60 protein-coding genes (1 of these 60 cut by a window edge) are annotated in these 55,755 nt (G+C 34.5%); 30 read left to right on the top strand and 30 right to left on the bottom strand.

Annotated elements, in window-relative coordinates:
* The 5 genes from V7719_RS14260 to V7719_RS14240 all read left to right on the top strand — a co-directional run.
* A partial coding sequence (locus V7719_RS14260; protein ID WP_335730600.1) for a T9SS type A sorting domain-containing protein occupies positions 1–1,072 on the top strand: 1,072 nt, incomplete at its 5' end.
* Between the two features lie 72 nt (positions 1,073–1,144).
* Positions 1,145–1,480, top strand: coding sequence for a DUF4870 domain-containing protein (locus tag V7719_RS14255; RefSeq protein ID WP_335730599.1), 336 nt, complete (start codon positions 1,145–1,147; stop codon positions 1,478–1,480).
* A 209-nt stretch (positions 1,481–1,689) separates the two neighbouring features.
* Entirely contained in the window at positions 1,690–2,460 is a 771-nt protein-coding gene (locus V7719_RS14250; protein WP_335730598.1) for a hypothetical protein, read from the top strand.
* A 10-nt stretch (positions 2,461–2,470) separates the two neighbouring features.
* Complete coding sequence (locus V7719_RS14245) at positions 2,471–3,067, top strand: hypothetical protein (RefSeq protein ID WP_335730597.1); 597 nt, start codon at positions 2,471–2,473, stop codon at positions 3,065–3,067.
* 11 nt (positions 3,068–3,078) lie between these two features.
* Positions 3,079–3,348: a hypothetical protein gene (locus tag V7719_RS14240; RefSeq protein WP_335730596.1), complete on the top strand. Its 270-nt coding sequence runs from the start codon at positions 3,079–3,081 to the stop codon at positions 3,346–3,348.
* 60 nt (positions 3,349–3,408) lie between these two features.
* On the opposite strand, the gene dnaN is transcribed toward V7719_RS14240, so the two are convergent.
* The 7 genes from dnaN to V7719_RS14205 form a co-directional block, all read right to left on the bottom strand.
* Complete coding sequence (gene dnaN, locus V7719_RS14235) at positions 3,409–4,527, bottom strand: DNA polymerase III subunit beta (RefSeq protein ID WP_335730595.1); 1,119 nt, start codon at positions 4,525–4,527, stop codon at positions 3,409–3,411.
* A 139-nt stretch (positions 4,528–4,666) separates the two neighbouring features.
* Positions 4,667–6,361 (bottom strand): gliding motility-associated ABC transporter substrate-binding protein GldG, encoded by a 1,695-nt coding sequence (gldG, locus tag V7719_RS14230; protein WP_335730594.1) that lies wholly within the window; start codon positions 6,359–6,361, stop codon positions 4,667–4,669.
* On the bottom strand, positions 6,348–6,842 hold the full coding sequence (locus V7719_RS14225) for a hypothetical protein (protein ID WP_335730593.1): 495 nt from the start codon (positions 6,840–6,842) through the stop codon (positions 6,348–6,350). The genes gldG and V7719_RS14225 overlap by 14 nt, the downstream gene beginning before the upstream one ends.
* Positions 6,839–7,567: a gliding motility-associated ABC transporter permease subunit GldF gene (gldF, locus tag V7719_RS14220; RefSeq protein ID WP_335730592.1), complete on the bottom strand. Its 729-nt coding sequence runs from the start codon at positions 7,565–7,567 to the stop codon at positions 6,839–6,841. The genes V7719_RS14225 and gldF overlap by 4 nt, the downstream gene beginning before the upstream one ends.
* The gene (locus tag V7719_RS14215) at positions 7,568–7,795 is read right to left on the bottom strand and encodes a hypothetical protein (RefSeq protein WP_335730591.1); all 228 of its coding nucleotides are present in this window, start codon (positions 7,793–7,795) and stop codon (positions 7,568–7,570) included.
* A gap of 7 nt (positions 7,796–7,802) precedes the next feature.
* The gene (locus V7719_RS14210; RefSeq protein WP_335730590.1) at positions 7,803–8,099 is read right to left on the bottom strand and encodes a putative quinol monooxygenase; all 297 of its coding nucleotides are present in this window, start codon (positions 8,097–8,099) and stop codon (positions 7,803–7,805) included.
* A 66-nt stretch (positions 8,100–8,165) separates the two neighbouring features.
* Positions 8,166–9,002 carry an SAM hydrolase/SAM-dependent halogenase family protein gene (locus tag V7719_RS14205; RefSeq protein ID WP_335730589.1) on the bottom strand — a complete coding sequence of 279 codons (837 nt, stop codon included), beginning with the start codon at positions 9,000–9,002 and terminating at the stop codon, positions 8,166–8,168.
* A gap of 199 nt (positions 9,003–9,201) precedes the next feature.
* On the opposite strand from V7719_RS14205, the gene V7719_RS14200 reads away from it, so the two are divergent.
* The gene (locus V7719_RS14200; RefSeq protein WP_335730588.1) at positions 9,202–10,155 is read left to right on the top strand and encodes a PhoH family protein; all 954 of its coding nucleotides are present in this window, start codon (positions 9,202–9,204) and stop codon (positions 10,153–10,155) included.
* 111 nt (positions 10,156–10,266) lie between these two features.
* A complete protein-coding gene (locus V7719_RS14195; protein ID WP_335730587.1) occupies positions 10,267–11,226 on the top strand; it encodes a phosphoribosylaminoimidazolesuccinocarboxamide synthase in 960 nt (319 codons plus the stop codon).
* On the opposite strand, the gene V7719_RS14190 is transcribed toward V7719_RS14195, so the two are convergent.
* The 3 genes from V7719_RS14190 to V7719_RS14180 are packed head-to-tail and all read right to left on the bottom strand — an operon-like array spanning position 11,223 to position 13,971.
* Positions 11,223–12,452, bottom strand: coding sequence for an alpha/beta hydrolase-fold protein (locus V7719_RS14190; protein ID WP_335730586.1), 1,230 nt, complete (start codon positions 12,450–12,452; stop codon positions 11,223–11,225). The genes V7719_RS14195 and V7719_RS14190 overlap by 4 nt on opposite strands.
* 49 nt (positions 12,453–12,501) lie before the next feature.
* Positions 12,502–12,879: a nuclear transport factor 2 family protein gene (locus V7719_RS14185; protein WP_335730585.1), complete on the bottom strand. Its 378-nt coding sequence runs from the start codon at positions 12,877–12,879 to the stop codon at positions 12,502–12,504.
* 3 nt (positions 12,880–12,882) lie between these two features.
* On the bottom strand, positions 12,883–13,971 hold the full coding sequence (locus V7719_RS14180; RefSeq protein ID WP_335730584.1) for a heparan-alpha-glucosaminide N-acetyltransferase domain-containing protein: 1,089 nt from the start codon (positions 13,969–13,971) through the stop codon (positions 12,883–12,885).
* A 90-nt stretch (positions 13,972–14,061) separates the two neighbouring features.
* On the opposite strand from V7719_RS14180, the gene V7719_RS14175 reads away from it, so the two are divergent.
* Complete coding sequence (locus tag V7719_RS14175) at positions 14,062–15,441, top strand: alanine/glycine:cation symporter family protein (RefSeq protein WP_335730583.1); 1,380 nt, start codon at positions 14,062–14,064, stop codon at positions 15,439–15,441.
* Here V7719_RS14175 and V7719_RS14170 read toward each other — a convergent pair.
* Complete coding sequence (locus V7719_RS14170; RefSeq protein ID WP_335730582.1) at positions 15,433–15,747, bottom strand: hypothetical protein; 315 nt, start codon at positions 15,745–15,747, stop codon at positions 15,433–15,435. The genes V7719_RS14175 and V7719_RS14170 overlap by 9 nt on opposite strands.
* 162 nt (positions 15,748–15,909) lie before the next feature.
* Here V7719_RS14170 and V7719_RS14165 point away from each other — a divergent pair, with 162 nt between their 5' ends.
* The 8 genes from V7719_RS14165 (at position 15,910) to V7719_RS14130 (ending at position 25,594) form a co-directional block, all read left to right on the top strand.
* Entirely contained in the window at positions 15,910–16,185 is a 276-nt protein-coding gene (locus V7719_RS14165; RefSeq protein WP_335730581.1) for a DUF4212 domain-containing protein, read from the top strand.
* A gap of 19 nt (positions 16,186–16,204) precedes the next feature.
* On the top strand, positions 16,205–17,905 hold the full coding sequence (locus tag V7719_RS14160) for a sodium:solute symporter family protein (RefSeq protein WP_335730604.1): 1,701 nt from the start codon (positions 16,205–16,207) through the stop codon (positions 17,903–17,905).
* Positions 17,906–17,908: 3 nt separating this feature from the next.
* On the top strand, positions 17,909–19,816 hold the full coding sequence (gene acs, locus V7719_RS14155; RefSeq protein ID WP_335730580.1) for an acetate--CoA ligase: 1,908 nt from the start codon (positions 17,909–17,911) through the stop codon (positions 19,814–19,816).
* 8 nt (positions 19,817–19,824) lie between these two features.
* On the top strand, positions 19,825–20,439 hold the full coding sequence (locus V7719_RS14150; RefSeq protein WP_335730579.1) for a DUF2306 domain-containing protein: 615 nt from the start codon (positions 19,825–19,827) through the stop codon (positions 20,437–20,439).
* Positions 20,440–20,454: 15 nt separating this feature from the next.
* Complete coding sequence (locus V7719_RS14145; RefSeq protein ID WP_335730578.1) at positions 20,455–20,604, top strand: hypothetical protein; 150 nt, start codon at positions 20,455–20,457, stop codon at positions 20,602–20,604.
* Between the two features lie 76 nt (positions 20,605–20,680).
* Entirely contained in the window at positions 20,681–21,685 is a 1,005-nt protein-coding gene (gene ahr / locus V7719_RS14140; protein WP_335730577.1) for an NADPH-dependent aldehyde reductase Ahr, read from the top strand.
* Between the two features lie 243 nt (positions 21,686–21,928).
* A complete protein-coding gene (locus V7719_RS14135) occupies positions 21,929–22,990 on the top strand; it encodes a proline iminopeptidase-family hydrolase (RefSeq protein ID WP_335730576.1) in 1,062 nt (353 codons plus the stop codon).
* A gap of 225 nt (positions 22,991–23,215) precedes the next feature.
* On the top strand, positions 23,216–25,594 hold the full coding sequence (locus tag V7719_RS14130; protein WP_335730575.1) for a hypothetical protein: 2,379 nt from the start codon (positions 23,216–23,218) through the stop codon (positions 25,592–25,594).
* An 81-nt stretch (positions 25,595–25,675) separates the two neighbouring features.
* On the opposite strand, the gene V7719_RS14125 is transcribed toward V7719_RS14130, so the two are convergent.
* Positions 25,676–26,881 carry a multidrug effflux MFS transporter gene (locus V7719_RS14125; protein WP_335730574.1) on the bottom strand — a complete coding sequence of 402 codons (1,206 nt, stop codon included), beginning with the start codon at positions 26,879–26,881 and terminating at the stop codon, positions 25,676–25,678.
* Positions 26,882–27,001: 120 nt separating this feature from the next.
* On the opposite strand from V7719_RS14125, the gene V7719_RS14120 reads away from it, so the two are divergent.
* The 4 genes from V7719_RS14120 (at position 27,002) to V7719_RS14105 (ending at position 30,958) form a co-directional block, all read left to right on the top strand.
* Entirely contained in the window at positions 27,002–28,771 is a 1,770-nt protein-coding gene (locus tag V7719_RS14120) for an ABC transporter ATP-binding protein (protein ID WP_335730573.1), read from the top strand.
* 39 nt (positions 28,772–28,810) lie between these two features.
* Complete coding sequence (locus V7719_RS14115) at positions 28,811–29,257, top strand: DinB family protein (protein WP_335730572.1); 447 nt, start codon at positions 28,811–28,813, stop codon at positions 29,255–29,257.
* A gap of 6 nt (positions 29,258–29,263) precedes the next feature.
* The gene (locus V7719_RS14110) at positions 29,264–29,791 is read left to right on the top strand and encodes a GNAT family N-acetyltransferase (RefSeq protein WP_335730571.1); all 528 of its coding nucleotides are present in this window, start codon (positions 29,264–29,266) and stop codon (positions 29,789–29,791) included.
* 78 nt (positions 29,792–29,869) lie between these two features.
* Complete coding sequence (locus V7719_RS14105) at positions 29,870–30,958, top strand: amidohydrolase family protein (protein ID WP_335730570.1); 1,089 nt, start codon at positions 29,870–29,872, stop codon at positions 30,956–30,958.
* Here the strand turns inward: V7719_RS14105 and V7719_RS14100 are convergent, their stop codons facing one another.
* From V7719_RS14100 to V7719_RS14070, 7 genes are all read right to left on the bottom strand, one after another.
* Entirely contained in the window at positions 30,959–32,500 is a 1,542-nt protein-coding gene (locus V7719_RS14100; protein ID WP_335730569.1) for an acyl-CoA carboxylase subunit beta, read from the bottom strand.
* 91 nt (positions 32,501–32,591) lie between these two features.
* Positions 32,592–34,031, bottom strand: a complete 1,440-nt coding sequence (locus V7719_RS14095; RefSeq protein ID WP_335730568.1) for an acetyl-CoA carboxylase biotin carboxylase subunit — start codon at positions 34,029–34,031, stop codon at positions 32,592–32,594.
* 1 nt (position 34,032) lies between these two features.
* Positions 34,033–34,518, bottom strand: a complete 486-nt coding sequence (locus tag V7719_RS14090; RefSeq protein ID WP_335730567.1) for an acetyl-CoA carboxylase biotin carboxyl carrier protein subunit — start codon at positions 34,516–34,518, stop codon at positions 34,033–34,035.
* 87 nt (positions 34,519–34,605) lie between these two features.
* Positions 34,606–35,289: a PrsW family intramembrane metalloprotease gene (locus V7719_RS14085; protein ID WP_335730566.1), complete on the bottom strand. Its 684-nt coding sequence runs from the start codon at positions 35,287–35,289 to the stop codon at positions 34,606–34,608.
* A gap of 19 nt (positions 35,290–35,308) precedes the next feature.
* A complete protein-coding gene (locus V7719_RS14080; RefSeq protein WP_335730565.1) occupies positions 35,309–35,863 on the bottom strand; it encodes an NUDIX hydrolase in 555 nt (184 codons plus the stop codon).
* Between the two features lie 10 nt (positions 35,864–35,873).
* Positions 35,874–37,025 (bottom strand): aminotransferase class V-fold PLP-dependent enzyme, encoded by a 1,152-nt coding sequence (locus V7719_RS14075; RefSeq protein WP_335730564.1) that lies wholly within the window; start codon positions 37,023–37,025, stop codon positions 35,874–35,876.
* Positions 37,026–37,139: 114 nt separating this feature from the next.
* The gene (locus V7719_RS14070; protein WP_335730563.1) at positions 37,140–38,228 is read right to left on the bottom strand and encodes a M42 family metallopeptidase; all 1,089 of its coding nucleotides are present in this window, start codon (positions 38,226–38,228) and stop codon (positions 37,140–37,142) included.
* 151 nt (positions 38,229–38,379) lie between these two features.
* On the opposite strand from V7719_RS14070, the gene V7719_RS14065 reads away from it, so the two are divergent.
* The 4 genes from V7719_RS14065 to trhA all read left to right on the top strand — a co-directional run bounded on the left by V7719_RS14065 (position 38,380) and on the right by trhA (position 44,587).
* Positions 38,380–39,267, top strand: a complete 888-nt coding sequence (locus tag V7719_RS14065) for an ABC transporter ATP-binding protein (protein WP_335730562.1) — start codon at positions 38,380–38,382, stop codon at positions 39,265–39,267.
* Between the two features lie 32 nt (positions 39,268–39,299).
* Complete coding sequence (locus V7719_RS14060) at positions 39,300–42,950, top strand: ABC transporter permease/M1 family aminopeptidase (RefSeq protein ID WP_335730561.1); 3,651 nt, start codon at positions 39,300–39,302, stop codon at positions 42,948–42,950.
* Between the two features lie 318 nt (positions 42,951–43,268).
* Entirely contained in the window at positions 43,269–43,961 is a 693-nt protein-coding gene (locus V7719_RS14055) for a DUF4294 domain-containing protein (RefSeq protein WP_335730560.1), read from the top strand.
* Positions 43,961–44,587 (top strand): PAQR family membrane homeostasis protein TrhA, encoded by a 627-nt coding sequence (gene trhA / locus V7719_RS14050; RefSeq protein WP_335730559.1) that lies wholly within the window; start codon positions 43,961–43,963, stop codon positions 44,585–44,587. Before V7719_RS14055 ends, trhA begins: the two co-directional genes overlap by 1 nt.
* On the opposite strand, the gene V7719_RS14045 is transcribed toward trhA, so the two are convergent.
* Genes V7719_RS14045 through V7719_RS14025 form a run of 5 tightly spaced genes read right to left on the bottom strand, consistent with a single transcriptional unit; the run spans position 44,584 to position 47,211 of the window.
* Positions 44,584–44,955 (bottom strand): VOC family protein, encoded by a 372-nt coding sequence (locus V7719_RS14045; RefSeq protein ID WP_335730558.1) that lies wholly within the window; start codon positions 44,953–44,955, stop codon positions 44,584–44,586. The two genes, trhA and V7719_RS14045, sit on opposite strands and share 4 nt — an antisense overlap.
* A gap of 40 nt (positions 44,956–44,995) precedes the next feature.
* A complete protein-coding gene (locus tag V7719_RS14040) occupies positions 44,996–45,268 on the bottom strand; it encodes a hypothetical protein (protein ID WP_335730557.1) in 273 nt (90 codons plus the stop codon).
* Positions 45,269–45,328: 60 nt separating this feature from the next.
* Positions 45,329–45,757, bottom strand: a complete 429-nt coding sequence (locus tag V7719_RS14035) for a DUF4268 domain-containing protein (RefSeq protein WP_335730556.1) — start codon at positions 45,755–45,757, stop codon at positions 45,329–45,331.
* Positions 45,758–45,761: 4 nt separating this feature from the next.
* Positions 45,762–46,436 carry a ZIP family metal transporter gene (locus V7719_RS14030; RefSeq protein ID WP_335730555.1) on the bottom strand — a complete coding sequence of 225 codons (675 nt, stop codon included), beginning with the start codon at positions 46,434–46,436 and terminating at the stop codon, positions 45,762–45,764.
* 43 nt (positions 46,437–46,479) lie between these two features.
* Positions 46,480–47,211, bottom strand: a complete 732-nt coding sequence (locus V7719_RS14025; RefSeq protein ID WP_335730554.1) for a class I SAM-dependent methyltransferase — start codon at positions 47,209–47,211, stop codon at positions 46,480–46,482.
* A 93-nt stretch (positions 47,212–47,304) separates the two neighbouring features.
* Here V7719_RS14025 and V7719_RS14020 point away from each other — a divergent pair, with 93 nt between their 5' ends.
* Both V7719_RS14020 and V7719_RS14015 read left to right on the top strand, forming a co-directional pair.
* Positions 47,305–48,465, top strand: coding sequence for a THUMP domain-containing class I SAM-dependent RNA methyltransferase (locus V7719_RS14020; RefSeq protein ID WP_335730553.1), 1,161 nt, complete (start codon positions 47,305–47,307; stop codon positions 48,463–48,465).
* A 9-nt stretch (positions 48,466–48,474) separates the two neighbouring features.
* Complete coding sequence (locus V7719_RS14015) at positions 48,475–48,897, top strand: hypothetical protein (protein ID WP_335730552.1); 423 nt, start codon at positions 48,475–48,477, stop codon at positions 48,895–48,897.
* A 3-nt stretch (positions 48,898–48,900) separates the two neighbouring features.
* Here V7719_RS14015 and V7719_RS14010 read toward each other — a convergent pair whose 3' ends face one another.
* From V7719_RS14010 to rlmD, 3 genes are read right to left on the bottom strand one after another with little or no spacing between them, the layout of a single operon-like run.
* Entirely contained in the window at positions 48,901–49,656 is a 756-nt protein-coding gene (locus V7719_RS14010; RefSeq protein WP_335730551.1) for a DUF6048 family protein, read from the bottom strand.
* On the bottom strand, positions 49,619–50,173 hold the full coding sequence (locus V7719_RS14005) for a DUF6452 family protein (protein WP_335730550.1): 555 nt from the start codon (positions 50,171–50,173) through the stop codon (positions 49,619–49,621). Before V7719_RS14005 ends, V7719_RS14010 begins: the two co-directional genes overlap by 38 nt.
* A 14-nt stretch (positions 50,174–50,187) precedes the next feature.
* On the bottom strand, positions 50,188–51,600 hold the full coding sequence (rlmD, locus tag V7719_RS14000; RefSeq protein WP_335730549.1) for a 23S rRNA (uracil(1939)-C(5))-methyltransferase RlmD: 1,413 nt from the start codon (positions 51,598–51,600) through the stop codon (positions 50,188–50,190).
* Positions 51,601–51,706: 106 nt separating this feature from the next.
* On the opposite strand from rlmD, the gene V7719_RS13995 reads away from it, so the two are divergent.
* The 4 genes from V7719_RS13995 to rocD all read left to right on the top strand — a co-directional run bounded on the left by V7719_RS13995 (position 51,707) and on the right by rocD (position 54,619).
* A complete protein-coding gene (locus V7719_RS13995; RefSeq protein ID WP_335730548.1) occupies positions 51,707–52,213 on the top strand; it encodes a hypothetical protein in 507 nt (168 codons plus the stop codon).
* Positions 52,214–52,768, top strand: a complete 555-nt coding sequence (locus V7719_RS13990) for an RNA polymerase sigma factor (protein WP_335730547.1) — start codon at positions 52,214–52,216, stop codon at positions 52,766–52,768.
* A gap of 61 nt (positions 52,769–52,829) precedes the next feature.
* Positions 52,830–53,216 carry a DUF6768 family protein gene (locus V7719_RS13985; protein WP_335730546.1) on the top strand — a complete coding sequence of 129 codons (387 nt, stop codon included), beginning with the start codon at positions 52,830–52,832 and terminating at the stop codon, positions 53,214–53,216.
* Between the two features lie 122 nt (positions 53,217–53,338).
* On the top strand, positions 53,339–54,619 hold the full coding sequence (gene rocD, locus V7719_RS13980) for an ornithine--oxo-acid transaminase (protein ID WP_335730545.1): 1,281 nt from the start codon (positions 53,339–53,341) through the stop codon (positions 54,617–54,619).
* A gap of 71 nt (positions 54,620–54,690) precedes the next feature.
* Here rocD and V7719_RS13975 read toward each other — a convergent pair whose 3' ends face one another.
* From V7719_RS13975 to V7719_RS13965, 3 genes are all read right to left on the bottom strand, one after another.
* A complete protein-coding gene (locus V7719_RS13975; protein WP_335730544.1) occupies positions 54,691–55,023 on the bottom strand; it encodes a CCC motif membrane protein in 333 nt (110 codons plus the stop codon).
* Between the two features lie 13 nt (positions 55,024–55,036).
* Positions 55,037–55,300 (bottom strand): DUF2752 domain-containing protein, encoded by a 264-nt coding sequence (locus V7719_RS13970; RefSeq protein ID WP_335730603.1) that lies wholly within the window; start codon positions 55,298–55,300, stop codon positions 55,037–55,039.
* Positions 55,301–55,369: 69 nt separating this feature from the next.
* On the bottom strand, positions 55,370–55,755 hold the end of the coding sequence (locus V7719_RS13965) for a T9SS type A sorting domain-containing protein (RefSeq protein WP_335730543.1). The gene runs 1,480 nt beyond the window's last position; only the last 386 of its 1,866 coding nucleotides appear in the window; the start codon falls outside the window, past its right edge — the gene reads right to left on this strand; its stop codon occupies positions 55,370–55,372.

The raw sequence follows: 55,755 nt of genomic DNA, 5'->3' as shown, positions 1-55,755 counted from the left end.
ATCAGGATTATGTTCTGGAGAATATGTGATTACAAGAACATGGACAGCAACCGACGAATGTAGCAACCAAACTGTTCATGTGCAGACCATAACGGTTGAGGATAATGGTAATCCAATCTTTAACGGAACTTTGCCATCAGATGTTACTGTAGAATGTGATACTATTCCAACGGTCGAAACCTTAACGGCGAATGACACTTGTGGAGTAGCAATCGTTTCTTATGCTGAAAGCACAGCATCAGGATTATGTGCAGGAGAATATGTGATTACAAGAACATGGACAGCAACAGACGAATGTAACAACCAAGCCATCCATGAACAAACGATAACGGTTGAAGATAATACAGATCCAGCCTTTACTGAGACACTTCCGTTAAATGCTATTTATGAATGTGATGAAACAATTCCTTCCGCTATAATGTTAACAGCATTTGATACTTGCGGAACTGCGATTGTAACGTTTAATGAAAGTACTACAAACGGATCTTGTTCTGGAGACTATTTTATTATTCGCACATGGACTGCAACTGATGAATGTAATAATGTTAGTACGCATATTCAGACATTAACTGTTGTAGATCCTACTAACTCAACTTGGGATGTATTGCCAACAGATATGACAGTAGGATGTTCTGCTAATAATCAAACTGAATTTGAAACTTGGCTCAATAGTTTTTCTGGAACAGATAATTGTGGAACTGCAACAGTATCTCATGATGCACCTGCAACTGTTTCATGTCCTGGTACAGTATCAGTAGCTTTTGAGTTAGCAGATGAATGTGGAAACTCAACTATTATTACGGCAACATTTACAGTTGAAGATACGCTTGATATTCCTGAATCTGAAGAAACAGGTATTATCATGTTTCCAAATCCGACAGATAAGCATATTTATTTTAAAGGATTAAGAGAAGAGAGTTTTATGGAAGTCTTTAATATAGTAGGTCAAAAAGTATTTGAAAGGTCAATTACTAATGGAAAACAAATTGAATTTGAATTGAAATCTGGATTATATATGGTTAAATTAACCTCAGAATCTAAAACTGTAATAAAGAAATTAGTAATTAAATAAAGCTCTTAGTGTAACATTTTGAGCTGTTTAGCGTCCAATAGATGTTCAATCAAAATATAATCAAAAATCATCATGCGACAAGACAATCAACTTATAGTATTAACACACCTTAGTCAGTTACTCACGTTTATAACAGGATTTGGCGGACTCATTGTACCATTAGTGATATGGGTAACTCAAAAAAAGAATGTCTATAGAATGGATGAAGAAGGGAAGAATATTGTCAACTTTCAGTTGAGTCTATTGGTATATGGTATTATCTGTATTCCTTTGGTATTTATAGTAGTTGGCGTTTTCGGATTAATTGCTTTATGCCTCTTATCATTCATTTTTCCTATCATAAATGCCATTAAAGCAAGTCATGGCGAATCACCAAGATATCCTTTATCTCTTAATTTTATTAGTTAGTTATTTTTTTTAGAGGTAAATGAAAACGCTCACTTTTTATTAGTGAGCGTTTTTTATTAATTAAATATCAACTTCACGTGGTGTTTTAGAAAATTATCACAATGTGCTGGTATAAATACTGGCAAAGGTAATAGCGTATTTATACGGGGTTTTTAAAGCCAATAAGTAATTAGTTTTATAAAAAATCAAGTTACCTAAAATAGTATATTATGGCTACTACCGTTTCAACCCCAGAAACTAAAAAGGAATCTTCTCCTATAACCGCAGAACCTTCATCACCTGGGATTTCTCAAGATTTAATTGACGAGCTAAGCAATGAGATAAATAATATGTTATCCTATGCTGTTTATAATGGCATTACAATCAACACGGAAATTAATTCACTGATACAAAATAGCAGTATTGATGATTTAATTAATGCACATAACTTATTGTGTAAAAATGTAGCGCCTGCTACTCCAAAATCTATTTCGTTTACAGATAGATTACATAAAAACGGAAAAGGAAAATCGATATTAAGTAAACTTCCTTTGGTTAGAAATTTAATTCTATTGGCAATGCTGTTTTTAACAATCTTTATTGTAACAGGCCTTTCCCCTGATGTCAATAATAATTCATTAGATAAAGGAATTATGAACAATAGCGGATTAGATTTACTTTTAAATATTGGTTATTTATGTTCTGTTTCTGGGCTTGGTGTTATTTTCTATTTACTTAAAAATGTAAGCTCTAAATTAAAAAGTGGAACATTGTTACCTGAACAATCTATAGAATATATAGCTCAAATTGTTTTAGGTGTTATTGCAGGTTTGATTTTATCCGAAATTTTATCGATTTATATGAAAGACCCTAATAATATAAACCTCTTCAATAAAAGTATTCTCGCTCTTATTGGTGGTTTTTCTTCTGATGCTATTTTTAGTGTTCTACAAGGCCTGATTGATAGAATTAAAACCATATTTATTCCAGTAAAATCCTAAGACAAAAACTATGAAGAATAGAATTTACAGACTAGTACTTTTGAACGCTATATTATTTGTAGGTTGTGTATCCATTCCACAATCAACGGCAACACTTACTCAAGAAGTTATAAAAGAAGCTGATGAAATGCATCAATTAAATATAGCTTTAATTAACCAGCTTTTTGAAGAGAGAAAGCAAGTTATTAATTCATTTATTACTAATCAATATACGCCAACGCTTGTTAAAAAATATGAAAGCCTACTGCCTGATAGTTTAGATTATAAGGAAGAATTACCAAACATCATGAAAAGTATTATACCTGTTATTAATCGGAAAAAAGATTCCTTACAGAATGTGCTAAGCGAGCAACAACAACAGATCATTTCAAGCTTAAATAATAACTATCAAACCTATAGTAGAGCAACAGCTACATTGCAAAACTTAATTAATTCGGCTGTTAAATTAAAAAGTGCCGAACAAGATGCTCTATCATCAATTCAGAAACTTACAGGAGCTTCGGTTGATGTAAAAAAAGTAGAAAGGACTATTGATGGTTTACTTACAAAAGCAGGCACAGATATGAGTAAGTTATTACAAGTAGAAACTATTTTAAAATCAAATTAAAACAAAAACCTATGTCAGATATTAATTGGGACGATTTAGCTGAAAACGCAGCTGCTCAAACAGATTCAGATTTTAACACTCAAATGGCAAGTTTAACAAGTTTGAAAGTTACTGAAATTGATAATTTCATTGCACAAAGTAATATTAGTAATGCTAATGCTGTAAAAGTTTTAAAAGAAATTAACGATGCTGCTAAGTCAAATAATCAAAAGGCACAAGCGATAACGAGCATTAATAATGGCGTTGGATTTCTTGTAGGCTTAGTGTCAAAAGTTGTTTAGTAAGCATGAAAAAAGCCACAAGTCTATAAAGAATTGCGGCTTTTATATTTTTTCGCTGTATTAAGAGTTAAGCATAACAGGCATCACCAACATGGTTACATGTTCGCCTTCATCTAAACCATCAATAGGTGTTAAGATTCCAGCTCTATTTGGTAAACTCATTTCCAATTGTACTTGATCTGAATTGAGGTTATTCAACATTTCAGTTAAGAAACGTGAGTTAAAACCAATTTGCATATCGTCTCCTTGGTAGTCACAAGTTAGACGTTCTTCAGCTTTGTTAGAGTAGTCGATATCTTCCGCAGAAATATTTAATTCTGCTCCAGCTATTTTCAAACGAATTTGATGTGTTGTTTTGTTAGAGAAGATACTCACACGACGAACAGAATTTAAAAACTGTGTTCTGTCTATGGTTAGTTTATTCGGATTTTCCTTCGGAATAACAGCTTCGTAGTTAGGATATTTTCCGTCGATTAAGCGACAAATTAACACAGAATTCTCAAAAGTAAATTTTGCATTTGAATCGTTGTATTCAATAGTGACTGCATCATCGTTGGCCGCTAAAATACCTTTCAATAAATTTAAAGGTTTCTTAGGCATAATGAATTCTGCAACCTGATCGGCTTTTATATCTTCACGTGTATACTTTACGAGTTTATGCGCATCAGTAGCAACAAAGGTTAATCCTTGTGTAGAAAACTGAAAAAAGACACCACTCATCACAGGACGTAAATCATCATTTCCAGCAGCAAAAATCGTTTTGCTTATAGCTGTTGCTAAAATATCTCCGGCAATAGTAGTCGTACTCGGATTGTCTAATTCTACAGCCTTAGGAAACTCAGCTCCATCTGCATAAGCCAAAGCATATTTACCATGATTAGAGCTAATCTCAACGGTATTGTTATCTTCAATAACAAAGGTCAACGGTTGCTCTGGAAATGTTTTTAACGTATCTAATAACAAACGTGCAGGTAATGCGATGCTACCATCATTATCACTTTCTACATCTAGTATTGAAGACATTGTCGTTTCCAAATCACTTGCTGAAACTGTTAATTTAGAGTCGTTCAACTCGAATAAAAAATTATCTAAAATAGGTAAAGTATTAGAACTATTAATAACACCACCTAGAACTTGTAATTGTTTGAGTAAATATGTACTGGATACTATAAATTTCATACGTTCGTATTATTTTTTTTACAAGGTTGTCACAACAAATTGTGTAATACAAATATATCCCAAAGGGATTGTTTTATAAAACAAACTTATTAACATTTATTCCTTTTGAAATAGGAAAAGGTTTAAAGGTTTGTAACTGTTATTTTGTGTAGCGTTTTTTTCGGAAATATCCGAATGCGACTCCAAAAAGACCTAATATTACAAGTGGTACTGCAATATTAATAATTTGCCATTTGGATTTTTGGTCTTTAATTATTTCAGAATCTAAAAACGCTAATTTCACCTCTTTGGTACGAATGTTTATAAGTCCGTCATCATTGAGTAAGTAGTTAACCGCATTTTCAAGAAACTCTTTATTTCCAAATTTTCGCTTGGTTAAAAATTCAAAGCCTAACTCTTGAGGTTGATTTCGTATCACTTCATTTTTTATCACATCACCATCAGCGATCACAATCATCTTTGTAGATGAGCTTTTCGTTTTGTCTTCGGAAATTTTGAAGGGCTTAATTCGTTTGTCGTAAACTGAAGTAAATTCTCCTTCAAGCAAGACAGCAAGTGGATAATGTCCATTATTCACATTGGGCTCTGAGCTTTTGTATTCATCCATGTTTGGCTCTTGCGTCACAATATCTAAACTAATCTCTCTAGGAACTCCATCTAATTTTGAGAGCTGTGAACTGCGGAGTAAAACCGTTTTATCTATACTGTTTTTGAGTGTGTCTATCTGACTCGCAAATTCAAATTTAACAGGATCTAAGTTTGTTGTGATTGGATGATTAGGATTGTTTGCAGCCAAAGGTGAATATGGCCATTGCACAGGTTGAAATTGTGCATTATTACCCTCTCCAATAGCCAAAGGTATAGGAGCAGAGTAGAGGTCATTTACAATTACAGGATTTACTCTGATACCATATTTAAAAAAGAAATCATTGAGATTTAAGTCGTTTATGACAGCAAACCCTTTTCCGGAAGCGTTCATCAAACTATCTCTATCCATAATGATACTTTCGGTTAGCCAAAGACTTTTTCCTCCATTCATGGTAAACTGATCCAATACATATTTTTCCTCTTCGGAAAAGGCTACACTTGGTTTAGCTGAAATAATTAAATCATAATTTTTGATATCATTTAAGGTCTTTTGCGGATTGCTAGCCACACTATCCAAAGTAAAAGGCGCTAAAAAATAGTGCTCACCTAATTTTTTGAGTAAGTCTGCAACGTAGATATCGCTTAATTGTCCGTTGCCACGTAAAACAGCAATTTTTTTCTGCTTAGGATTTACCAATCTCTTAAAGGCTTCGGCAAAAGCATATTCTAAATTTTGAATCGAGCTATTCACCAATTCTTGGTCTGTTGCTCCAATTTTATTTTTTATAAGCGGAATGGTCACCGTTTGCCCATTATAGCTCGCTAATGCCCATGGAATGATTAATTCTTGAGACGTTTTTCCGCTTTCCTTAATATTAATTTGAAACGGTTGTAAACCACGCTGTGCCAGTTGCTGAAGGTTCTGATTTCTGGTTTTCTCGTCGACTAACGGATTTATAAAATCAAATTTGACATTACTATTATATACAGAAAATTCTTCTAGAAGTTGCTGTGTTTCATCGCGTAGACGTCTAAACTCTGTAGGGAATTCGCCATCTAAAAACACATCTATAATCAAAGGTGAATCGATATCTTCAACCGTTTGTAAAGCTTCGTCAGATAGCGTATAGCGTTTGTCTTTTGTGAGATCAAAGCGATGATATAACTTGCTTGAAATTAGATTTATAGCTATAATGGCTATTAAAGTAATTGCAATTGTGATGATATATTTTTTAGTCTTCAGCATCAAATTTTATAAGGTCTTTATATGATGTTACGTTTACAACTTTATTGTCTTTAAAAACAATTTCCACGCATTCTTTTTCAGTATTAAAAGCACCTGGTTCCATTCCTAATCCATAGTTCCATCTATTGGTGTCGTGATCCTTTTTTGCGTCGCTCCATGTTAACCATTCGTGTGTTCCTAAAAGGGTTTCTATGTCACTTTTTGACTTGCCTATTAAAATTTCCGAAGACATCATCTCATCAGATAATTCATAGCGCAGTGCTGGTTTTTCTTTCCATAGCTCTTCAGAAAAATACTTCTTATGGTGGTAATCACTAAATACATTTATCATTGGATAAACAGCAAAGAAATATATAAAAGGTGTAATCACCAAGCTCACCAAAAAGGTCAACCATTTACGTCTGTCAATGGTTTTTACAAATAGAAAGACCAACACAAACGTGATGCACATTATAATAATTAATGGGATCGTAATAATCATTGGTTAGCACGTTTAATGTTTAATTTGGTTAATACAATAAACAAAGCGGTAATACTTAAAAAGTAGATCACATCTCTGGTATCTAAAATACCACGACTCATACTTTTAAAGTGAGATTCCATTCCTAATTTTTCGATATAAAAGGCGTCACCAAACAGATTATAATTTGATAAGCCTTCAAATCCGAAATAGAAAAAGAAACAGACAAACACTGCAATGATAAATGCCACAATTTGATTATCAGATAGGCTAGAGGCAAATACGCCAATGGCTGTATATGCTGCAACGAGGAATAGAAGTCCAAAATACGAACCCATCACACTTCCAACATCTAAATTGCCTTCAGGATTACCTAATTTTGAAATGGTATACACATATAAAAGCGTAGGAATTAGTGCCATAATAATCAGTACTAATGCCCCTAAATATTTACCTAATACAATATGTAAATGACTAATTGGTTTTGTGAGTAAAAGTTCGAGAGTTCCTTGCTTTTTTTCATCGGCAAAACTTCTCATAGTTACAGCAGGAACTAAGAAAATAAGTATCCATGGCGCCAAAAGGAAGAAGCTAGATAAATCAGCAAAACCATTATCAAGAACATTAAAATCACCTTTGAATAACCAAAGGAACAATCCGTTGAGTAATAAAAACACAGCAATCACCAAATAACCAATTGGTGAAGCGAAGAAGGTGTTGATTTCTTTTTTTAGGATGGCGAGCATTTAATTTTCGTTTAGCTTTTTTAAAATTTTTCTGAATTTAATGATTTTAATACTGTAAAAGATAATAAATGTTAAGCTATATGCTGAAGCAAAAAGGCTAACAGTTTGTGGAGTAGACTCTTTACTTCCAAGTTTATTAAAAAGTAAGGCAACGATAAACAATACAATCCAAATAATAAATGGTTTAATTGTTTTTTTCCAGGTCTTCTTTAGCTCGTTTTCAGTCATTCATTAATTATTTTAAAGTTACAACCTTATCAACACTCCAAGCTTCAGGTTTTGCATTAAACATCGGTTTAGTTTCAGCCCAAATACCTTTAAATAAATCGGAGTGTCTATAATTCTCTAAATCAGTTTCTGTTTGCCAATAACTATACGTAAAAAAGATGTTTGTATTGTGTTTATCGCGATAGAGTTCTAAAAAATCACAGCCTTCAAAGGCTCTTATGCTCTCTTTCTTGACTTCAAAGTTTGAGAGAAATTCATCTATCTTTGAGGGTTCAAAACTCATTTTTACAATACGTACAAACATATATTAGGTATTAGTGCTTAACGAAAATATTTTCATCTTATTCATTTGAGTGGACCAACTTCTATATTACTTTTTAGCAAAGTTAATAGTTACGGTATCCATAACTTTCAATCCCATTAAAGAAGAAGCACTTCCCACTGTAGCATTATCACTTTTATAGACGGCAATCTCTAGATAGCCCGACGAATTAAAAACGACCAAACCTTTTCCTTCATCATAGCGTTTTTCTTCAGGGATATCAAAATTGATCGCATCGCAATACTTATCGTAAATCTTTTTAAACTTATAACTTCGTGCCGAAATTTCATAAGCACGAGTTTTCTGTACACCTTCAAAGAATTGACGTTTAATGTTGGTAATCACATTTCCGTAGTTATCAACATAAATCACGCTACCAATAATTTGATTCTTCTCATCGTTTACAAACGGAATCAAATTCTTTATAGGTTTTATAGTGTCAATTACTTTGCCAATAATCTCTAATGTTCCACCACGGGCGATATGGCAGGCCACATTTACAAAAACATCCAATACAGGAAAACTTGTGGCCACGCGATCGTGAATATTGATTTCAACAATTTTTTGTGGTGCAATTTCAGAACAAATCATACTCATAATCCCATTGTTAGCACAAATAAAATAATGATCATCTAATTTTACGGCAATATGTTTGTTTTCTGGGTTGAGTTCAGAATCAATCCCAATCAGATGAATGGTTCCCTTTGGGAAACTGCTATAGGCATTCTGAATAATGTAAGCTGCTTCGGGCACATTAAATGGTGCTACCGAATGTGAGATATCAACAATTCTTACATCAGACAATTCACTATAGATAGCGCCTTTAATAGCACCAGCAAAGTGGTCTTTCTCTCCGAAATCGGTTGTTAATGTGATGATTGCCATGCGCTAAGCAAAAGAATTTTATAGTTGATTTGTGCTCTTTTTTAACCTTTAACAAAACTGTTAAAAACTAATTATATTTTAACCTTAGGGAAACCTATAGAATAAAATAGTTTAATTATTTTTGGTTTGACTGAGCCTCAATTTGTCTCATCACAAAACTAATAAAACAAAACAGATTAATTTATAATTCCACTCGCTTTTGAACGAACTTATTTTAGAACTAGAAGAAATTACTCCTAAAGAATTTTTCGGAGCTCAAAATGCTAACATTGTTTTACTTAAAAAACACTTTCCAAAACTTAAAATTGTAGCCAGAGGAAACAAGATAAAAGCCTATGGAGATTCAGATTTGCTCGAAGAGTTTGATCGTCGCATGAATATGCTCATGGAGCATTTCGGAAAGTATAATAAGATAGACGAAAATGTTATTGAACGCGTTTTAACAAGTCAGAGTAGTGATGATTACAATACATCTGAGCAAAGTGGAGAGACTATTGTTCATGGTGTGAATGGTAAAATCATTAAAGCACAAACCGTTAATCAACGCCGATTAGTAGAGAGCATGCGCACAAACGATATGGTATTTGCGATTGGTCCTGCAGGAACAGGTAAAACCTATACAGGAGTTGCTTTAGCTGTGAGAGCACTCAAAGCCAAAGAAGTTAAGCGAATTATTTTAACACGTCCAGCGGTTGAAGCAGGAGAGAATTTAGGATTTCTTCCAGGAGATTTAAAAGAAAAGTTAGATCCTTATATGCAACCTTTGTATGATGCACTTCGTGATATGATTCCTCCAGAACGTTTAGCAAGTTTTATAGAAAATGGTACTATCCAAATTGCTCCTTTGGCATTTATGCGTGGTCGTACGTTGGATAATGCCTTTGTTATTTTAGATGAAGGTCAAAACACAACACATGCGCAAATGAAGATGTTCTTGACGCGTATGGGTAAAAGCGCCAAGTTCTTATTAACTGGGGATCCTGGTCAGGTCGATTTACCGCGTCGTACCACTTCGGGATTGAAAGAAGCATTGCTCGTGCTTAAAAATGTAGAAGGTATCGGCATGATTTACCTAGACGACAAAGATGTGATTCGTCATAAGTTGGTGAAGAAAGTGATCGAAGCTTACAAGAGTATAGAAAATAGAGATTAATTTTTTTTAGAAGCTTATTTCAGCTTTCGGCAGTCGCTCTTTTCAAGGAGCTCCAACAAATGCCTTAATCTGGGCTAGGGCATTGATAATAATAAAACAAATTGTTCATTCGTGGCAAATCAGAACCAAACTATTACCGAATCAAATTTCAATTTCCCAAACCAAAAAAGTGTCTACAAAGGGAAAGTAAGAGAAGTCTATAATATTAATGACGATGAACTCGTCATGATTGCAACCGATCGCTTATCGGCTTTTGATGTCGTGATGCCAAAAGGAATCCCTTATAAAGGACAGATTCTAAACCAGATTGCAACCAGCATGATGAAAGCTACTGAAGACTTGGTGCCGAATTGGTTAACGGCTATACCAGATCCAAATGTGGCTGTTGGTCATCTATGTGAACCCTTCAAAGTGGAAATGGTGATTCGTGGTTATATGTCTGGTCATGCAGCACGTGAGTATAAAATTGGACATCGATTACTTTGTGGTGTAGACATGCCAGAAGGCATGAAGGAAAACGATAAATTCCCTGAGCCAATTATTACGCCTGCAACCAAAGCCGAAATGGGAGACCATGATGAAGATATTTCACGTGAAGACATCTTAAAGCGTGCTATCGTTTCCGAAGAAGATTATATCGTGCTCGAAGATTATACCCGAAAGCTGTTTCAACGTGGCACAGAAATAGCAGCTTCCAGAGGATTGATTCTAGTCGATACGAAGTATGAGTTTGGAAAAACAATGGATGGAAAAATTGTATTGATTGACGAAATTCACACACCAGATTCCTCACGTTATTTCTATACTGAGGGTTACCAAAAACGTCAAGATACTAACGAACCACAAAAACAATTGTCTAAAGAGTTTGTTAGACAATGGTTAATCTCGAATAATTTTCAAGGTCTCGATGGGCAAACCGTTCCTGAAATGAGTGACGACTACATCGAAATGGTTAGTGATCGTTATATCGAACTCTACGAGAAAATTATGGGCGAACCCTTTGTAAAAGCAGATGTTACTAATATTCAAGAACGCATTGAAAAGAATGTCTTATCCTATTTTGAAAATTAATTAGACTTTAATTGGTCTAATTTTTTTCTAGAATCTGGATTTTCTTTAATGGCTAATGCTTTTTCGAAACTTTCTATCGCTTTATTTTTATTTTCAATAGCCAAGTAGTAGTCCCCTAATGAATCGTAAACATTAAAGCTTTTAGGATAATACGCTATATTCATTTGAAAAAACTCATTTGCTAAATCCATTTTTTCCATTCCCATGAGTTGATATCCCATTCTATTGAGCAAACTTTCATCTGGTTTGTTATCATAACCCAACGTTTTAGAAACTTTTGCATAATGTATTTTCATTTCATTTACAATATCTGTATCGTCGTCCATGATATCACCAAAATCAATATTGAATTGATAAAAACCAAAAATGAACCTCATCCCATCATAAGTTGTGATTAGTGGAGCTGAATTATGAGTGTCATTTCCATAATATTTAGACCTAAATAAAATTTGATTATTCAATTCGCTTTTTAGAAGATCTCTTGTTTCGAAAATTGAATTAATATGATCGACCGTCGGTCCCTTTTCTTGCCTCACAGAAACCGTATCCATGCCTTTTTCTAAAGTATTTGCAATTCCTAAATACAGTGACTTGTTTTTATACTTATCATCTTTTAGGTTCGTATTTTTATATGAAGCTAATAATTTTTTATCATCCCACCACATTGAAGGGTCTATGGAGATATAACTATTGAATAATTCAGGTTTTTCAAGCAGGGCGTCCATTACAAATAAGCCACCAAAGGAGTGACCAATTAACATTTTATAAGGTTCTGTAGGATATGTTTTGTCGATGTATGGCATTAATTCTTTTTCAATAAAAGCTAAAAAGTTTTTTCCACCACCAGATTGTTCAGAGCGATCTTGTGTGACCATTGGAGGATTGGGTTCCGCTTTTGAGGGTGTGAGATCACGTGTTCTATTCGTATTTGGTATAGCGACAACAATCATTTCAGGAGTAATATTATTAACACTAAATCGTTCAATCAATCCTACAACTGAGGTGAAATGTGCATCGCCATCTAATAAATAGACAACGGGATATTTCTTTTTGGCAAAAATTGAATTAGGTCCTTCATTAGGAACATAAATCATAATTTTTCTATTTTCTCCTAAGATTTTTGACTCTATACTGTCAGTTTTCCCGATGACAATTTCATTTTGTCCAAACGTTAAAGCAGGAAAAGTAAAAATAAAGGCTACAAATAATAATGCAAAATTTTTCATGGAAGGTTGATTTATTGGTCTTAAAGTTAGTTATTTAGAATTAACCTTCCTAATACATCGTATTCGGATTCGCAGAGGTTTCAGGAATTTGCTGAATCGCATCCCAATGCTCACAAATCTTTCCGTTGTCATCAAATCTAAAGAAATCCATCGTAATATATTGGTCGTTTCCTGGCCAGGTTTGGTGTGTATGTAACGCGACTAAATTGCCTTCGGCTATGCATCTAACAAATTCAATTGACTTTTCTGGATATTCATTTTGCATGCGCACAAAATAATCGATAAAGCCTTGTTTGCCATCAGTAACATCTGGATTGTGTTGTATGTATTCGTTTCCAATGTATGTTTCAACTGCCTTTTTTGGATGGCCTTCGTACGACATTTTGTAAAAGGCGATAGCATTCTTTTTGTTTAGTTCTAAATCCATAACTCAGCTTTTAATAGTTCTTATAAGCTTTCTTACACCTTTATAAATAAATGCGTTCGTCTTCACATAATAAAACGAAATAAAGCAAACTACAAGCATAAATACAATAGCACTTATTATGGCTTGCGTTGGGTTTAAGGCTTCATAATAAAAATGTTTGAGACCTAATCCGGTAAAACTTCCAAAAATGATGATGAAATGAATCACATAAATGGATAAGGTTTTTTGTCCAATTTTCCCAATCAACGATCCCTTTAAAAATGGTTCTGCAGCATAGAAGACTCCAAACAATAACAGCACATTTCCGAAGCGCGTAAAGAGATAATTATAATAGGCTGAAGATTTAAAGAGTTCAATGTCTGTCCAATAATAAAGCTTCATCAGTACCCAAGAGGAGTATTCAATGAGTAGACCTCCGAAGATAAAAAAAGAAATAACGGTTATCAATCGAAACCTATTTCTATGGACATGGGAGAAGAATACTGTGGCTAAAAATCCACCAAAAGCAGTGAATCCAAACCAAGGTAAAATTGTAAAAACTGAACCATTATTTTTCGTCATATAATTCGCGAAAATTTTAGGGATATGATTCAAATCTAAACTGCGATACAAGGGTTCTGATAAAAAACTTAAGCAGCCTAAAAGGAGTAATGTAATTGATAAGACTATAACATGTTTCCGAAGTAAAACATAGCAAGCTATAAGTAAAATGAGCGATAGGCCAATGCATTGTAAGACATCAACAACAAAGATATAACTACTAAAGTCACCACTCAACCATCCAAAAACATCAACACGAAGAGCGTAGCCAATGACAATTAAAAGCAAACCTCTATACAATCCTTTTTTTATTCTAGGGTAATCGTCGCCTTTATCTTTTGCCTTTAATAATAAATACAAAAAGACCAAGCCAGAAATGGCGAAAAATGTAGGCGCAGTAATCCCTCTAAAATAAGACCAAATTTGGTATGCGATGTTAGATCCGTCCCTATAAATAGGATTGAGAAGTGTGTCTATAAAATGCCCTTGAAGCATCATTAAGATGGCAAAAGCACGAACAGCATCAATAAAAAAGAGTCGGTTGGTTTTCAAAAAAAGAATTTTAAAATTTAAAGATAACTTTAATTTTTAATGTTGACTAAACCGAAAGTAATATCTTAGAAGTCAAATTACGAATTACCAATGGAGCAACTAAATGCTATTTCCGAAAAATTTTCTTCATTAGCTTGGGGAATTCCATTAATAGTATTGCTAATTGGAGGCGGATTATACTTACTCATTGTTTCAAGATTTTTACCATTTCGATTTTTTGGACATGCCATACAAATACTACGTGGCAAATATGATGACCCAAACGATCCTGGGGAAATTAGTCATTTTAAAGCCTTAACGACAGCACTATCTTCTACTATTGGTATGGGGAATATAGCTGGTGTGGCTTTGGCAATTTCCGTAGGAGGTCCTGGAGCGATGTTCTGGATGTGGATTAGTGCCATTGTTGGTATGTCTACAAAATTTTTCACGTCGACTCTAGCTATTATGTATAGAGGTAAGGATAGTAATGGCGATTTGCAAGGTGGACCAATGTACTTTATTAGAGAAGGTCTTGGTAAAAACTGGAAATTTTTAGCAGTTATGTTTTCTGTCTTCGGAATGTTAGGCGCATTACCTGTGGTTAATGTCAATCAATTAAAACAAGCGATAAATGATATTATATTAATTCCGAATGGTGTAGAAGTCAGCCTAAGTAGTAACTTAATCATTGCAGCGGTATTAGTCATTCTGACAACTTTTGTCATTCTTGGCGGATTAAAACGAATTAGTTCAATAGCGGCTAAAATGGTGCCTTCCATGGTTATTTTATATTTTATCCTCGTTTTGATTATCCTCGGAATCAACTATACTGAAGTTCCAAAATACTTCCTGATGATTTTTACAGATGCTTTTGAAGCTAACTTTATTAATGGCGATGCTGTTTTTGGAGGTGTGTTAGGAGCAATTATTCTCTTAGGAATAAAGCGTGGTGCTTTCTCAAATGAAGCTGGAATTGGTACAGCACCAATGGCTCATGGTGCGGCAAAAACCAACGAACCAGTTCGAGAAGGCTTAGTGGCAATGTTGGGTCCCGTGATTGATACATTGATTGTCTGTACGCTTACCGCATTAGCGATTTTAGTGACAGGTGTTTGGCAAACTTCATCTGATAGTGGTGTTACTTTAACAGCTTCTGCATTTCAAGATGCGATGCCTGGATACGGTCAATATTTACTCATGGTTTGTGTGTTCATCTTTAGTATATCTTCGTTATTCTCCTATGCGTACTACGGAACAAAATGCATGTCGTTTCTCATTGGAGCAGATAAAAAACACTATTATAACTACCTCTATATTTTGAGTATTATTCTCGCAGCAACAACTCCGTTTAGTACAATGATCAACTTTATTGATGGCATCTTTGCTTTTATGGCTATTCCAACAATGTTATCAACGATTATCATGGCGCCAAGAGTTGTAAAAGAAATTAAGGGCTATAGAAAACGCATGAAAGAAGATTCAGCCTAGGTGATAAGTTTTTTTTAGAGATTCAATTTGATCTTCTTCTTTGGTTTCTAAATAAAGCAAATAACTAGTCGAAATAATAGGTTTAGAACATTCTATTTGAATTGCAGTTATAGTTGAAAATGGATATTTCCCTTTTGTTAACTCTAGCAAACGATGTTCCATTTCTTGAAATCTATCATCAGAATTATTTATAATTTCTGCAGAGCCTTTTAGCTGAAACCCTTTCTGAATATTATCTAACGAAGGAGTAGCAAGCCAAAAAAGGACACTTTTATCGATGTAAGATTTTATTTTAGAAGTTATCATAATTAAAAGTGTAGGATAAAGATTAGCAGTTTTAATCTTTGTATACTTTGATTAATTTTAATAAGATTATCAATCAGAGTCGTTGATTAATAATCATAGTCTAAGCAAAAGGTTTAAAATAATTAAACGTTATATTTAACATTCATAATCGAATAAAAACAAATGGCGAACCAAAAGGAAGGGATCAAAAAGGATAAGGCCAAAGCATATTGGAAGGAGAATATTAAATATGTTAGTATTCTTTTAATCATATGGGCTTTGGTATCATATGGTGCCGGAATAGTATTTAAAGATGAACTCAATAAATTTAGACTTGGTGGTTTCAAATTAGGATTCTGGTTTGCGCAACAAGGAGCTATGTACGTCTTTGTGATACTCATTTTTGTCTATGTTCGACTTATGAACAAACTTGATAAAAAGTATGGGTATGATGAATAGTTTATCTCTACCGTTACTTATGGACGTTCAAAATTGGACCTATATTTTAGTTGGAATAACTTTTACTATTTATATAGGAATTGCTATTTGGTCTAGAGCTGGATCTACAAAAGAATTTTATGTCGCTGGAGGAAGCGTTTCACCATTAGCAAACGGAATGGCAACTGCTGCAGATTGGATGAGCGCAGCTTCATTCATTTCTATGGCTGGTATCATATCCTTCGCGGGTTATGATGGCGCTGTATATCTTATGGGTTGGACAGGCGGTTATGTGCTTCTAGCATTATTGTTAGCGCCTTACCTTAGAAAGTTTGGAAAATTTACGGTTCCAGATTTTATTGGAGATCGCTATTATTCTAACTCTGCTCGTATTGTAGCTGTGTTTTGTGCACTACTTGTATCTTTTACATATGTTGCCGGGCAAATGCGTGGTGTTGGTATTGTGTTTTCAAGATTTCTAGAAGTCGATATCACCACAGGTGTGATTATTGGAATGCTTATCGTTTTATTCTATGCGGTTTTAGGCGGAATGAAAGGCATCACATACACACAAGTAGCACAATATTGTGTGCTCATTTTTGCGTTTATGGTACCTGCTATATTTATATCTATTCAAATGACAGGAAATCCTATTCCGCAACTCGGATTTGGAGGTGAGCTAAATGATGGTTCTGGTATGTATTTACTCGATAAACTAGACGGATTGAGTACGGAACTTGGGTTTTCAGAATATACAGAAGGAAACAAATCTACCATCGACGTTTTTGCAATTACATTGGCACTTATGGTTGGAACCGCAGGATTACCACATGTTATTGTTAGATTTTTTACTGTAAAAAAAGTGAAAGATGCACGAAAATCTGCTGGAATCGCATTACTATTAATTGTGATTTTATACAGTACAGCTCCAGCAGTAGCTGTATTTGCAAGAACAAATATGATAGAAACCTTATCTAATAAACCTTATGCCGAAGTTCCACAATGGTTTAAAAAATGGGAAACTACAGGTTTGATCACTTTTACAGATAAAAATAATGATGGTTTAATTCAATATGTAGCTGATAAGGATAAAAATGAGTTAGTCGTTGACAATGACATTATGGTTTTAGCAAATCCGGAAATTGCTAAACTACCAAATTGGGTTATCGCCTTGGTTGCTGCTGGAGCACTTGCGGCTGCTTTATCTACCGCTGCTGGATTACTATTGGTAATCTCATCTTCAGTATCTCACGATTTAATTAAAAAAGTGATTAACCCTAAAATTTCAGAAAAAAGCGAATTAAGAGCTGCAAGATTGTCGGCAGTAGCTGCAGTTTGTGTCGCTGGTTATTTCGGAATTAACCCTCCAGGTTTTGTGGCAGCGGTCGTAGCACTTGCCTTTGGCTTGGCAGCTGCATCTTTTTTTCCTGCCATTATTTTAGGAATTTTTTATAAACGAATGAATAAAGAAGGCGCAGTAGCCGGAATGATAGTTGGTATTATCACCATGCTTTTATATATGATGAAATATAAGTTAGGATGGTTTGATGACGTTTTACCTGATAAAAGCGAATGGTGGTTCGGAATTTCACCTGAAGGTTTTGGTAGTATTGCAATGTTGATTAATTTTAGTGTCTCAATAGTTGTAATGAAATTTACAAAAGCACCTCCTAAAGAGGTACAAGCTATTGTAGAAGATATAAGAATTCCATCTGGAGCAGGAGATGCTATAAATCATTAATTTATGAGTAACTACAGTATAAAATCCTTAGAAGAATATTTTCAGGTCTATAGAAAATCAGTACAAAACCCTGAAGTTTTTTGGGAGGAAATCGCTGAAGAACATTTTATCTGGCGAAAAAAATGGAATAATGTACTCCGTTGGGATTTTTCAAAACCAGAAGTCAAATGGTTTGAAGGTGCAAAACTAAATATTACCGAAAATTGCTTAGACAGACATTTACATACCAGAGGTGATAAAACAGCTATTCTTTTTGAGCCTAACGATCCTAAAGAAGGCGCACAACATATTACGTATAAGCAATTGCATGAACGTGTATGTCGATTTGCAAACGTACTAAAAAATCAAGGAGTTAACAAAGGGGATCGCGTCTGTATTTATTTGCCTATGATTCCAGAATTGGCTGTTTCAGTATTGGCGTGTGCCAGAATAGGTGCTATCCATTCTGTCGTATTTGCGGGATTTTCAGCGAATGCTTTGGCAACTCGGATTAATGATTCAGAATGTAAACTAGTCATTACGAGTGATGGATCGTATCGTGGTGCCAAAACCATAGATTTAAAAGGCATTGTAGATGACGCTTTAGAGAGTTGTTCTTGTGTCGATTCTGTTCTGGTGGCTAAGCGAATTAATTCAGATATCAACATGAAAGAAGGTCGCGACTTATGGTTGCAACCACTTTTAGATGAAGCCTATCACGATTTTCCTATAGAAGTGATGGACGCAGAAGACCCATTATTTATCTTATATACATCTGGCTCTACTGGTCTACCAAAAGGAATGGTGCATTCTACCGCGGGATATATGATTTATAGTGCATATACCTTTAAGAATGTATTTCAGTATAAAGAAGAAGATGTGTATTGGTGTACTGCTGATATAGGATGGATTACAGGTCACAGTTATATTGTATATGGACCATTGGCTAATGGTGCAACAACTGTTATGTTTGAAGGTGTACCGAGTTATCCAGATTTTGGACGCTTTTGGGAGATTGTAGAAAAACATAAAGTCACTCAGTTTTATACAGCACCAACTGCAATTAGGGCTTTAGCAAAAGAAGGCGTTGCCCATTTGGAAAAATATGATTTGAGTTCTATAAAAGTCTTAGGAACTGTAGGAGAACCTATTAATGAGGAAGCTTGGCATTGGTATGATGATAATGTTGGAAAGAAAAAAGCACCAATTGTAGATACGTGGTGGCAAACCGAAACAGGAGGTATTATGATTACACCAATTCCGTTTGTAACACCTACCAAGCCAACCTATGCAACCTTGCCATTTCCAGGGATACAACCAGCCTTAATGGATGAAAACGGAAAAGAAATCAGTGGCAACCAAGTCGATGGTCGCTTATGTGTAAAATTCCCATGGCCAAGTATGGCACGAACAATCTGGGGAAATCACCAACGGTATAAAGACACCTATTTTTCAGCGTTTAAAAACATGTACTTCACAGGTGATGGCGCTTTGCGTGATGAAGTAGGCTATTATAGAATTACAGGACGTGTGGACGATGTGATTATTGTTTCAGGACATAATTTAGGAACAGCGCCAATTGAGGATGCGATCAACGAGCATCCTGCAGTAGCCGAAAGTGCGATTGTCGGATTTCCACATGATATTAAGGGCAATGCTTTGTATGGTTATGTGACACTTAAAGATGTTGGTGAAGGACGAAATCACGATAATGTGCGTAAAGAAATCAATCAGATTATTACTGAGCAAATCGGACCAATAGCTAAACTGGATAAAATTCAATTCACTAATGGACTCCCTAAAACGCGTAGTGGAAAAATCATGCGTCGTATTCTTCGGAAAATTGCTCATAAAGATGCTAGTAATCTAGGCGATATTAGTACCTTATTAAATCCGGAAGTGGTTCAAGATATTATGGATAATGCGTTATAAATTATACAATGACTAAAAAAATTGGTTTTATCATTTTTGCGATTCTCTGTATCTCCGTAGGATTGTATCCTTCAATTTACTTCATGATTGATGGGACTTTTGGTCTCCTCGAATCTAAAAGTGATGTATTGCTAAGCGATACCTTTTGGAATATTGGATTCTATACTCATATTCTCTTAGGTGGTTTGGCTTTACTTATCGGTTGGATGCAGTTTAGTAAAAAGTTAAGAACCAAAAATATAAAAGTACACAGAACAGTAGGGAAAATCTATATTGTTTCAGTTTTGTTTAGTGGCTTAGCAAGTTTGTATATCGCCTTTTTTGCAACAGGAGGTATCATATCTATTTTAGGTTTCATGGGTTTAGGCATCGTTTGGTTATATAGCACAACGATTAGTTATATGTCTATCAAAAACGGAAATGTTATAAAACATCAAAAGTTTATGATTTATAGTTATGCAGCGTGTTTTGCTGCAGTGACTCTAAGAATATGGCTACCAGTATTAACAATTCTGTTTCAAGACTTTATACCAGCATATAGAATTGTTGCTTGGTTGTGTTGGATTCCAAATATTATTGTTGCGTATTTTATTGTGAAACGCTTAGGATTAAATAAAGCTTAAAAAATCTAGTACATTATGGCAAAGCCAAAAGGACAAAAAAACGGAAATAATAAAGCCAAGCACTCTAAGCTCATGGCTCAAAAAAGGAATAAACTCAAATCCGAAAAAGAGCTCAGAAAAGAACGCTTAAATGCCATTGTGAAAAAAGCAAAAGAAAGCTCCTAACGAGTCATTATCATATTTTTTAGTTGAATAGTTTGTAACTTTATATTCTAAAAAAATACTTCAAAAAAAAGAGTTTATGAAAGTTAATGCATACGCAGCAAAGGAAGCAGGATCACAATTACAAGAATTTCAATACGAATTACCAACACTAGGCAATGAGCAAGTCGATATCAAAGTTGATTATTGCGGACTTTGTCATAGTGATATGAGCATGATTAATAATGAATGGGGTAACTCGTCGTATCCATTAGTTCCTGGTCACGAAATCGTAGGTGAAGTTACGGCTTTAGGTAGTCAAGTAATGGGACTCAGCATAGGAGATAAAGTTGGTTTGGGATGGTTCTCAGGCTCATGTATGCATTGCAATCAATGTATGGACGGGAAACAACATTTATGCGGAAGTGCAGAAGGGACTATTGTGGGGCGTCATGGTGGATTTGCAGATCATGTTCGCGGACATTGGTCTTGGGTAACGAAATTACCAGATGGCATTGATATGTCAAAAGCTGGCCCATTATTTTGTGGCGGAATCACTGTTTTTAATCCCATCGTATTATCAGGAGTACAACCTACAGATAAGGTTGGTGTTATTGGTATTGGCGGTTTAGGACATATGGCACTCAAATTTTTAAAAGCTTGGGGTTGTGAGGTAACAGCCTTTACATCTAATAAATCAAAAACTGAAGCGCTCAAGACTATGGGAGCTCATAATGTTGTGGATTCTACAGATTCTGAAGACTTAGCAGGTATTGCTGGTACATTAGATTTTATTTTAAATACAACCAATGTCAAATTAGATTGGAATTCGTATTTAACATGCCTTGCACCTCAAGGAAAATTGCATACGGTTGGTGCTGTTTTAGAGCCCATGGAAATCCCTGCTTTTAGCTTGATAATGGGTGAAAAATCGGTTGGAGGTAGTCCTCTAGGTAGTATTGCATTAACACGCAAAATGCTAGAGTTTTGTGTGCGTCATGATATTTATCCAACAGTTGAAGAATTTGACATGGCAAATGTCAATGAGGCAATTCAACACTTACATGATGGAAAAGCTAGATTTAGAGTCGTTCTAAAAGCCTAGTACTGTCATTCTATAATTGAAGTAAATTTTAATGCCCTTATGTTTTATAAGGGCATTCCCTTTTGCTTTTTGGTCGTTGAGCGCAGTCGAAGTAATAAAAGCAAAACGTCGTGCTCTCGCAAGTCGCTATCGAAGATGAGCTCCAACAAGTGCTCCATCACTAATGAGGAAAAAAACACATAACGCAATCAAGACGATTGTGTTATTTATTTTTCCATAACTTAGTGACTAAATCCTAGACCAATGAAAATCAAACGATCACTAATAATACTTGTTACGGTGTTATGCTTCAACTGTAAAGATAATCACTCTCACGATTATGATGAAGTGCATTCGCCTATAGAAGCTTATTTAATGCCAAATCCGAACGATCAGTTTCTTGGAGGAATTAGAATGATTCCCATAAGCACTCCAAAAGGAGATTTTAAAGTTTGGACCAAACGTGTCGGCCAGAATCCAACGATGAAAGTTTTATTATTACATGGCGGACCAGGAATGACACATGAGATATATGAGTGTTTCGATGGTTACTTTCCGCAGGAAAATATTGAGTATTACTACTACGATCAATTAGGGTCCTATTATAGTGACCAGCCAAAAGATCTATCGCTCTGGGATTTAGATCGTTTTGTTGAAGAAGTAGAACAGGTGAGAATCGCATTAGGTTTAAATAAAGATAATTTCTACCTCTACGGACAATCTTGGGGCGGAATTCTTGGGATGCAGTACGCTCTAAAATATCAAGATAATTTAAAAGGTTTAATCATTTCCAATATGGTGGCTTCCATACCAGAATATCAAAAATACTCAGATGAGGTATTGGCTCCTAAGCTAGACCCAGAGGTCTTAAAAGAAATTATGAGCTATGAGGAAAAAGAAGATTATGGGAACGAACGTTATTTAGATTTAATCGTTAATAACTACTATACGGAGCATGTGATTAGAATGCCTGTTGATGAATGGCCAGATCCTGTAAACCGTGGATTTAAACATTTAAATCCCGATGTCTATGTGACCATGCAAGGTCCTAGCGAATTTGGAATTAAAGGTGATGCTACACTCAAAAACTGGGATGTTACCAAAGAGTTGCATACGATTACAGTACCAACATTAACGATAGGCGCAACACACGATACCATGGATCCAGAACATATGAAATGGATCTCTACCGAAGTCAAAAACGGTCGCTTTCTCCTATGTCCTAATGGGAGTCATCTCTCGCAGTTTGATGATCAAAAGGTATTTTTTGAAGGCTTGATCGATTTTATTAAGGATGTGGATGATGGGAGTTTTAATCAAGACTAATTAAGTACACACATACACTTTCCGCTTTAATGTCCTTATAGGTTCACAAGGAAAAATACGTATATCTACGTGTTGACTATTGATTATTTTATTCCGATATTTATGTATTATCTATAAATAGATTTATAAGTGTTTATCATACCTTTTTAAGTAGATAAAAATAACTTGTGTCGTTTCTTTTTGCACACAGTTTTAATTTTATAAAGTCTAGCTAATTCACGAATTATGAAATACATTTCCGCTCCTACAGAAAAAATCAGTTCTTGGTTTGTTTTCTTGCTTAAAGAGATGCAAAACCGCATGATGTCAATTATCTTTATTCTGTTGATATTTATGCTATTATGGTATGTGCCACAAGTAAATGATCTTATATTAGTTCTAAATCAAACTTGTAATCATTGGTTGGCTGTACCCATGTTCTTTACATCATTAATTGTATTTGCTTTCTTTATTAGTGCAACAGGAGATTATTTTTCACCACCTGATATTAAATTTAATAAACATGGTGCTTTTCCTGATTATTACAGTGAGAGTATCAAGTATTTTAAATTGCCAAAAGATGCCAAAGAGGTGTTCCTTGATAAAAAGAAAAACGAATTAGCGGAAAATATTGAATTTAAAGAAACTCGCGGACAATATATAAGACGTGTGTTTCCTAAGGTATTAGGCTCTATTTTAATTTTGGTTGCCGCTTTTGCAATTAATCATACGTTTGCCGAGGTCTATAACGGAGAAGACATTGTGATTGGTGGTGATTGGAGTTTTATTGTTGTGTTAGCTTTAATGTTTTTGATGGTCAATCAGAGAATTGCTCAGTGGGTAACAGCTCTTATTTCAAGAGTGCCTATAATTACTAAATATGGGCCAATTGCAATAGTGTTATTGTCTTTTATACTGATTGTTATTTTAGGCTTTTTGAATCAAGGAGGAACAAGAGGTGATTCAATTCGCTTGTTTTATGCACTTATTTTGTTGACCGTTTTATTCTTAACCTTAACACTTTCCTATAATTCATATATCCTTTTTATAAAACGAAAAATTGGAGGTAAACTTATTATCGTTTTTATTGGTGTTATTCTTATATCCTATATTATTCTTTTCTTTAATCCACTTGGATTAGAAATGTTTACACCAATATCTATAACAATGATATGTGTTATTGGAATCTATACATCGCTGAATATTTTAAAGATTATTGGTCATAAAGTAAACTTGCCTATTCTTGGTTTATTTTTAATGGTTTCAGTTGGTTTGGCAATTTACAATGCTAACAAACTTAACTTTAATCATTATGAAGCGTCATCAACAGATGTCGTTAATAATAAACCATCAGATCGTCTGAGTTTAAATGAATACAGTAATCAATGGGTTAAAGATCGACTCGATTTAATAAAAGCTCAAGATTCATTAAACCCTTTTCCAATAATTATAGTATCTGCCGAAGGTGGAGGATCAAGAGCTGGTCTCTGGTCATTTTTAGTACAGAGTTATTTGTTTGATAAAAACCCAGATTATTTTGAGAAATATTTGTTTTCAATGACTGGTGCTTCAGGTGGAGGTGTTGGTAATAATATGTTTTATGCCCAGGCTTATGAGCTTCTTGAAAACCCATCAGCTAAGCCTTTAAAATATAGAAACTGGTCTCCAGAATTCAATTGTGACGAAGATGATTCTGGTTTTGAATACAGAGCAAGCACTATATATAATCAAGATTATTTGTCAAGCTCCGTGGCTAGCGTCATGGGAAGAGATTTATTTAAGAATATTACAGATATAGGAACGTTTTGTGACCGTGGCGCTTTATTGGAGTTCCAATGGGAAGAACAATATAAAAAAACATTTGAACGCACAGACAATCCTCTTAAAGCTGCCTATTTGGATTTAATGCCAAAGAAAGGGGAGCACACCTATATCCGCCCTTTAATTATTACTAATGTTACAGAACTGCAATCAGGAGAGCGTGTTGTCATTAGCCCAGTTTCTGTAGCATCAGACACAAATAATATGGCTGCCTTTAGGGACCTTTTAGCTATATATCCAGATCAAAACAGAATGATTAAACGATCTACAGCAATGTCTATGAATGCTCGTTTTCCTTATCTGAGTCCATCCGCTAGAATTACTGGTGTCGGACAGTTTGGAGATGCTGGATATTATAATAATATAGGAGGAGACGTGAGTGAACGCCTTAAAATTGCTTTGGTGAAAGCGTTAGATTCTGTTAATAGAATCGATAGTACATTTCAGAACAAGTACGTTATCAAAAATTTGGTAATCTCTAATTTTTCAGAAAAGCCAGATAAAGTAGTTTACAGTACTCAGTTACTTGCACCTCTATCAACCATTGCAAGTGCTACTTTTGCACATCCAAAGGAGAGTGAGAAAACATTTGCCAATGCGATAACGATTCAGTCAAAACGAGTGGAAATTCCTATGGACGAGTCCTCAATGAATAAGCTTATACAAACACTATCAGATAGTGATGGTAAAATAGAACCCGTGATTCCTTTAGGACGTTATTTGTCGAGGGCTGCTGTACGCTCACTTGAGTTTCGACTTAAAGAAGTTGAAGACAATTTAAATACGGTGGTACCAAAGAGCTAATCTAATTAGATGTTGGGCATTACCTTTTGCTGAAAAAGCAAAATGTCGTGCTCTCACCAGTCGCTATCACTAATGCGAAAACTACGCCTTTATCAAACTACGCCTCCGCTTCAAAATCAAAAATAATACCAAAGACAAGACACCAAAAATAGAGAACCCAATAAATAAAGGCAGTACAGAAGTTTTTACAAAACTTCCAATATAGTTGGCAATAGGAACTGCCATGACTGTAGAAACAAATCCGTTAATAGCAGCACCAATGCCAGCAATATGTCCTAAAGGCTCCATTGCGAGTGCGCGCAAATTTCCGAAGAGAAATCCAACAGCAAAGAATTGCAATAAGAAAAATGTGATCAATACATAGACACTTGGGTTATTTCCTGAATAGAATAACACAACATATAATAAGGATATAGCAGCATAAGCGATAGTGGCATAATAGGCTATATTAAACGAGCCAAACCTGATAACGAATCTGCTGTTAGCAAACGTAGCAAAACCTACAGAAAAGGCTGTACTCGCAAATATATACGGAAACAATTCTCCTAACTGATATTGCTCTTGAAAAATTTGTTGTGACGTACTTAGATACACCATAAAAGATCCTGTGATAAATCCGGAGACTAAAGTGTAGGCTATGGCTTCTTTATATTTTAAAAACTCTCGGGTTCCTGTAATAAAAATCGAAGGGGAGAATTTAATTTTATTGGTTTCATCAAGTGTTTCTGGTTGACGCTTCCAAAACCATATAACGATGAGTAAACCAATGATGAGGTTAGCATTAAAAATTGCTTTCCAATCGAAAAAATCTAACAGTAATTGTCCAAGTGTTGGTGCAACAATAGGCACCAAAATAAAGAACATCACAATGATAGATAATATCTTAGCCATAAAATCACCACTGTAGGTATCACGTGTCATAGCAATTGCAATCGTTCTAGGAGAGGAGAGCCCTATCCCTTGAAAAATACGACCAATAATCATGACTTCAAAGTTGTTTGTTGTTACACAAACGATACTTGCAATCACAAATATAGCAAACCCGAAATAGACCATAGGCTTTCTTCCGAAGCTATCAGATAAAGGGCCAAATATCAATTGCCCAAATCCTAAACCTAAAAAAATCATGGTAATCAATAATTGATTATCACTAGGATCTGTAACACTAAGTGCTTCACCAATTTGAGGTAAAGCTGGTAATAATGCATCAATTGATAGTGCCACAATCGACATTAGGGATGCCATGAGTACAACAAATTCAATCTTAAAGGTTGGTTTCTTTTGCATCGTGCAAAAGTACGAGAAAACAAAGAGTATTTGTCGTCAAAATATGAATTAACAAAAGATTGACTTTTCAAAAAACAGAGTACGAATTTCAAGTGTATCTTTGTAACCTAAAATTGAAACATGCAGCATTTAAAAACTCCAGATATAAAAGACAAAAGGAAACCAAAAGTCACCTTAAAACAAGCATTTATAACCATCATTTGGCCAAGACGAAACCTAGTATTTTTAGGTTTAATACTTATAATTATTCGCAGTTTAGCAGGCTTTGTTTTACCACTACAAAGTAAAGTGTTGTTAGATGAGGTTGTGCCTGGAAAAGATTACAGTCAATTATATACATTAATAGTAATTGTGATTTCGGCTATCTTAATTCAAGCAATTACTTCTTTTTTATTAACTAAAGTCTTAAGTATCCAAGCACAGTATTTAATAAGTGAATTACGTGCACAGGTTCAAAAGAAAGTCTTGTCCCTACCGATTAGCTTTTTTGATAATACAAAATCGGGTGCGTTAGTATCTCGGATTATGAGCGATGTTGATGGCGTTAAAAACTTAATTGGTACAGGTTTGGTTCAACTTGTTGGTGGAACATTTACAGCTATTCTTACATTGGTTATCTTATTGAAAATGAATGTTTGGATGACACTTTTTACATTTATACCATTATCAATTTTTGGAATTATAGCTTTAAAATCTTTCAAATATATTCGCCCAATTTTTAGAGCTAGAGGTAAAATTAATGCTGACGTTAAAGGACGATTAACAGAGACTTTAGCTGGTGTTCGTGTTATAAAAGCGTTTAATGCTGAGGATCAAGAATCAAAGATTTTTGAAAAAGGTGTTAATGACATTTTTATAAATGTAAAAAAGAGTTTAACAGCAACAGCTATTATGACAAGTTCATCAACGTTTTTAATTGGTTTAGCAACCGTAGGAATAATGGGAATTGGAGGACATTACATGATTAAAGGAGAAATAACACCTGGTGACTTTTTGCAATTTACATTTCTATTAGCATTTATGGTAGCTCCAATTGTTCAAATGAGTAATATAGGTAGTCAGTTGACTGAAGCTTTAGCAGGATTAGATCGTACTGAAGAACTCATGAGTATGACTGCGGAAGAAGATGATGCCAATAGGACCATAGAACTAGAAAACTTCAAAGGTGAGTTAGAGTTCAACGATGTATCTTTTGCTTATGAAGAAGGTAAAGCTGTATTGTATAATATTAATTTTAAAGCAGAATCAGGTTCGGTAATTGCATTAGTTGGTAGCTCTGGTTCAGGGAAATCTACGATTGCAGGATTATCGGCTACATTTCTGAACCCTAAATCGGGAACAATCACTATTGATGGTGAAGATTTGTCAAAAGTAAAACTGAAAAGTTTCAGAAAGCATTTAGGAGTCGTATTACAAGATGAGTTTTTGTTTGAAGGTACGATTCGTGAAAACATTATGTTTCCAAGACCGAATGCATCCGAAGCACAATTACAAGCAGCAGTAAAAGCAGCTTACGTTAATGAATTTACAGACCGGTTTGATGACGGGTTAGAAACGTTGATTGGAGAAAGAGGAGTGAAGCTATCTGGCGGACAACGACAACGTATTGCTATTGCTAGAGCTATTTTAGCTGATCCTAAAATTATTATTTTAGATGAAGCAACTTCCAATTTAGATACCGAAAGTGAGGCACTCATTCAAAAGAGTTTAGGAGAACTTACAAAAAACAGGACCACTATTGTTATTGCACACCGTTTGAGTACGATTCGTAAAGCTGATCAGATTCTGGTAATTGAAAATGGGAAAATAGCAGAACGCGGAAATCATGATGAATTAATCGCTTCAGAAGGTAGATACTTCGATTTGTATACGTACCAAGCTAAGATTTAATATTTTTAAATAATTTTATACAATACTAAAAGCAAGCACATGATTATTGAAACGTTAATTAAATTATTCAAGAGAGATTTAAATACTTTAAAAAAGGAAATAGCACAGTATAAAGATGAAAAGAATCTTTGGCTAGTTCCTGAAGGTATTTCAAACTCTGCTGGAAATTTATGTCTGCACCTCATTGGAAACCTTAATCATTTTATTGGAGAGACCTTAGGAGATTCAGGTTATGTTAGACAACGTGATTTAGAATTTTCTTTAAAAGATGTACCTCGAACTGAATTAATTAAACAGATTGACGATACGATAATTGTTGTTGAATCTGTACTCAATGGTTTAACTGAAGCCGATTTACAAAAAGAATATAAACGTCGTGTTTTTGAAGATACGATGACTACAGAATACTTTCTAGTTCACCTAACGATGCATTTAGCCTATCATCTCGGACAAATAAATTACCACAGACGATTATTGGATAACTAATTAACTATGACTTTCAATCATTTTAAAATTGACCTATTGCAACCTAATGAAAGCGAGGCCCTTTTCAACTTGATTGATAGTAATAGAGTGCGTCTTGAAGATTTCTTTGCAGGTATAGTGTCTAAAACACTTACTCTTGAAGCGACTATAAATTACGGTGTTGAAATCCAACAGCGAATAAAAGATAAAAGTTATTTGCCTTACATGATAACAGATACTAAGACTAATGCTTTTGTTGGGTTAGTCGATGTAAAAAATATCGATTGGAATGTTCCGAAAGCAGAATTGGGCTCTTTTATAGATACAAAGTATGAAGGTCAAGGCATCACATCTAAAGCAACGAATCTTGTTGTAGATTATATAGTACAAAAGCATAAATTTATCAAACTCCTATGTCGCGCAAACAGCAGAAATAAAGGAAGTATTGCAGTGATTTTAAAAAACGGTTTTGAACTCGAAGGTACTATTCGCAATGACTATAGAACAACCAAAGGCGAAATCGTAGATTTAAACTATTATGGTCGCGTGTTTTAATGGTTTAGTGTTAAACACTTGCTAAATCTATAGTTTAATCGCTTCCGATGTGTAACTTTAAAACATAAAATACCACCAATGAAAACTAAACTTTATATTCTATCTGTGCTATTATTTAGTACTTCATTTATATCATTTTCTCAAAAGATGTCTTTTGAAGATTATAATCCGAAGTCAACATTAGTCGTTCCTGGGAAAGTCATCAAACGCGCTAAATTTCCTTTTATTGATGTGCATGGTCACCAATACCAAATGCCAACTCAAAATTTAGCACCTGTAATTGCGGCTATGGATACATTGAATATGGGAATCATGGTCAACCTCAGTGGCAGAACGGGAGATGACCTTATAAAATCGGTTGCTAATATTGATAAGAACTTCCCAAACCGCTTTGTGGTTTTTTGTAATATCAATTTTGAAGGTGCAGGAGCAGATGGTTGGATAGAAGAAAAAGTAGAGCAATTAAAAGAAGATGTAAAGAATGGTGCTCGTGGACTTAAGGTATACAAGAGTCTTGGTTTACGAAATAAAGATGATAATGGTAAGCGTTTAGCAATTGATGATGCGCGCTTAAATCCGATTTGGAAAACATGTGGCGAACTTGGAATTCCAGTGTTGATTCATGCTGCAGATCCGAAATCGTTTTGGGATGAATTTGATGGCGATAACGAACGTTGGTTAGAATTAAAAACACATCCACGTCGTAAGCGTGATGCGAAAAACCCTGCACCTTGGGAACAAATTATTCAAGAACAACATAATATGTTCAAAGCGCATCCTAATACCACATATATTAATGCGCATATGGGTTGGTTTGCGAATGATTTAGGAAAGCTTGGAAGATTACTAGACGAAATGCCAAATATGAATGTCGGCATAGGCGCTATTATTGCCGAACTAGGAAGACAACCTCGTTTTGCAAAAGCCTTTTTTATAAAGTACCAAGATCGTATTCTCTTTGGAAAAGATAGTTGGAAACCAGAAGAATTTCCTACCTATTTTAGGATTTTAGAAAGTGCTGATGAATACTTTCCATATCATAAGAAATATCATGCCTACTGGCCAATGTACGGTTTAGATTTGCCTGATGAGGTTCTTAAAAAAGTATACTATAAAAATGCTTTACGTATTGTTCCTGGTTTGGATAAAAGTAAATTCCCAAACTAGTTATAATGGAATATTCCCATGCTTACGCTTAGGTCTATCAACTTCTTTGTCTTCTAACATTGAAAATGCTTTAATTAATTTTCGTCGTGTATTCTTTGGAAGAATCACCTCATCAATAAAACCACGTTCGGCTGCGCTATAAGGATTTGCAAAAAGTTCAGCATATTCGGCTTCTTTTTCTTTCCATTTGGCATCTTTGTCTTCAGCAGAATTAATCTCTTTTTTGAAGATAATTTCCGCAGCACCTTTCGCTCCCATAACAGCAATTTCAGCACTTGGCCATGCAAAATTCATATCGCTACCAATATGTTTTGAGTTCATGACGTCATAGGCTCCACCATAAGCTTTGCGTGTAATAACTGTGACTCTCGGAACAGTAGCTTCACTAAAAGCATAGAGCAATTTTGCACCATGAACAATAATACCATTCCATTCCTGGTCGGTTCCTGGTAAAAATCCTGGGACGTCTTCCAAAACAAGTAAGGGAATATTAAAACAATCGCAAAAACGCACAAAACGCGCTGCTTTTTTTGAACTGTTGACATCCAATACACCAGCTAAAAACATAGGCTGATTGGCAATAATTCCAATACTTCTTCCGCCTAAACGCGCAAAACCTACGATGATATTTTCAGCATGGTCTTTGTGAATTTCGTAAAAGGAATCCTCGTCAATAATCCCTTTAATCACCTTATGCATGTCATAAGGCTTATTTGCATTATCAGGAACAATCGAAGATAAACTATCTCTGATTTCATCTCCTAGTTCATAGGGGAGTAGATCAGGCGCTTTTGTGTTATTTTGAGGTAGATAACTGAGTAAGGATTTCACGTCTTCTAAACATTCTACATCATTAGGTGACGTTTTATGGGCGACACCAGATTTTGTTGAATGTGTGCTTGCGCCTCCAAGTTCTTCGCTGCTAACTTCTTCATTAGTAACTGTTTTCACAACGTTAGGCCCAGTCACAAACATATAACTCGTGTCTTCGACCATAATGGTGAAATCGGTCATTGCAGGAGAATATACAGCACCACCAGCACAAGGACCCATAATTGCAGATATCTGGGGAATCACTCCTGAGGCTTGAACGTTGCGATAGAATATATCTGCATAACCACCAAGTGAACGAACCCCTTCCTGAATTCTCGCACCTCCAGAATCGTTTAATCCAACCAAAGGAGCGCCAACCTTAACAGCTAAATCCATTATTTTACAGATTTTCTCTGCGTGCGTTTCCGATAAAGAACCACCAAATACAGTAAAATCTTGAGCAAAGATATAGACTAAGCGCCCATCTACTGTACCGTAACCAGTAACGACACCATCGCCATAGAACTTTTGATTTTCCATTCCGAAGTCTTTGGTTCTATGCGTTACTAAAGCACCAATTTCTTCGAAAGAGTGGTCGTCTAAGAAATACATAACACGCTCTCTAGCTGTCAATTTCTTCTTTTGATGTTGTTTATCAATTCTAACTTGTCCGCCTCCTAAATAGGCTTGTTGAAGTTTTTCGTTGAGGTTTTTTATTTTTGAATCCATAGTTGTTTTCGGATTTTGTCATTCTACGCTGCGACGCAGAATCTATATTGTTTTTGGATTCCCCATCATGTGCGGAATGACAATTAATTCTTTAATTAGGTAATCTTAGTAGTTTCTGTTCCTCTAAATAGCATTGCACAGCAATTAGGGCAGCGATTTTTGCTTCCGTTTTTTGTTGATCTATTAAGTTTTCAGGAGCATAATAACGTTTTACAAAATGCGTATCAAAATTCCCACTTCGGAACGCGTCATGTTCACAAACATAAGTACCAAATGGCAATGTGGTTTGAATACCTTCAATGTGATAATTATCTATGGCTTTCAGCATCAGTGAAATAGCTTCATCACGTGTGTTTCCATAGGTGATTAACTTCGAAATCATTGGGTCATAATAAATCGGAATTTCCATCCCTTCTTCAAATCCGTTATCTACACGAATGCCCTTACCTTCAGGTAATTTATAGGTTTCTAATGTGCCTACGCTTGGTAAGAAATCATTTAGTGGATCTTCAGCATAGACACGTAGTTCTAAAGCGTGACCATGAATTTTTATGTCGTCTTGAGTATAGGGCAATACTTCGCCACGAGCCACACGAATTTGGAGTTCAACCAAATCGGTATTGGTGATAATTTCAGATACAGGATGCTCTACTTGTAAACGCGTATTCATTTCAAGGAAAAAGAAATTATGGGCATCATCCAACAAAAACTCAACGGTTCCTGCGCCTACATAATCACAGGCTTTAGCTACTCTTACCGCAGCTTCACCCATTTGAGCACGAAGCTCAGGTGTTAAGACAGTTGAAGGCGCTTCTTCAACTACTTTTTGATGACGACGTTGGATGCTACATTCACGTTCGAATAAGTGAATGATATTTCCGTGAGTATCTGCCATCACTTGTATTTCGATATGTCGAGGTGAAGTGACATACTTTTCAATAAATACAGAGCCATCGCCAAAGGCATTAACGGCTTCGCTTATAGCGCGATTCATTTGAGATTCAAACTCAGAAACTTTTTCTACGATGCGCATGCCTTTTCCACCGCCACCAGCAGAAGCTTTAATTAGAATAGGAAATCCAATCGTTTCAGCTATTTTTTTAGCTTCAGGAATATCTGTAATGGCTTCGTCTGTTCCGGGAACCATAGGGATATCATAAGCTTTAACCGCTTCTTTTGCAGCTAATTTACTGCCCATGATTCGAATAGCGTGTGATTTTGGACCAATAAATGCAATGTTATTGGCTTCACAAAGCTCTGCAAAGTCTGCATTTTCACTGAGGAAACCATAACCTGGATGAATACCATCGACGTTTAAACTTTTAGCGACTTCTATAATTTTCTCACCTAATAAATACGACAGACTAGAAGGTGCCTCTCCAATAAGGACAGCTTCATCAGCATATTTTACATGCGGAGAATGTCTATCAATGGTAGAATAAACAGCAACGGTTTTAATTCCCATTTTTTTTGCAGTTCGCATGACGCGAATCGCAATTTCTCCCCGATTGGCTACTAATATTTTTTTCATTTTAGTGGAATTCAATTAGCAATTGGTTTTTGTCTACTGCATCTCCTTTTTCTACTGAAATAGATTTTATGACACCTGCTCTTGGAGACGTTAATACGTTTTCCATTTTCATGGCTTCAAGGATTAAAAGTGTATCATTTTCTTTGACGTCTTGACCAACTTTTACATTGATTTCTAAAATTAGTCCAGGCATTGGTGCTTTGACATCGTTTACAATTTTCGCGCTACCTATTTCAAAACCCATTTCTTTTATTAGTATATCTAATTCATTGTAAATGTTTACGTTATAAGTATTATTGTTAACTTTTACTTGAAATAGTTTTTTATTGAAATTTGATAATGTCATTTCAGCTTTATAAGAAGAATTTTCATGTAAAACATGATATTCATTGTCTGAAGTTTTTATGCTATTGAGTTGGGAACTGTCGGTTTCTGAAATATCAAAATCGAACGATTTATTGACATTCACTTTAAACGATTGACTCATAGAAAATGTGTTTTTAATTTAATGTAAATATAAGTAATTATAACGTTTTCGTAAATGCGAATTTACATCAATGTAAGGCACAAGAAATTAAGAGTCTTCAGGTTTGAAATGCGAATCTTCTTGATGTTTTCTAATCGCTTTATGAGATAAAATAATTCCGAGAATTAGTGAAATAAATGCACCTATCCAGATACCAGGAATGAAATCTATAAATAAGAAGAAGTCATAGAATCCATGAAAAGCTGCTGCTAAAAGAAGTCCTAGGAGATTTAGTTTAATTCTGTTTTTCGAGAATTTAGCTTTACCCATAAAATAGCCCATTAATATTCCGAAGGTTGCATGAGCAGGAACAGCAGTAAAGGCTCTTAGGATACCAGTCACATAACCGCCTTCAAGTACATAAAACACATTCTCGGTAGCTGCGAAACCCATTGACACCATAACAGCATACATAATGCCATCAAAGGGTTCATTGAAGGCTTTTTTAGGTTGTGCAAAGTATTTTACGATGATGTATTTACTGAATTCTTCTGTTAAGCCTACCACAAAAAACGCCTTTACAAATTGCTGAGGCACGCTAAATTCATTTTTTAAAGGCAATATGATGTCTAAACCATAATAAATAATAGTTGTAATTAGGATGCTTCCTATTGCTCCTAATAAAAAACTGACCAAGAGCAGCCCTATAGGTTCTTTATCATATTTATCCATATAATATATGTAGAGTATGATAATACATACTGGTGCAATAGCTAGGAGAAGTAAATTCATAAATGAAAAGTAGTAAAAATTATCCAGTTATCTTGGTATTGATAGCTTCTACTACAAACTCATAATAGTCCTTGTTACTTGGCACGAAATGATTGTTGATTTCAGAATCTTTTAATAGTTGATGAAATTGTTGAATGGATACAAACTTCAATGCTTCAACTTCTTCTTTTTGTGGCGTTAAGTCTTTAATACTAACCTTGACTTCAGCAATGAAGGTATTGTGGAATTCATTGTCTATGATTCCATTTGGATAGGATTGAAAACAGTCAAACACACCTATTTTTACCAGCTGTTCTTCGGATATATCTATATCAATTTCCTCTTTAGCTTCTCTAACTGCTGCTTGTTCTGGTGTTTCATCAGCATCGATATGTCCAGCAACTGAAACATCCCAAAGCAACGGATAAATGGATTTTGATGCTGCGCGTTGTTGGAGTAGGATATCACCTTCCGAAGTATAAAACCAAACATGAGCTGTATTATGTAAATGACCTTTTGCGTGGATCTCAGATTTTGGCACTGAAGCTCCTGTTGGTCTCCCATTTTGATCTACGATGTCGATGTATTCTTCCAATGGATTATTATTATAAAACAGATTTGATACAGTTGACTAATTTTTCAAAATCGGCTTCTGTATTATATAGATGACACGAAATACGAATATACTTTCCTCTAAACGATAGAAATATTTGCTGCTTTTGTAATTCAGTTTTCAGTTTCTTAATATCGAAACCTTCTGGAAGTTTGACACCAAATAAATGATGCGTTCTAAAGTCAGGATGTTCAATATAGCAGCCTAATTTTTCGAGTTCTTTAGATGCTTCATATGAAATGGAACGACAATAGTCTTGTATGGCTTTTGGTGTCCAATCGATGACTTGCTTTAGAGCTTCAATTTGCATTTTTACGTGAATAAAATTCCCGCTTTCACCAACAACATAGCGATTTGCTAGAGGCTTGTATCGTGATTCATAATTGGTTAAATCGGGAAGTTTTTCACTATGTAATCGGTTTGTCCAATTGTCTTCAATAGGTTCGCCATTGTCAAAATAATTTCCATAGTAAGCATATCCACAACCATAAGGTCCAAATAACCATTTATAACCAGCACATATCAATGCATCTGGCTGAATGTCTTTAATTGAAAACGGAAAAGCACCGATGGTCTGACTTCCATCAACAATCAACAACGCATTATGCTGTCTAGTCTTTGCTCTAATCGCTTTTAAATCGAATATCGTTCCGTTCGACCAATGAATATTTCCTAAAGTGACTACAGCAGTATTATCAGTAATCGCATCCAAAATATCTTTATTCCATTGCTTCGCATTGTTGGTTTTTAGATTCGGACTAGCAATCGTTATAATATTTGCATTGTATTTATCAGCTAGTTTTTTCCAAGCATAAATATTACTCGGAAACTGTTCTTCAATAACTATAATTTCGTCGGTTGACTTGAGTTTTATATTATTGGCAACAGAAGCTATTCCGTAGGACACCGAAGGAACACTTGCAATACGTTCTGGTTCGTCTGAATCAATGAGTTTTGCAAATAGGGTTTTAAGTTTGGTCACAGGATCAAAAAAATCTGAAACCGGAATCGTATAGGGTTTACTCTTTTGTAAAACGGCATCAAGACCCGCTTGTTCCACCGCTTTAAAAGAAGGGGAGAGGCTCGCTATGTTTAAATAGGTAACCTCTTCTGGAATGCTGAATAGCTGTTTTTGGTGTTGCATATCTGTATTTAATGTTACGTTGAGCGCATTCGAAACGTTCTTAGGCTTATTGATTACATTAAGTAATCATAAACGGTTTACGATTTGTTTTTTTGCCAAATCTAGCTTAGCTGGTTATTCAAAATAAGAAAATGTTTCACCATCTTCAATTTGAAGCAACGTTTCGTAAATCATTTTAATCACATTTTCTACATCATCACGATGCACCATTTCAACTGTGGTATGCATATAACGTAATGGTAAAGAAATCAAAGCAGAAGCAACACCACCATTGCTATAAGCAAATGCGTCTGTGTCTGTGCCTGTAGCTCTTGATAAAGCCGAACGTTGAAAGGGGATTTTCTTGGCTTCAGCAGTATCAGTTATTAAATCTCGTAATTTTTGCTGTACAGCAGGAGCATAGGCAACCACTGGTCCTTTACCCATTTCTAAATGTCCTTCTTTTTTCTTGTCAATCATTGGCGTAGTGGTATCATGCGTCACATCTGTCACTATCGCCACATTAGGTTTGATGGTTTCAGTAATCATTTGTGCACCACGTAATCCAATTTCTTCTTGTACAGAATTTGTAACGTATAATCCAAAGGGTAGTTCCTTTTTATTTTCTTTTAAAAGCCGTGCCACTTCAGCAATCATAAATCCACCCATTCTGTTATCTAAAGCACGACACACAAATTTATTTTTATTCAATACGTGGAATGTATCAGGGTAAGTAATCACACATCCAACATGAACGCCTAGTTTTTCAACCTCTTCTTTTTTTGTGCAACCACAATCAATAAAAATATTCTCTGGTTTAGGTGTTTCCTCTTTAGCACGATTTCTCGTATGAATTGCAGGCCAGCCAAATACACCTTTTACGATGCCTTTTTTGGTGTGAATATTCACAATCTTACTAGGTGCAATCTGATGATCACTTCCACCATTTCTAATGACATATATTAAGCCGTTATCTGAAATGTAGTTGACATACCAAGAGATTTCATCTGCATGACCTTCGATGACGACTTTATATTTAGCTTTCGGATTGATAACACCAACAGCAGTTCCGTAGGTATCAGTAATAAACTCATCTACATATGGTTTTAGATAGTCCATCCATATTTTTTGTCCGTCCCACTCATATCCAGTAGGAGCTGCATTGTTTAAATACTTTTCTAGGAAATCGAGTGATTTTTTGTTCAGTATGCTTTTAGATGCCATATAATTTTGATTTGTATTTGTGTAAAAATAAAAGGATTTATTCAGTATTATAATCTTACTCAACTAAAATGTGTAACAAAATGCAGTATTTTTACACCAATACCATTTTAAGTATGAATTTGCAATAACCTAATCATCAAATTATAATACAATGAAGCTAGTCATTAAAGATTTAACAAAAACATATAAAAATGGTGTAAAAGCCATCGATAATCTTAGTATTGAAATTGGAACAGGAATGTTTGGATTACTTGGCCCAAATGGAGCAGGTAAGTCTTCTCTTATGAGGACTATTGCAACATTGCAAAGTCCAGATTCTGGTTCAATTATGTTTGGAGAGATTAATGTTTTAGAAGATAAAATGGCGCTTAGAAAGATTTTAGGGTATTTGCCACAATCTTTTGGTGTATATCCAAAGATGTCTGCGGAAGCCTTACTAGATTACTTCGCCACTTTGAAAGGTGTAGGTTCTAAATCTGAACGACAAGCTTTAGTCAAAGAGGTTTTAGAAATTACTAATCTCTACGATGTTCGTAAAAAAAATGTTGCAGGTTATTCAGGTGGTATGAAGCAACGTTTTGGGATTGCTCAACTATTATTAAATAGTCCGAAACTTATTATAGTTGATGAACCAACTGCAGGATTAGATCCAGCAGAAAGACATCGTTTTTTAAATGTACTTCGCGAAGTTGGAACCAACTGTACCGTTATTTTTTCAACTCATATCGTTGAAGATGTTAAAGAGCTTTGCAATGAAATGGCGATTTTGAATGGTGGACGAATTTTAAAGCATTCAACGCCTTCAAAAGCGAGAGAAGAATTGAAAGGACTTATTTGGACTAAAGTTATTCAGAGAGATGATCTGGAAGAAAATGAGGCCAAATATAATATATTATCATCAAATTATAATGAAGATAATTCCTTAAATATAAGAGTCTTTGCTAACGACATACCAGATTCGGATTTTAAAGTTTCTGAACCACAATTAGACGACGTGTATTTTATTGCCTTAAAGCAGGATGAACCTGTATTAAGCTAATTTAATTTTTTCTATAAACTAAAAAATACACTATGTTTTCTACTATATTTTTTCATGAATTAAAGCATTGGGTTAAGAAACCAGCTTTTTATATATACATGGCTATTTTCTTTATGCTAGCGCTATTTATTGCTGCGGCTAATGCAGGAATATTTGATAGTATAACTGCAACTACAGGTTCTTCTAGAATTGTAAATGCTCCTTTTGGTATTACCAATTTGTTTATTTCTTTAACTGTTTTAATTTTCTTTCTATTTCCTTCAATAATAGGAGTCTCGGTATACAGAGATTATAAAAGCGAAATGCATACCATTTTGTATTCGTATCCATTTTCAAAAAGCAGTTATCTTTTTGCTAAATTTTTTAGTGCCGTATTTATAGTGACTTGCATTGTTGTGACTATTGGAGTTGGGATGTTTATTGGCTATAGGTTACCTGGTACAAATTCAGATTTGATTACTTCCTTTGATTTTACTTCATATTTTAATGCGTATTGGGTATTTATTTTACCGAATATTTTGTATTTCGGAGCCATCGTTTTTGGTGTCGTAACGTTTACACGGAATATTGCAGCAGGATTTATTACGGTTATCTTATTATTATTTGTTCAAGGGATTGCAGAAAGCTTTCTTTCTGATCCTGAATACAGATACATAGCAGCCTTAGCTGATCCTTTTGGTGGTGCAGCTATGCAATACTATACGAGGTATTGGACTGTTGCAGAACAAAATGAGCTTCATGTTCCTATTAAGGAAGTCATTATTTATAACCGTTTGATTTGGTTAGGTGTCTCTTCTATTGTTTTCGCTCTAGTCTATAGATTCTTTACGTTCAGTCAAAACGCTTTATCATTTTCATTGTTCAGAAAAGAAAAAGGCGAGCGATCAATCAAACGAAATTTTGGAGGTATTACGCGTATCAATTTACCTAAAGTGAATTTTGATTATTCGTTTATTCAGAATTTAAAAACCACATGGAGAATATCTAATTTTGAATTTAAGTATATCGCCAAAAGCTGGCCATTTATTAGTATTGTGCTAGTCGGTTTAATCATTGTTTTAATTGCTCTTGCTGATTTTGGAAATCCATTTGGCACACCTACTTATCCAAGAACATGGCGCATGTTACAGGGAGGAGGAGCCTTTGTTATTGCTATTAATATCTGTACATTTTTATATGCAGGAATGTTGGTTAATCGCAGTTCAATTAGCAGAATGAATGGTATTGAAGATGTGACTCCAATTCCAAATTGGACCTTATTTCTTTCTAAATTTATTGCAATTGTTAAGATGCAGATTCTACTATTATCAGTTATTATGATATCAGGTATTCTGTTCCAATTATATAAGGGGTATTATGATATTGAAATAGGACTATACATTAAAGATTTATTCGGATTAAAACTTATTAACTACATGATTTGGGCCTTTTTGGCCTTAACGGTTCAAACATTGATTAGAAATCCGTACTTAGGATTGTTTATACTACTTGTAATTGCCATTGGAATACCATTCTTAAGTTTAGCAGGAATAGAACAATCTATTTTTAAGTATAATGAAGGACCTGGTTTTAGATATAATGATATGAATGGCTATGGTGACTCTTTGGGACGTTACTTACTATATAAAGCGTATTGGGTTCTTGGTGGTTTAATATTGGTAGTTATTGCTGGATTATTTTGGGTGAGAGGTTTACCGCATTCATTTAAAGAACGTTTAAAAATCGCACAATCCAGATTTAAGCTACCAGTAGCTATTACTTTTTTAGTACTTTTAATTAGTTTCTTATCACTAGGGTTTAGAATTTTTAACGAGACCAATATTGAAAACGAAGCTTACTCTTCAAAAGAAAGAGAAAAGCAAAGAGTCAACTGGGAAAAAACGTATAAAAAGTATGAAAAGGCAGTACAGCCTAGAATTGTATCAGTAAAAACGGACGTGAATCTTTTTCCAAATAAAAGAGATTTCAATGCTTCAGGGGAATATGTTATGGTCAATAAAACCGATCAGGTTATTGATAGTATTTTCTTAAATCATAATGATTATCCTAGCACATTTGAGTTTGATAGAGCCAATACATTAGTATTAGAAGACACATTATATAATTTTGATATCTATAAACTTAGGCGACCTATGGTTCCTGGTGACACCATGAGGTTTCATTTTACGGTTAAAAATGAACCTAATACATTATTAACAAGAAATTCTCCAGTTATTGCTAACGGAACGTTTTTAAATAACTTTCAATTGTTTCCAAATTTAGGTTATGATGGCGGAAGAGAACTTACAGATGATAAGACCCGTAAAAAGTACGATTTACCACCAAATGAATTGCGACCGCATCCTTCAGATTCATCTGCATTAGGAAACACCTACATCTCTAGAGATAGCGACTGGGTAGATTTTGAAGCGACAGTGAGTACTAGTGAAGATCAAATTGCAATTGCACCTGGTTACCTTCAAAAGGAATGGGTAGAAGATGGTCGTCGTTATTTCCATTATAAAATGGATAGTAAAATCTTGAATTTTTATGCCTTTAATTCCGCAGAATATCAAGTAAAACGTGATAAATGGAAAGATGTCAACCTTGAAATTTATTATCATGAAGGACATGAGTACAACCTCGACAGAATGATGGCAGGAATGAAAGCCTCATTAGCATATTGTAGCGAGAACTTTAGTCCGTACCAACATAAACAATTGCGTATTGTAGAATTCCCTAGCGGAAGTTTCGCGCAGTCGTTTCCTAATACCATTCCGTTTGCCGGAGATGCCGGATTTATTGCAGATGTAGATGATAGTGAAGATGGAGGCGTAGATTATACCTATGCGATTACGGTTCATGAAGTAGCACATCAATGGTGGGCACATCAAGTGATTGGAGCAGATGTTTTAGGAGCAACAGTAATGTCTGAAAGTTTGTCTGAATATGTAGCACTTAAAGTGCTCGAAAAAGAAATAGGCAAACCCCAAATGCGTAAATTCTTAAAGAAAGCATTAGATGACTATCTCACAGCGAGAACCTTTGAAAGCAAACGTGAAAAACCATTAATGTATAATGATGGTCAAGGCTATATACGTTATCAAAAAGGATCATTGGTATTGTATGCCTTAAGTGATTATATTGGAGAAGAGGTACTCAATAACGCTTTAAAAACCTATGTTGAGAAAGTGAAGTTTCAAGAGCCTCCATATACAACATCGATCGATATGGTAAATCATATTAAAGCTGTAACACCAGATAGTTTGCAGTATGTCATCAAAGATATGTTCGAGACTATTACTGTATATGACAACCGTATTACTAATGTCACTTCTACGGAAATGGATAATGGCAAGTATAAAGTGGATATCGAATTTAATGTGAGTAAATATCGAAATAACGAAAAGGGAAGACGTTACTATTCTGAAGTTGGGAGAGATTCTATATCTTATTTACAAGAAGGAAAAGAAAAACCACTATTATCTGTTCAACTAGAAGATTATATAGATATTGGGATTTTTATCGAAGATGATAACGATGGTAAAAAGAAAGAGCGTATACTGTATTTAAAGAAGCATAAGATTACCGCAATCAATAACGAGATTTCGATTATTGTAGACGAAAAGCCAACAGAAGTTGGTGTGGATCCTTACAATAAATTAATCGATACACGTTCTGGTGATAACCGACAGAAGTTGTAGCTATTGCTAGTTAGAATACGCACATTTCCAAAGAAAAACCTAATGAAAACACAATATTAATATGGTTTTAAGGGTTTTCAATCTGTAAATAATTAATTTTACCTCGTATTTGGAATAGTTTTGGATAATAACCTGCACATGAATCGAGCATGTTAAAAACGTTATCACTCAAGAGAACTGTTAATAGCGAACAGCATGTGACCTATGAAAAACAATGCATTTAAACACATGAATCGAGCATGTTAAAAACGTTATCACTCAAAAGAATTGTTAATAGCGAACAGCATGTGACCTATGAAAAACAATGCATTTAAACACATGAAACAACTGTTATACATATTACTCATTTTCCCAATGTGTCTTTTGGCTCAAGGCGAGCCTGTACTCCAAGACTCTACTGTAGTTGAATACATTTTTGTGGAAGGTGATTCTATTCCAAAAACGGCTATCGATTTAGATGAAGTTCTAGTGTTGCATAAACTTAAGTTTGCAAATAAGGATGAACGTATAGATTATCTTATTTTAAAACGAAAAACATTAAAGGTCTATCCTTATGCAAAATTGGCAGCTGATCGATTGACGACTTTAAATGAACGACTTGCAACACTTAAGAAAAAACGTGCTAAGAAGAAGTATGCTAAGAAAATTCAGAAATATATTGAAGATGAATTTGCTGCAGAATTAAAAAAATTAACGCGTACTGAAGGTCAGATTCTTGTGAAGCTTATTCACAGGCAAACCGGAAAAACAACATTTGCCTTGATTAAAGAATTGCGCAGTGGTTGGCGAGCATTTTGGTTTAATAGCACTGCTAATTTGTTTGATATTTCATTAAAGCGAGAGTTTAATCCAATGGAAGTCAAAGAAGACTTTTATATTGAAGATATTTTAGAAAGAGCCTTTCAAAACAGACAACTTAAACGACAAGATCCAGCCATTGATTTTGATTATTACGATTTATCAGATAAGTGGTTAAACACTAAAACTACAACTGTAGAGACTAAGAATTAATGCGAATCCAAACCTCTTTAGAAGAACGATTAAATGCTTGGAGTCATGGTATTGGTGCAGCATTAGGAATTGCCGGACTCGTATTACTTATTATTTTCTCAAAGGAGCAAGTGCCTTATTCTTTATTTAGTGTAATCGTTTACGGCATATCAATTATCATTCTTTTTTTAGCATCAACTTTTTATCACGCTGTAAACGGCGACAAGCGAAAGCATTATTTTAGAGTTATAGATCATATTAGTATCTACTTGCTGATAGCTGGAACATATACACCAGTTTTACTCATCATGTTACCTGATAGTCTAGGTTGGATGCTCTTTTGGGTGGTTTGGGGAATTGCCGCTTTTGGTGTTATTCTGAAATTGTTTTTTACAGGAAAATTTGAAACCTTCTCTACATTACTTTATCTCGTTATGGGATGGCTTATTGTATTTGATTATTCCACACTAGCAGATAGAATGGCAACCAACGGACTTTACTTACTATTTGCTGGTGGTTTACTTTATACTGTTGGTATTATATTTTATGCCATTGAGAAAATACCATATAACCACGTGATTTGGCATCTGTTCGTTTTAGGAGGTGCTATTTGTCACTTTTTTATGGTGTATTTCTTTGTGATTTAAACATGTTGGTCAATCAATACAGTATTGCCATCAGGATCAAGAACTACAAAACTGGCAGGTCCAGAATTGGTTTCATCTGCTTCAGTTTCTAATTTTACACCTTTGGATTTTAAGTGCTTTTGAATTTGTCGAACATCATCAAAATTTTCGACTGTACCTGCATTTTCGTCCCAACCAGGATTGAAAGTCAATATGTTGTTTTCAAACATACCTTGAAATAGACCAACTAGCGCATTTCCGTTTTTCATAATGAGATAGTTCTTTTCAAGCTCTCCTGCAAATACTGAAAAACCTAGATTTTCGTAAAAGGCTTTTGAAACATTAATATCTTTAACAGCCAGACTAATTGAGAATGCACCTAATTTCATTTGGATTGATTTATAGTTGATGTTCTAAAGTTATGACTATCTAGCTTAAAACAAAAAAGTAGATTAGAATTGCCAATACTAGTGTTGTGAAAAGGACGATGACGAAATTCTTTCTGTTTTCAGATTTTAGTTTGGCTTTAATATCTAGCTTGATTTCTTCCAATTCATTGCTGTCTAAAGTTGGAAAATTGTATTCAGGATTTGAATAAGAATTTTTATAGTTTAAATTCTTTTTATTGAATTTCCCGTTATTTTTCTCTTGACGATCGGCTCTTCTTCTTAAAGTAGCTTTAAATTGACTTAGACTTCCCATGCATAATTATATTATATATGATAATAAGTCTACTACTCTATGAAAATGTTACTAACAACCTTAATCTACTAATATATCACGATACTCCTCAAAAAAAAGTTCAAACTGATTCATTGTTTCGTTTAAGAACACCATAACCTCTTGCCAAGTATTTTTATTATGAATAGATACTTTTTGTTCTAAAGGCACATAGATTCTTGAGATTTCTTTACCATTATCGAGAAAAAACTCTTCCTCAAAAATAACAGTTGGCAAATAATCGTCTTTTAAAATCGTTTTTAAAGATTGTATTTTTTCCCAATATGTAATTCGGTTTTCAAGATGATCTTCTAAGTCTAAAACAACTGAAGCAGATTTTATGTCAAAATGAAATTTGAATGAAAAGCCTTTTATTTTGGTATCATAAAGAATCCACTTTCTCGGAAAGGACTTCCCAAAGCTTGTCCAAAATTCTTGTCTTAGTTTTCGGCTTTCTTCTTTTGAATACATAAAACTAGATAATATAAGCAATACCTACGCCTAAAATAATAGCTATTAATTTGGAAAGATTAAATTTATGCCCTTCGCTACTTTCGAATAAAATAGTTGTAGAGATATGAAAGAATATACCTATCACAACAGCGTTTATCATAGTGATATAGTCTGCATTAATATTTGTGGCATTAGAAATATAAGTTCCTAATGGTGTCATTAAAGTAAATACAATTAAGAAACTAAAGACTTGAATTTTAGAAAAGTTGGACTGCAATAAAAATGCAGAAATCAATGCCGCGATCGGGATTTTATGTATCAAAACACCATACACCATATCATTATGTTGGTGAATAGGGAAGCCTTCTAAAAAGCTGTGTAAGCACAAACTAATAAATAGTAGCCAGGGAAAAGCTGTTTCGGTTTTATGGATGTGAACGTGGCCATGCTCTGCACCTTTTGAAAAGAACTCTAAAATGATTTGCAATAGAATACCACACATAATAAACAGGCCTGTAGTCTTTGCTTCTAAATGCTCGTAGACTTCTGGCAATAAATCAAAAAGAGTGAGTGCTAATAAAAAAGCACCACTAAATGAAAGTAATAACTTAGTATATAGATTTTTTCGTTGCTTTGTTATGACAACGATTAGAATACCTAATACGACTGCATAAACTGGAAATAAGTACTTATTCATATATGATAAATGCTAATTTAGCACAATTTAATATCTATTTTAATTATTTAAAAATCATGACTAATCGTTCTGAAGTTTTCGCATCAAACCTCTTAAGTTTATAATCTCCAAAAACGTCCAGTAAATGTACGCCAGCTTTATTGAAAAGTATTTCAAAGTCCTCTAAAGTGAATGCTCTTACACGTTCTTGAAATTGGAAGTCTCTACCTTCCGCAGTAAATGAAATATCTTTAATAATATGGCCATCTACAAAGCTACGCTTTTGCTTAAAATCAATGCCTTCAATAGTTTTTACATCTTCAGAAACTAAATGGTCAATAACATAATTGCTATTCATGAAATCGATAACACCAAAACCAAATTCATTAAGATTAACTTTGATGGCTTCAATCGTTTTTAGATTGTCTTCTTCATTTTCAAAATAACCAAAACTAGTAAAGAGGTTAAAAACAGCATCAAACTGTTTTTCATATGGCTGACACATGTCGTGTACTTCAAAATGAAGCGTATCATTTTCAAACTGTTTGGCGTAAGCGATACTGTTTTCAGATAAGTCCACACCTGTCAAATCATATCCTAAACTATTAAGATAAACGGAGTGTCTTCCTTTTCCACAGGCTAGATCTAAAATTTCTCCACCTTCAGGAATGTTGAGATATTCGGTAAGATTATCCATGAACACTTGAGCTTCGGTATTGTCTCTATCTTTATATAAAATATGATAGAATGTCGTGTCAAACCATGAGGCGAACCATTGTTGTGTGTCTTTTGTCATATGTATATCCCATGAAGTCGGGAATCTCTTTATTGAAAATGGCTTTAGTTGCCACAAAAATACTTTATTTTTGCAATCTATTAGACGTAGTACATGGAGAATAATTATAAAATGATTGCAAAAACCTTATATGGTTTTGAAGATTTGTTAGAACGTGAACTTATTCAGTTAGGCGCAATGGACGTAAAAAAAGGCGTCAGAAATGTTAGCTTTACTGGTGATAAGGGGTTCATGTATAAGGCTAATCTAGGATTGCGGACAGCGATTAAGATTTTGAAACCTATAAAAACTTTTCGTGTTAGCAATGAGCAAGAGCTATATGACGAAGTTTATAAAATGTCTTGGGATAAGTATCTAAAATGTACAGGGACTTTAGCTATCGACGCGACAGTTCACTCAAAGAATTTTACACATTCTCAATACGTAGCGCTTAAAAGTAAAGATGCTATCGTTGATAAATTTAGAAATACTGATGGACAAAGACCGAATATAGATTTGCGCTTTCCAGATTTGAAAGTTAACGTGCATATCGACAGGCAGGTTTGTACAATTTCTTTAGATTCCTCTGGAGAATCCCTACATAAACGTGGTTATAAAACAGCTACTAATATTGCGCCTATTAATGAAGTGTTAGCTGCAGGTTTAGTAATGCTATCTGGTTGGGATGGTCAATCAGATTTTATGGATCCTATGTGTGGTAGTGGTACCATTTTGGCAGAAGCCGCTATGATCGCTTGTAATATTCCTCCAAATTTAATGCGTAAAGAATTTGCTTTCGAACGTTGGGGAGATTGGGATGTGGAATTATTTGAAAAAATTGAAGGATCACTACTCAGTAAAACTAGAGACTTTCATCATAAAATGATTGGGTACGATAAGTCGCCAAGCGCAGTATCGAAGGCTAAAGATAATCTTAAGAATGCTCATTTAGATGAGTTTGTCACAATACAACACGAAGACTTCTTTAAAACTCAGAAAGCAGGTGAGAATAAATTGCACATGGTGTTTAATCCGCCTTATGGAGAACGATTAGACATTGATATGGAGACCTTCTATAAGGAAATAGGGGACACCTTGAAACAAGGGTATCCAGGAACAGATGCATGGTTTATTACTTCAAATCTTGACGCCTTAAAGCATGTTGGTTTAAGACCTTCAAGAAAAATACATTTGGTCAATGCTAAGCTGGAAGCACGTTTAGTTAAATATGTAATGTATGAAGGCAGCAAGAAAGGTAAATATATGACTGATTAGATGTAGAAAATGATAAAAAGACTATTCTGTTTTGTTGTATTGATTTTTATGAGTGCAACAAGTTTTGGACAAGAGTTAAAGTGTAAAAAATTTAAAACAGGAACGTTCATTATACCTGGAGATTCTATAGTACCTCAATCAACGCTTAAACGAAATAATACATCACAGATAGAATCTATTTCCGAGACTGAATCTGTGGAATTGGATATCGAGTGGGTTGATGATTGTAATTATGTATTAAAATTGAGCAAATCGAAACCAAGGAAGGCTATTTCAGAAATCGAAAAAACTATTGATAAAGAAGGTGGATTGAGAATTCAAATGCTAAGAACCGTTAAAGATACCATGTATTTTAGGGCTAAATCCACCATAAATGGAAAAGAATATCCGATTGATGGTTACCAGATTAAAGTTAGTAAGGATTATAAATAAGGCTTAGTTCTTTTCGGCTTCTACAACGACCTTCTTGTCTTTTTTATAAATAGGAATAAGATACGATAGTGTATAGCCAAATCCAATTCCGAAGCGACCGCTATCATAAGTTCTATTGAACCCAGGAATGTATAGGTTTTCAAAACCATCAGGTTGATCTTGAGAAATATTGCTCTTAATCTGTAAATTAAGTCCCGCGTAAAAATTGGTAAATAATTCGGCTTTTAGTCCGATAACTAATTCTATCCAAATTGCTGAAAGTCCGTTAAATTCTTTAATGGAATTATCGGTGGAAGGTGACTCCCAGAATTGATCGGCATTAAAAATAGTAATACTATTTCGGGTTTGACTAAAACTACTTACACCAACTCTAAATCCAGTGTAAATCATATTTTGCATGTCTAACCAGTTGGTATAGGTATTATAATCTATACCTCCTTTAAAATAGCTTCCTTTTGCAGTTACATCAATAAAACCGTTAGCAATTCTTCGTTCTTCAGTCCCTAACTCTCCAGCGATGTAGAGCTTTTTTGTCAATCTGTAATCACCATTAATTTCAAAACCCGTATAGTCGTCATCTACAGCAGTGCGGACAAGTTTACCAATATCTCCACCGATTCTAAGTCCGTATTTTTGTTTATAAACTAGAGTATCTGATATTGTTTCTTCGTTTTCAGTCTGCGATTGTGATGTCATTGGGAACAACATCATAATTATCATGTTAATTAATATAAATGATGATATGTGCTGCGTTCTCATTCTCAATGTTTTCGTTTAAAATTTCGGTACTTATAATCCAGTTATCGGCATCTATTTCTTGTGTGAGACCTCCAGTAGTTCCCAAGTTAAAAATGCTTTTATAGCCACAGGCTCTAGAAACGTATATAAATTCTGGAGTGTATTTAACTTCAATAATATCTATGTTTGAGTCATTGCTATCATCCATGTTATCTGCAAAATCAGCATCTTTTACCAGTTGAAAACGTGTTTTGGTTTCAACACCTTCATCAGCAAAACGCAATGGTAATGCAATCGAATCGGTATTTGTTCTGTTTAGAATTGGTGTCGTAGAAAAAGGCATATCATCGTCATCTAATCCTATAATTTCTAATTGCCTGACTTGCTTTAATTCATCTTGATTGTTGATGTCGTAGAATCTAATAATCAAATGTGGCGTCGTTGCAGTGTCTTCAGCACAAATATCATCGCGCTCACAGCTCAAAGCAATAATTGTAATTAGTGCTAAAAAACTTAGTAAGATTATAATTCGTTTCAATTTCAATTTTTTAATTATCGTTTTTCTAAAAGCACAACGTTCTCAACATGGTGTGTCTGCGGAAACATGTCTACAGCCTGTGTTTTAGTTATTTTATAAACCTCTTTTAATATTGCCAAATCTCTGGCTTGAGTTGCACTGTTACAACTTACATAAACTATTTTTTTTGGCGCAATATTTAATATTTGATTAACAACATCTTTATGCATTCCGTCTCTAGGAGGATCTGTAATAATAACATCTGGTTGTCCGTTTTGTTTAATAAACGCATCATTAAAAACGTTCTTCATATCACCAACATAAAAGGCAACGTTTTCTATACCATTTAATTGCGCATTTTCTTTAGCCGCAGTAATAGCATCTGGTACAGATTCTACACCAACAACATGCTTAGCTTGTTTAGCTACAAATTGAGCAATGGTTCCCGTTCCAGTATATAAATCGTATACAAGTTCGTCTCCACTAAGATCTGCAAAATCTCTCGTGATTTTATATAGTTCGTAAGCTTGTGCAGAATTCGTTTGGTAAAATGACTTGGCATTTATTTTAAATCGTAAACCTTCCATCTCTTCAAAAATATGGTCATTTCCTTTATAGCAAACAACTTCTTGATCATAGATAGTGTCGTTAGCTTTTCCGTTAATGACATATTGTAAAGATGTTATCTGCGGAAATGTACTTGCTATATACTCTAAGAGTAGCTCACGCTTCTCTTTGTCTTCTTTGTAAAACTGAATCACAATCATGATATCACCAGTTGATGACGTACGAATCATCAGAGTACGCAGTAATCCTGTTTGGTTTCGGGTATTGAAAAATTCTAATTCGTTTTCTACTGAAAATTCTTTAACAGCATTACGAATAGCATTGGAAGGATCTGCCTGTAACCAACATTTATTAATATTAAGAATCTTGTCCCACATTCCCGGAATATGAAATCCTAGCGCGTTTCTATCGCCTAAATCTTCATCAGATTGGACTTCTTCAGTGGTTAGCCAGCGACTATCGCTAAATGAAAATTCCATTTTATTACGGTAGAAATAGTGTTCTGCCGATCCTTGAATAGGAGTGACTTCAGGTAATTCCAAATGACCAAGACGGACCAAATTATTAGTCACTTCTTTCTGTTTATATTCCAGTTGAAATTTATAATCCATATCCTGCCACTTGCAACCTCCACAAACACCAAAATGGTCACATTTTGGTTCTGTACGCTTGTCTGAAAGTGTATGAAATTTTATGGCTTTTCCTTCAAAATAGGCTTTGCGCTTTTTAAAGGTTTGGACATCTACCACATCACCAGGAACAGCATTAGGCAAAAATATAACGCGACCATCTGGCGCTTTAGCAACTGTTTTGCCTTTTGCACCTGCGTCAATAACTTCTATGTTTTCGAAAATCTGTCGTTTGTTTTTGCTTCTTGCCATGGTGCAAAAATAATAATCGTTATAGATAAACTATAGGGAAATAGAATTATCTTTAAAAAACTTCAAAATAAAATGAACCTTTTTATTTTTTCTACGTCTTTAGAGTATGCAAGTCATTAATAGTCATAAACGAATAATTCATCAGCCTAAAGAAAAGGTATCTGAGCTATTTAAAACCTTAGCAACAACTGAAGATCAAGTTTGGCCTTATAATAATTGGCCTGCTATGCGATTTAAGAACGGTCTGAGAGTAGGAAGTCGAGGAGGTCATGGACGTATTCGTTATACAATCATTGAGTTTCAATCTGGAAGCCGCATTAAATTTGAATTCACGAAACCTGAAGGCTTTAATGGCACACATGAATTAAGCATTAAAGGTATTTCAGATAACACTTCAGAAATTGCACATAGCATAACAATGCATACCACTATTAAAGCTAGCTTTTTATGGGTATTCGTGATTCGTTGGTTGCACGATGCATTGATTGAAGATGCTTTTGACAATGTGGAAAATTACTTTTCCGAAGAAAAGAAAAAAACGAAATACAATCTTTTAGTGAGCTTATTAAGGGCGTTTTATAAACGAAAACCGTTTCAAACCAAACTAGTATAATTGGAAAAAGATAACCATATAGATACAGAAATGGTAAAAGCTTATCAAGCTGGAGACCAAAAAGCAATAGCCCAATTGGTTAAGCGATGGCACCTAATATTTTGTAAAAAGGCCTATTGGATAGTGAAGGATGCTAATTTATCTAAAGACATCGCACAAGAGAGTTGGCAAACTATAATGGATAAAATGCATACGTTGCAAAAACCTTCGAGTTTTAAAAGTTGGGCCTTACGTATCGTGTATTCCAAATCTTTAGATGCCTTGAGAGAACAAAGTCGGAAACGTTCAAGAGAAACTGAATTTGGTAAACAGCAAGTTGCTGTAGTTGACGATTATAAAGAAAAAACTGAGCATAAAGAGATGCTTTTAAAAGCGATCAAGAGATTGCCCGAACAACAGCAAAGTGTTATCAGACTTTATTATACTGAAGAGTACTCGCTAAAGGAAATCAGTGAGCTATTAAATATCTCTGTTGGAACAACAAAATCAAGGTTGTTTCACGCCAGAGAAAAACTAAAATTAATTTTAAAGCCAATAATTGGCAATAAAAAATAACCAAGAACGGAGTGTTTTAATACTAGTAGACTAAGCGTAATGTTCTGTAAAATTTAATACTATGAAAACTAATATGGAAGATATCGATCAATTAATTAAAGAGACCTTAAGCCAAGAAGAATCGAAATTCTATGATTCTCTAGAAGAGCAAAATGTTTTAGGAATGATAGGCGGTTTATTCACTGGTAAGAATAAGTGGATTAATATTCTTATGAATATTATGACATTAATTTTCTTTGGACTGTTTATTTATTGTGTAGTTAAGTTTTTCGACACAACAGAAACGAATGAACTGATAAAATGGGGAATAGGTGGTCTTGTATTTTTATTAGGCGTAAGTATGCTTAAAATATTCGCTTGGATGCAAATGGATAAAAATGCGATCCTAAGGGAAATGAAACGTTTAGAATTGCAAGTATCATCATTATCTGGAAAAGTTTCGGAATAAGATTTTAAATTATTAATTTGCAAGCCTTAGGGATGATTTCTTTCCCACGCTGAATTTTCGGACTCTTCGAAAGGATAAAGGTAGATAAGGAATGGTTATTTATTAATTTAAAACAAATTAAAATGGCTGTTTTAGACCAATTAACTTCGCAACAAGCGATCGATTTAGAAAACAAGTATGGTGCACACAATTACCATCCGTTACCAGTAGTATTGAATAGAGGAGAAGGTGTGTATGTTTGGGATGTAGAAGGTAAGAAATATTATGATTTTCTTTCTGCGTATTCTGCTGTAAACCAAGGGCATTGTCATCCGAAAATTGTAAATGCTATGACTGAACAAGCTCAGACCTTGAGTTTGACATCCAGAGCATTTTATAATGATATACTTGGAAAGTATGAGAAATTCGCTTCAGAGTATTTTCATTTTGACAAGTTATTACCAATGAATACAGGAGCCGAAGCTGTTGAGACTGCTTTGAAAATCTGTAGAAAATGGGCTTATGAAGTGAAAGGCATTGATGAGAATCAAGCTGAAATCATCGTGTGTGAGAATAATTTCCACGGAAGAACAACAACTATTATTTCCTTTAGTAATGATCCTGTTGCTAGAAAAAACTTTGGACCATATACTGACGGATTTATAAAAATTGAATATGATAACCTTCAGGCATTAGAAAGTGCTTTAGATGGTAATAATAATGTTGCAGGATTCTTGGTAGAGCCTATTCAAGGTGAAGCTGGAGTTTATGTGCCTAGCGACGGTTATTTGGCGAAAGCAAAAGCATTATGTGAGAAGCATAATGTGTTGTTTATTGCAGATGAAGTACAAACAGGTATTGCTAGAACAGGACGTTTATTGGCAACTTGTGGAAACTGTAGTTGTGAGAACAAAAATTGTTCTGGTGCTCCTGAAGTAAAGCCAGATATATTAATTCTAGGTAAAGCGTTATCTGGTGGTGCTTACCCTGTAAGTGCTGTATTGGCAAATGATGCTATTATGAATGTCATTCAACCAGGAAATCATGGGAGTACATTTGGCGGAAACCCAATAGCTGCAGCAGTTGGAATCGCTGCTCTTGAAGTTGTTCGTGATGAAGATTTAGCTGAAAATGCTTTTCAGATGGGAGAATTATTCCGAAGTGAATTAAACAAATACATCGAAATAAGTCCAATAGTAAATCTCGTAAGAGGAAAAGGCCTGTTAAATGCCATCGTCATTAATGATGATGAAGACAGTGATACGGCGTGGAATATCTGTATGGCTTTACGTGATAACGGACTCTTAGCAAAACCTACTCACGGAAATATTATTCGTTTTGCACCACCTTTGGTAATCAATAAAGAGCAATTGTTAGATTGTGTCTCAATTATCATTAAAACATTAAAGGCTTTTGAAGTTTAAAATGTTTTAAATACAACGTATAAAAAAACCTCAATACATGTATTGAGGTTTTTTGTTTTAGATATTATAAATTAGTTGTTTTTCAATTCTTCAGCTCGTTCCATCATCAATTCTGGATTACTTAAAGCATCCCAACCTATCTGAGATAAGAACCAAATAATGTAACACAAGAACAATACGTTTAGTATAAGTCCGATAATGGCTAGAATCTTACCAGCATTCATGTTTTGGTAACCCGAATATAATTCTGGGTTCTCCAAGTAGGTTTTCTTAGCTTTTCCAGCTAATACTAAAGCTACAATAGATAGAGGAACACCAATGATTCCATAACACCAACATAAAACAATTGATATGATTCCGAATACTAATATTAAGGTCGAATTAGGTAATTGTTGTTTTTCCATTTTAGAGTTTTAGTTAAAAAAAAGTTTTTATAATAAAATTACCAAGTATCAAAACGAGGTTTACAACAGCCAAAGTAATAATTATTTTGTTACTGTTTTTAAAATTCTTGAAGTAATTTATAAAAACAAACCCAATAAGTAATATTAAAGTGTATATGGCAGGGTACATGTAAAAAGCACCAACTAAGTCTCCTTGAAGAATTAAAGCTAATGACCGCTGCATACCGCAACCCATACATTCTATACCAAAGAGTTTCTTATTTAGACAAGGCAACATGTAATCTTCTGGAGACATCATAATTTAAATAAACGGTCTCACAAAAATAGGAAAAATTAAAAGATTGGCTTAATTTTTAATAATCACCTTTTTAGTAATCGCCGTGTTCCCTTCAACAGTAATCGTAGTGATATAAACACCGTCACTAAAGGATTTTGTAGAATAGCGATACGCATTCTGGTTTCCAATATTTACTGTATTAATGACTCTTTTTCCAGCGACATCATATAGTGATACAGATGTTATGTCTAATCCGTTAGGATTTAAAATGGTGAGTTCAGCGTTTTTCGTGTTTAGGAATACAACGAAGTCTTCATCTGTGACTTCCTCAGTAGTTAATGATTCTTGACGGAATGTAATTTCGAAACGACTATCATAGACTCCTGCTGGCAAATTGAGGCTGTAGTTTTGTGTTCTTAGATCTACATAAAGATTAGCATCAATATCATGTAAAT

This window comes from Psychroserpens sp., assembly GCF_036960315.1.
GTDB lineage: Bacteria > Bacteroidota > Bacteroidia > Flavobacteriales > Flavobacteriaceae > Psychroserpens.
Note: the sequence above shows the minus strand (reverse complement) of the source record. Positions and strands in the feature narration are given on the sequence as shown.

Excerpts from the sequence above, each read along its gene's own strand:
- V7719_RS14255 (WP_335730599.1), top strand. The coding sequence starts at position 1,145 with ATGCGACAAGACAATCAACTTATAGTATTAACACACCTTAGTCAGTTA.
- V7719_RS14250 (WP_335730598.1), top strand. The coding sequence starts at position 1,690 with ATGGCTACTACCGTTTCAACCCCAGAAACTAAAAAGGAATCTTCTCCT.
- V7719_RS14245 (WP_335730597.1), top strand. The coding sequence starts at position 2,471 with ATGAAGAATAGAATTTACAGACTAGTACTTTTGAACGCTATATTATTT.
- V7719_RS14240 (WP_335730596.1), top strand. The coding sequence starts at position 3,079 with ATGTCAGATATTAATTGGGACGATTTAGCTGAAAACGCAGCTGCTCAA.
- dnaN (WP_335730595.1), bottom strand. The coding sequence starts at position 4,527 with ATGAAATTTATAGTATCCAGTACATATTTACTCAAACAATTACAAGTT.
- gldG (WP_335730594.1), bottom strand. The coding sequence starts at position 6,361 with ATGCTGAAGACTAAAAAATATATCATCACAATTGCAATTACTTTAATA.
- V7719_RS14225 (WP_335730593.1), bottom strand. The coding sequence starts at position 6,842 with ATGATTATTACGATCCCATTAATTATTATAATGTGCATCACGTTTGTG.
- gldF (WP_335730592.1), bottom strand. The coding sequence starts at position 7,567 with ATGCTCGCCATCCTAAAAAAAGAAATCAACACCTTCTTCGCTTCACCA.
- V7719_RS14215 (WP_335730591.1), bottom strand. The coding sequence starts at position 7,795 with ATGACTGAAAACGAGCTAAAGAAGACCTGGAAAAAAACAATTAAACCA.
- V7719_RS14210 (WP_335730590.1), bottom strand. The coding sequence starts at position 8,099 with ATGTTTGTACGTATTGTAAAAATGAGTTTTGAACCCTCAAAGATAGAT.
- V7719_RS14205 (WP_335730589.1), bottom strand. The coding sequence starts at position 9,002 with ATGGCAATCATCACATTAACAACCGATTTCGGAGAGAAAGACCACTTT.
- V7719_RS14190 (WP_335730586.1), bottom strand. The coding sequence starts at position 12,452 with ATGAAAAATTTTGCATTATTATTTGTAGCCTTTATTTTTACTTTTCCT.
- V7719_RS14185 (WP_335730585.1), bottom strand. The coding sequence starts at position 12,879 with ATGGATTTAGAACTAAACAAAAAGAATGCTATCGCCTTTTACAAAATG.
- V7719_RS14175 (WP_335730583.1), top strand. The coding sequence starts at position 14,062 with ATGGAGCAACTAAATGCTATTTCCGAAAAATTTTCTTCATTAGCTTGG.
- V7719_RS14170 (WP_335730582.1), bottom strand. The coding sequence starts at position 15,747 with ATGATAACTTCTAAAATAAAATCTTACATCGATAAAAGTGTCCTTTTT.
- V7719_RS14165 (WP_335730581.1), top strand. The coding sequence starts at position 15,910 with ATGGCGAACCAAAAGGAAGGGATCAAAAAGGATAAGGCCAAAGCATAT.
- V7719_RS14160 (WP_335730604.1), top strand. The coding sequence starts at position 16,205 with ATGGACGTTCAAAATTGGACCTATATTTTAGTTGGAATAACTTTTACT.
- acs (WP_335730580.1), top strand. The coding sequence starts at position 17,909 with ATGAGTAACTACAGTATAAAATCCTTAGAAGAATATTTTCAGGTCTAT.
- V7719_RS14150 (WP_335730579.1), top strand. The coding sequence starts at position 19,825 with ATGACTAAAAAAATTGGTTTTATCATTTTTGCGATTCTCTGTATCTCC.
- V7719_RS14145 (WP_335730578.1), top strand. The coding sequence starts at position 20,455 with ATGGCAAAGCCAAAAGGACAAAAAAACGGAAATAATAAAGCCAAGCAC.
- ahr (WP_335730577.1), top strand. The coding sequence starts at position 20,681 with ATGAAAGTTAATGCATACGCAGCAAAGGAAGCAGGATCACAATTACAA.
- V7719_RS14135 (WP_335730576.1), top strand. The coding sequence starts at position 21,929 with ATGAAAATCAAACGATCACTAATAATACTTGTTACGGTGTTATGCTTC.
- V7719_RS14130 (WP_335730575.1), top strand. The coding sequence starts at position 23,216 with ATGAAATACATTTCCGCTCCTACAGAAAAAATCAGTTCTTGGTTTGTT.
- V7719_RS14125 (WP_335730574.1), bottom strand. The coding sequence starts at position 26,881 with ATGCAAAAGAAACCAACCTTTAAGATTGAATTTGTTGTACTCATGGCA.
- V7719_RS14120 (WP_335730573.1), top strand. The coding sequence starts at position 27,002 with ATGCAGCATTTAAAAACTCCAGATATAAAAGACAAAAGGAAACCAAAA.
- V7719_RS14115 (WP_335730572.1), top strand. The coding sequence starts at position 28,811 with ATGATTATTGAAACGTTAATTAAATTATTCAAGAGAGATTTAAATACT.
- V7719_RS14110 (WP_335730571.1), top strand. The coding sequence starts at position 29,264 with ATGACTTTCAATCATTTTAAAATTGACCTATTGCAACCTAATGAAAGC.
- V7719_RS14105 (WP_335730570.1), top strand. The coding sequence starts at position 29,870 with ATGAAAACTAAACTTTATATTCTATCTGTGCTATTATTTAGTACTTCA.
- V7719_RS14100 (WP_335730569.1), bottom strand. The coding sequence starts at position 32,500 with ATGGATTCAAAAATAAAAAACCTCAACGAAAAACTTCAACAAGCCTAT.
- V7719_RS14095 (WP_335730568.1), bottom strand. The coding sequence starts at position 34,031 with ATGAAAAAAATATTAGTAGCCAATCGGGGAGAAATTGCGATTCGCGTC.
- V7719_RS14090 (WP_335730567.1), bottom strand. The coding sequence starts at position 34,518 with ATGAGTCAATCGTTTAAAGTGAATGTCAATAAATCGTTCGATTTTGAT.
- V7719_RS14085 (WP_335730566.1), bottom strand. The coding sequence starts at position 35,289 with ATGAATTTACTTCTCCTAGCTATTGCACCAGTATGTATTATCATACTC.
- V7719_RS14075 (WP_335730564.1), bottom strand. The coding sequence starts at position 37,025 with ATGCAACACCAAAAACAGCTATTCAGCATTCCAGAAGAGGTTACCTAT.
- V7719_RS14070 (WP_335730563.1), bottom strand. The coding sequence starts at position 38,228 with ATGGCATCTAAAAGCATACTGAACAAAAAATCACTCGATTTCCTAGAA.
- V7719_RS14065 (WP_335730562.1), top strand. The coding sequence starts at position 38,380 with ATGAAGCTAGTCATTAAAGATTTAACAAAAACATATAAAAATGGTGTA.
- V7719_RS14060 (WP_335730561.1), top strand. The coding sequence starts at position 39,300 with ATGTTTTCTACTATATTTTTTCATGAATTAAAGCATTGGGTTAAGAAA.
- V7719_RS14055 (WP_335730560.1), top strand. The coding sequence starts at position 43,269 with ATGAAACAACTGTTATACATATTACTCATTTTCCCAATGTGTCTTTTG.
- trhA (WP_335730559.1), top strand. The coding sequence starts at position 43,961 with ATGCGAATCCAAACCTCTTTAGAAGAACGATTAAATGCTTGGAGTCAT.
- V7719_RS14045 (WP_335730558.1), bottom strand. The coding sequence starts at position 44,955 with ATGAAATTAGGTGCATTCTCAATTAGTCTGGCTGTTAAAGATATTAAT.
- V7719_RS14040 (WP_335730557.1), bottom strand. The coding sequence starts at position 45,268 with ATGGGAAGTCTAAGTCAATTTAAAGCTACTTTAAGAAGAAGAGCCGAT.
- V7719_RS14035 (WP_335730556.1), bottom strand. The coding sequence starts at position 45,757 with ATGTATTCAAAAGAAGAAAGCCGAAAACTAAGACAAGAATTTTGGACA.
- V7719_RS14030 (WP_335730555.1), bottom strand. The coding sequence starts at position 46,436 with ATGAATAAGTACTTATTTCCAGTTTATGCAGTCGTATTAGGTATTCTA.
- V7719_RS14025 (WP_335730554.1), bottom strand. The coding sequence starts at position 47,211 with ATGACAAAAGACACACAACAATGGTTCGCCTCATGGTTTGACACGACA.
- V7719_RS14020 (WP_335730553.1), top strand. The coding sequence starts at position 47,305 with ATGGAGAATAATTATAAAATGATTGCAAAAACCTTATATGGTTTTGAA.
- V7719_RS14015 (WP_335730552.1), top strand. The coding sequence starts at position 48,475 with ATGATAAAAAGACTATTCTGTTTTGTTGTATTGATTTTTATGAGTGCA.
- V7719_RS14010 (WP_335730551.1), bottom strand. The coding sequence starts at position 49,656 with ATGAGAACGCAGCACATATCATCATTTATATTAATTAACATGATAATT.
- rlmD (WP_335730549.1), bottom strand. The coding sequence starts at position 51,600 with ATGGCAAGAAGCAAAAACAAACGACAGATTTTCGAAAACATAGAAGTT.
- V7719_RS13995 (WP_335730548.1), top strand. The coding sequence starts at position 51,707 with ATGCAAGTCATTAATAGTCATAAACGAATAATTCATCAGCCTAAAGAA.
- V7719_RS13985 (WP_335730546.1), top strand. The coding sequence starts at position 52,830 with ATGAAAACTAATATGGAAGATATCGATCAATTAATTAAAGAGACCTTA.
- rocD (WP_335730545.1), top strand. The coding sequence starts at position 53,339 with ATGGCTGTTTTAGACCAATTAACTTCGCAACAAGCGATCGATTTAGAA.
- V7719_RS13975 (WP_335730544.1), bottom strand. The coding sequence starts at position 55,023 with ATGGAAAAACAACAATTACCTAATTCGACCTTAATATTAGTATTCGGA.
- V7719_RS13970 (WP_335730603.1), bottom strand. The coding sequence starts at position 55,300 with ATGTTGCCTTGTCTAAATAAGAAACTCTTTGGTATAGAATGTATGGGT.